Origin of the sequence: Paraburkholderia sp. RL17-380-BIE-A, from assembly GCF_046028085.1 — a bacterium.
Classification (GTDB): Bacteria; Pseudomonadota; Gammaproteobacteria; order Burkholderiales; family Burkholderiaceae; genus Paraburkholderia.
In genome coordinates this window covers 57672-115342 of record NZ_JARESQ010000008.1, presented here as the reverse complement: position 1 = coordinate 115342, position 57671 = coordinate 57672, and the positions used below count along the sequence as shown (strand labels likewise).

The 57671-nt window shown below is 64.7% G+C and carries 50 protein-coding genes, 1 pseudogene and 3 riboswitches (2 of these 54 cut by a window edge); of the genes and pseudogenes, 31 read left to right on the top strand and 20 right to left on the bottom strand.

Going from position 1 to position 57671, the window contains the following annotated elements; translation table 11 throughout:
* Together P0D68_RS15600 and P0D68_RS15595 are read right to left on the bottom strand one after the other, a co-directional pair.
* Nucleotides 1–74, bottom strand: partial view of a BON domain-containing protein gene (locus P0D68_RS15600; RefSeq protein ID WP_091808324.1) — the 5' portion only. 187 nt of this gene lie to the left of the window's left edge; only the first 74 of its 261 coding nucleotides appear in the window; its start codon is at nt 72–74; its stop codon lies beyond the left edge, outside the window.
* A 181-nt stretch (nt 75–255) separates the two neighbouring features.
* Nucleotides 256–1467 carry a D-amino acid dehydrogenase gene (locus tag P0D68_RS15595; RefSeq protein WP_091808326.1) on the bottom strand — a complete coding sequence of 404 codons (1212 nt, stop codon included), beginning with the start codon at nt 1465–1467 and terminating at the stop codon, nt 256–258.
* A 190-nt stretch (nt 1468–1657) separates the two neighbouring features.
* A riboswitch (glycine riboswitch) is annotated at nt 1658–1750 on the bottom strand.
* 209 nt (nt 1751–1959) lie between these two features.
* Here P0D68_RS15595 and P0D68_RS15590 point away from each other — a divergent pair.
* On the top strand, nt 1960–2592 hold the full coding sequence (locus P0D68_RS15590) for a LysE family translocator (protein WP_091809310.1): 633 nt from the start codon (nt 1960–1962) through the stop codon (nt 2590–2592).
* Between the two features lie 41 nt (nt 2593–2633).
* Nucleotides 2634–3028 (top strand): annotated as a pseudogene (locus tag P0D68_RS15585) (PaaI family thioesterase).
* A gap of 27 nt (nt 3029–3055) precedes the next feature.
* Here P0D68_RS15585 and P0D68_RS15580 read toward each other — a convergent pair.
* From P0D68_RS15580 to P0D68_RS15570, 3 genes are all read right to left on the bottom strand, one after another.
* Nucleotides 3056–3583 carry a GNAT family N-acetyltransferase gene (locus tag P0D68_RS15580; RefSeq protein ID WP_091808328.1) on the bottom strand — a complete coding sequence of 176 codons (528 nt, stop codon included), beginning with the start codon at nt 3581–3583 and terminating at the stop codon, nt 3056–3058.
* Nucleotides 3584–3589: 6 nt separating this feature from the next.
* Nucleotides 3590–4162 (bottom strand): helix-turn-helix domain-containing protein, encoded by a 573-nt coding sequence (locus P0D68_RS15575; protein WP_408297751.1) that lies wholly within the window; start codon nt 4160–4162, stop codon nt 3590–3592.
* Nucleotides 4163–4266: 104 nt separating this feature from the next.
* Entirely contained in the window at nt 4267–4839 is a 573-nt protein-coding gene (locus tag P0D68_RS15570; RefSeq protein WP_408297753.1) for a lipocalin family protein, read from the bottom strand.
* A 205-nt stretch (nt 4840–5044) separates the two neighbouring features.
* On the opposite strand from P0D68_RS15570, the gene P0D68_RS15565 reads away from it, so the two are divergent.
* Complete coding sequence (locus P0D68_RS15565) at nt 5045–5749, top strand: YceH family protein (RefSeq protein WP_091808336.1); 705 nt, start codon at nt 5045–5047, stop codon at nt 5747–5749.
* 3 nt (nt 5750–5752) lie between these two features.
* On the opposite strand, the gene P0D68_RS15560 is transcribed toward P0D68_RS15565, so the two are convergent.
* From P0D68_RS15560 to P0D68_RS15535, 6 genes are all read right to left on the bottom strand, one after another.
* The gene (locus P0D68_RS15560; RefSeq protein WP_091808339.1) at nt 5753–6271 is read right to left on the bottom strand and encodes an SLATT domain-containing protein; all 519 of its coding nucleotides are present in this window, start codon (nt 6269–6271) and stop codon (nt 5753–5755) included.
* Between the two features lie 104 nt (nt 6272–6375).
* Nucleotides 6376–7641, bottom strand: coding sequence for an acyl-CoA dehydrogenase family protein (locus P0D68_RS15555; protein WP_408297756.1), 1266 nt, complete (start codon nt 7639–7641; stop codon nt 6376–6378).
* 146 nt (nt 7642–7787) lie between these two features.
* The gene (locus P0D68_RS15550) at nt 7788–8693 is read right to left on the bottom strand and encodes an ABC transporter permease (RefSeq protein ID WP_408297758.1); all 906 of its coding nucleotides are present in this window, start codon (nt 8691–8693) and stop codon (nt 7788–7790) included.
* Between the two features lie 2 nt (nt 8694–8695).
* A complete protein-coding gene (locus P0D68_RS15545; RefSeq protein ID WP_408297760.1) occupies nt 8696–9610 on the bottom strand; it encodes an ABC transporter permease in 915 nt (304 codons plus the stop codon).
* 104 nt (nt 9611–9714) lie between these two features.
* Nucleotides 9715–11010: an ABC transporter substrate-binding protein gene (locus P0D68_RS15540; RefSeq protein ID WP_091808349.1), complete on the bottom strand. Its 1296-nt coding sequence runs from the start codon at nt 11008–11010 to the stop codon at nt 9715–9717.
* A gap of 101 nt (nt 11011–11111) precedes the next feature.
* Entirely contained in the window at nt 11112–12170 is a 1059-nt protein-coding gene (locus tag P0D68_RS15535) for an ABC transporter ATP-binding protein (protein WP_408183916.1), read from the bottom strand.
* Nucleotides 12171–12486: 316 nt separating this feature from the next.
* On the opposite strand from P0D68_RS15535, the gene P0D68_RS15530 reads away from it, so the two are divergent.
* The 3 genes from P0D68_RS15530 to P0D68_RS15520 are packed head-to-tail and all read left to right on the top strand — an operon-like array spanning nt 12487 to nt 14783.
* On the top strand, nt 12487–13452 hold the full coding sequence (locus P0D68_RS15530; protein ID WP_408297762.1) for a polysaccharide deacetylase family protein: 966 nt from the start codon (nt 12487–12489) through the stop codon (nt 13450–13452).
* On the top strand, nt 13449–14183 hold the full coding sequence (locus P0D68_RS15525; RefSeq protein WP_408297764.1) for a GntR family transcriptional regulator: 735 nt from the start codon (nt 13449–13451) through the stop codon (nt 14181–14183). Before P0D68_RS15530 ends, P0D68_RS15525 begins: the two co-directional genes overlap by 4 nt.
* Nucleotides 14184–14192: 9 nt before the next feature.
* Entirely contained in the window at nt 14193–14783 is a 591-nt protein-coding gene (locus P0D68_RS15520; protein WP_408183913.1) for a flavin reductase family protein, read from the top strand.
* 49 nt (nt 14784–14832) lie between these two features.
* Here P0D68_RS15520 and P0D68_RS15515 read toward each other — a convergent pair whose 3' ends face one another.
* Genes P0D68_RS15515 through P0D68_RS15505 form a run of 3 tightly spaced genes read right to left on the bottom strand, consistent with a single transcriptional unit; the run spans nt 14833 to nt 18420 of the window.
* Nucleotides 14833–16419, bottom strand: a complete 1587-nt coding sequence (locus tag P0D68_RS15515; protein WP_408297767.1) for a gamma-glutamyltransferase family protein — start codon at nt 16417–16419, stop codon at nt 14833–14835.
* Between the two features lie 10 nt (nt 16420–16429).
* Complete coding sequence (locus P0D68_RS15510; RefSeq protein ID WP_408297769.1) at nt 16430–17623, bottom strand: amidase; 1194 nt, start codon at nt 17621–17623, stop codon at nt 16430–16432.
* Nucleotides 17620–18420, bottom strand: a complete 801-nt coding sequence (locus P0D68_RS15505; protein ID WP_408297771.1) for a cysteine hydrolase family protein — start codon at nt 18418–18420, stop codon at nt 17620–17622. Before P0D68_RS15505 ends, P0D68_RS15510 begins: the two co-directional genes overlap by 4 nt.
* 208 nt (nt 18421–18628) lie before the next feature.
* Between P0D68_RS15505 and P0D68_RS15500 the strand changes: the two genes are divergently transcribed.
* The 14 genes from P0D68_RS15500 to P0D68_RS15435 all read left to right on the top strand — a co-directional run bounded on the left by P0D68_RS15500 (nt 18629) and on the right by P0D68_RS15435 (nt 33659).
* Nucleotides 18629–19606, top strand: a complete 978-nt coding sequence (locus P0D68_RS15500) for a BMP family protein (protein ID WP_408297773.1) — start codon at nt 18629–18631, stop codon at nt 19604–19606.
* Between the two features lies 1 nt (nt 19607).
* Nucleotides 19608–21278: an ABC transporter ATP-binding protein gene (locus P0D68_RS15495; RefSeq protein ID WP_408297775.1), complete on the top strand. Its 1671-nt coding sequence runs from the start codon at nt 19608–19610 to the stop codon at nt 21276–21278.
* Nucleotides 21275–22375: an ABC transporter permease gene (locus P0D68_RS15490; protein ID WP_408297777.1), complete on the top strand. Its 1101-nt coding sequence runs from the start codon at nt 21275–21277 to the stop codon at nt 22373–22375. The genes P0D68_RS15495 and P0D68_RS15490 overlap by 4 nt, the downstream gene beginning before the upstream one ends.
* Nucleotides 22372–23289, top strand: a complete 918-nt coding sequence (locus P0D68_RS15485) for an ABC transporter permease (RefSeq protein ID WP_091808371.1) — start codon at nt 22372–22374, stop codon at nt 23287–23289. Before P0D68_RS15490 ends, P0D68_RS15485 begins: the two co-directional genes overlap by 4 nt.
* Nucleotides 23290–23370: 81 nt before the next feature.
* Complete coding sequence (locus P0D68_RS15480; RefSeq protein ID WP_408297779.1) at nt 23371–24114, top strand: TetR/AcrR family transcriptional regulator; 744 nt, start codon at nt 23371–23373, stop codon at nt 24112–24114.
* Between the two features lie 218 nt (nt 24115–24332).
* Nucleotides 24333–26192, top strand: coding sequence for an allophanate hydrolase (atzF, locus tag P0D68_RS15475; RefSeq protein ID WP_408297904.1), 1860 nt, complete (start codon nt 24333–24335; stop codon nt 26190–26192).
* Nucleotides 26193–26241: 49 nt separating this feature from the next.
* Nucleotides 26242–27339: a BMP family ABC transporter substrate-binding protein gene (locus tag P0D68_RS15470; RefSeq protein WP_408297781.1), complete on the top strand. Its 1098-nt coding sequence runs from the start codon at nt 26242–26244 to the stop codon at nt 27337–27339.
* A 48-nt stretch (nt 27340–27387) separates the two neighbouring features.
* Complete coding sequence (locus P0D68_RS15465) at nt 27388–28503, top strand: ABC transporter permease (protein WP_408297783.1); 1116 nt, start codon at nt 27388–27390, stop codon at nt 28501–28503.
* A complete protein-coding gene (locus P0D68_RS15460) occupies nt 28496–29422 on the top strand; it encodes an ABC transporter permease (RefSeq protein ID WP_091808382.1) in 927 nt (308 codons plus the stop codon). Before P0D68_RS15465 ends, P0D68_RS15460 begins: the two co-directional genes overlap by 8 nt.
* 61 nt (nt 29423–29483) lie before the next feature.
* A complete protein-coding gene (biuH, locus tag P0D68_RS15455) occupies nt 29484–30176 on the top strand; it encodes a biuret amidohydrolase (RefSeq protein ID WP_408297785.1) in 693 nt (230 codons plus the stop codon).
* A gap of 2 nt (nt 30177–30178) precedes the next feature.
* Nucleotides 30179–31789 carry an ABC transporter ATP-binding protein gene (locus tag P0D68_RS15450; protein ID WP_408468631.1) on the top strand — a complete coding sequence of 537 codons (1611 nt, stop codon included), beginning with the start codon at nt 30179–30181 and terminating at the stop codon, nt 31787–31789.
* On the top strand, nt 31786–32481 hold the full coding sequence (locus P0D68_RS15445) for a cysteine hydrolase family protein (RefSeq protein ID WP_408297789.1): 696 nt from the start codon (nt 31786–31788) through the stop codon (nt 32479–32481). The genes P0D68_RS15450 and P0D68_RS15445 overlap by 4 nt, the downstream gene beginning before the upstream one ends.
* Nucleotides 32472–32858, top strand: a complete 387-nt coding sequence (gene hpxZ, locus P0D68_RS15440) for an oxalurate catabolism protein HpxZ (RefSeq protein WP_091808388.1) — start codon at nt 32472–32474, stop codon at nt 32856–32858. The genes P0D68_RS15445 and hpxZ overlap by 10 nt, the downstream gene beginning before the upstream one ends.
* Before the next feature lie 33 nt (nt 32859–32891).
* Nucleotides 32892–33659 carry a GntR family transcriptional regulator gene (locus P0D68_RS15435; RefSeq protein WP_408297791.1) on the top strand — a complete coding sequence of 256 codons (768 nt, stop codon included), beginning with the start codon at nt 32892–32894 and terminating at the stop codon, nt 33657–33659.
* Nucleotides 33660–33707: 48 nt separating this feature from the next.
* Here the strand turns inward: P0D68_RS15435 and P0D68_RS15430 are convergent, their stop codons facing one another.
* The 3 genes from P0D68_RS15430 to P0D68_RS15420 form a co-directional block, all read right to left on the bottom strand.
* Nucleotides 33708–34751 carry a rod shape-determining protein gene (locus tag P0D68_RS15430; RefSeq protein ID WP_091808392.1) on the bottom strand — a complete coding sequence of 348 codons (1044 nt, stop codon included), beginning with the start codon at nt 34749–34751 and terminating at the stop codon, nt 33708–33710.
* A gap of 161 nt (nt 34752–34912) precedes the next feature.
* Nucleotides 34913–36001: an ABC transporter substrate-binding protein gene (locus P0D68_RS15425; RefSeq protein WP_408183897.1), complete on the bottom strand. Its 1089-nt coding sequence runs from the start codon at nt 35999–36001 to the stop codon at nt 34913–34915.
* A 183-nt stretch (nt 36002–36184) separates the two neighbouring features.
* Nucleotides 36185–36323: riboswitch (guanidine-I (ykkC/yxkD leader) on the bottom strand.
* A gap of 84 nt (nt 36324–36407) precedes the next feature.
* On the bottom strand, nt 36408–36776 hold the full coding sequence (locus P0D68_RS15420; protein WP_408297794.1) for a MarR family transcriptional regulator: 369 nt from the start codon (nt 36774–36776) through the stop codon (nt 36408–36410).
* A gap of 156 nt (nt 36777–36932) precedes the next feature.
* Here P0D68_RS15420 and P0D68_RS15415 point away from each other — a divergent pair, with 156 nt between their 5' ends.
* From P0D68_RS15415 to P0D68_RS15365, 11 genes are all read left to right on the top strand, one after another.
* Nucleotides 36933–37856 carry a sugar phosphate isomerase/epimerase family protein gene (locus tag P0D68_RS15415; protein ID WP_408297796.1) on the top strand — a complete coding sequence of 308 codons (924 nt, stop codon included), beginning with the start codon at nt 36933–36935 and terminating at the stop codon, nt 37854–37856.
* A gap of 14 nt (nt 37857–37870) precedes the next feature.
* Complete coding sequence (locus tag P0D68_RS15410; protein WP_408297798.1) at nt 37871–38932, top strand: isopenicillin N synthase family dioxygenase; 1062 nt, start codon at nt 37871–37873, stop codon at nt 38930–38932.
* 454 nt (nt 38933–39386) lie between these two features.
* Nucleotides 39387–39520, top strand: a riboswitch (guanidine-I (ykkC/yxkD leader).
* A gap of 57 nt (nt 39521–39577) precedes the next feature.
* Nucleotides 39578–40333, top strand: a complete 756-nt coding sequence (locus P0D68_RS15405) for an urea amidolyase associated protein UAAP1 (protein ID WP_408297800.1) — start codon at nt 39578–39580, stop codon at nt 40331–40333.
* Nucleotides 40334–40344: 11 nt separating this feature from the next.
* Nucleotides 40345–41001: an urea amidolyase associated protein UAAP2 gene (locus tag P0D68_RS15400; protein WP_091808403.1), complete on the top strand. Its 657-nt coding sequence runs from the start codon at nt 40345–40347 to the stop codon at nt 40999–41001.
* The gene (gene uca, locus P0D68_RS15395; protein ID WP_408297802.1) at nt 40998–44603 is read left to right on the top strand and encodes an urea carboxylase; all 3606 of its coding nucleotides are present in this window, start codon (nt 40998–41000) and stop codon (nt 44601–44603) included. The genes P0D68_RS15400 and uca overlap by 4 nt, the downstream gene beginning before the upstream one ends.
* Entirely contained in the window at nt 44600–46066 is a 1467-nt protein-coding gene (gene atzF / locus P0D68_RS15390; protein WP_408297804.1) for an allophanate hydrolase, read from the top strand. Before uca ends, atzF (P0D68_RS15390) begins: the two co-directional genes overlap by 4 nt.
* Entirely contained in the window at nt 46053–47024 is a 972-nt protein-coding gene (locus tag P0D68_RS15385) for an ABC transporter permease (RefSeq protein ID WP_091808409.1), read from the top strand. Before atzF (P0D68_RS15390) ends, P0D68_RS15385 begins: the two co-directional genes overlap by 14 nt.
* Before the next feature lie 64 nt (nt 47025–47088).
* Nucleotides 47089–48003, top strand: a complete 915-nt coding sequence (locus P0D68_RS15380; protein WP_091808410.1) for an ABC transporter ATP-binding protein — start codon at nt 47089–47091, stop codon at nt 48001–48003.
* A gap of 232 nt (nt 48004–48235) precedes the next feature.
* Entirely contained in the window at nt 48236–49450 is a 1215-nt protein-coding gene (locus P0D68_RS15375; protein ID WP_408297807.1) for a GNAT family N-acetyltransferase, read from the top strand.
* Nucleotides 49451–49533: 83 nt separating this feature from the next.
* Nucleotides 49534–50211: a heavy metal response regulator transcription factor gene (locus tag P0D68_RS15370; protein ID WP_095420861.1), complete on the top strand. Its 678-nt coding sequence runs from the start codon at nt 49534–49536 to the stop codon at nt 50209–50211.
* Nucleotides 50211–51671, top strand: a complete 1461-nt coding sequence (locus tag P0D68_RS15365) for a heavy metal sensor histidine kinase (RefSeq protein ID WP_408297809.1) — start codon at nt 50211–50213, stop codon at nt 51669–51671. Before P0D68_RS15370 ends, P0D68_RS15365 begins: the two co-directional genes overlap by 1 nt.
* A gap of 15 nt (nt 51672–51686) precedes the next feature.
* Here the strand turns inward: P0D68_RS15365 and P0D68_RS15360 are convergent, their stop codons facing one another.
* The 3 genes in view from P0D68_RS15360 to P0D68_RS15350 are tightly spaced (at most 27 nt apart) and all read right to left on the bottom strand, a layout consistent with a single transcriptional unit that may run on beyond the window.
* The gene (locus P0D68_RS15360) at nt 51687–53144 is read right to left on the bottom strand and encodes an efflux transporter outer membrane subunit (RefSeq protein WP_408183888.1); all 1458 of its coding nucleotides are present in this window, start codon (nt 53142–53144) and stop codon (nt 51687–51689) included.
* 27 nt (nt 53145–53171) lie between these two features.
* On the bottom strand, nt 53172–54521 hold the full coding sequence (locus P0D68_RS15355) for an efflux RND transporter periplasmic adaptor subunit (RefSeq protein WP_408468627.1): 1350 nt from the start codon (nt 54519–54521) through the stop codon (nt 53172–53174).
* Nucleotides 54522–54540: 19 nt separating this feature from the next.
* Nucleotides 54541–57671, bottom strand: the 3' portion of a protein-coding gene (locus P0D68_RS15350; RefSeq protein ID WP_408297813.1) for an efflux RND transporter permease subunit. 133 nt of this gene lie beyond the right edge of the window; the window shows 3131 of its 3264 coding nt (coding positions 134–3264); its start codon lies off the right edge, out of view — the gene reads right to left on this strand; the stop codon is at nt 54541–54543.

Genomic DNA, 57671 nt, shown 5'->3' with positions numbered 1-57671 from the left:
GCTTCCATGGCGATCTGTGCGTCGCTCAGGCGTGTGTTGTGTGCCTTGGTTTTTGCGGTGCGGGCGTGCGGCATGGGTTCTCCACCGAAGTAACACGGATGGAAGAACACTAGCAGAAATGGAGCATCTGCCATTGGCTGACGGCTGCGGTCTCGCGCCACAGCCGCCGCCCAAACTCCAGCAGCACGGGGAGTTCAAATCTGGCGACGGCTGTGATGGCGAGCCACCGCCGTTAGCGAAACCGCCGCATCACGCCTACTGAATCGCGCCCGCGAGTGCCTGCGCGGTTGCGGCCGACAAGGTCCAGCCCAAATGTCCGTGCCCGGTGTTGTAGAACACGCCACGCCGTTTTCCACGGCCCACCTTGGGCAGCATGCTCGGCAGCATCGGCCGCAAGCCCGCCCACGGAATCACGCGCGAGGTCGATACCTCAGGGAAATACCGCCGCGTCCAGTCCACTAGCGGTGCAATCCGGTCCGAACGGATATCCCGGTTGAAGCCGTTGATCTCCGCCGTGCCGGCCACGCGAAAGCGATCCACGCCCAGGCGGCTCGTCACGATCTTCGCGCTGTCGTCGAGCAGGCTCACCCAGGGGGCGCGCTGCTGGCTGATTTCGTCATCGAGACAAACGGTGATCGAATAGCCTTTCACCGGATAGATATTCACGTGGTCGCCGAGCATGGCTGCAAAATCGCGGCTCTTCACCCCGGCGCAGACGACGATCCGTTCGAACGCAAAGCGCTGCGATTCGCCTTCGAGATTGACCGCCAGTGTAAAACGGCCCTCGGCAGGCTGCTCGATCGAGGTGATCTCGGCATCGTAATGAAATTCGACGCCGTGCCGCACGCACGCCTGAGCAAGGCCGCGCGTGAACTTGTGAATATCGCCGGTCGAATCGGACGGCGTGAAGAATCCGCCGTAAAAATCGCCGTGCAACGTGGGTTCAATGCCATGCAGCTCGCTCGCCGTCACCGGGCTGCGCTCGAGGCCGCCTTCGCGCAGCAATGCGTTGACCTTGCTGGCGGCGTCGAATTCCTTGCGCGTCTTGTAGATATGCAGAATGCCGCGCCGTTCGAGATCGAAGTCGATGCCTTCGGTCTCGGCAATCGAAAACAGATGCTCGCGCGCGGCGATCGCGAGCCGCACGGTTTCGACGGTGTTCGCCCGATAGTGCGGAATCTGCCGCAGGAATTCGCCCATCCACGAGTACTTGTGCCAGGTCGGTGTGGGATTGAGCAACAGCGGGGCGTCGCGCGTGAGCATCCAGCGCAGTCCCTTCATGACGGTGGCCGCGCTGTTCCAGACTTCGGCATTGCTGGCGGACAACTGCCCGCCGTTGGCGAACGAGGTCTCCATCGCCGCATAGCGGTGGCGTTCGAAAACGGTGACGTGGTGGCCGCGCTGGGCGAGGGCGTGAGCGGTCGTGACGCCGGTAATGCCGGCGCCGATAATGGCGATTCGTGACATGTCATGGTCCAGAGTAGTTGAGCATCACCGGTGTCGATTTCGTGTCGAAACCGGCGTCGATGCCCCATCTGTCCATGTACCTGAGAGTTTCTTCCCCGCGGCGGCCGGCCCGTCATGAGTGATGAGCCGTGCGCGGAGAATCCCCTTCGGTGGGCGCACGCGGTATGCCGGTGCGCCGCTCTCCAGATGTTCCTGCTGCGCGGTCCTTTTGCCTGAGAGTTTCCGGGGCGGTTGCTCCGTCGGCGTCGTCCGAATTTCTGACGATCTCTCCCGCGCTGCATTGCAGAACGGCTCGACGATACCGTTCAAAATAATTCGCCGCAAGTGTTTCGTGCGAGTCACCGCACAAGAAGTGGCCAGAAGCGCCGCAATTGAACATGAATGCGGCTCATACGCCAATGCGAATTTCTCAAGCCGGCCGCGACGCTGAAATCGGCGGCATCGGCTATATTTGGCGGCACTGTCCGACTTTCATTCGCCAAGGAGAATGCCGTGCCCGCCCTCACAACGCTGCTCGCCTTCGGTCTGGTCTCGCTCGGCATGGTGCTCACGCCTGGGCCGAACATGATCTACCTGATCTCGCGATCGCTCTGTCAGGGGCGTCGCGCGGGCCTCGTTTCTCTTGGCGGCGTGGCGCTCGGCTATGTGTTCTATATGTTCTGCGCGGCGTTCGGCATTACCGCGCTGCTGCTGACGGTGCCCTACGCGTACGACGCATTGCGTTTCGGCGGCGCGCTCTATCTGTTGTATCTGGCCTGGCAAGCGGTCAAACCGGGCGGCCGTTCGCCGTTCCAGGTGCGCGACCTGCCGCACGACAGCCGCAGCAAGCTCTTCACCATGGGACTCGTCACCAACCTCGCGAATCCGAAGATCGCGGTGATGTACCTGTCGCTGCTGCCGCAGTTCATTTCGCCGGGGCACGGCAGCGTGCTCGCGCAGTCGATCGCGCTCGGCTGCGTGCAGATCGTCATCAGCGTAACGGTCAATGCGCTGATCGCGAGCATGGCGGGCTCGATTGCCGTGTTTCTCGCCGGGCGGCCGGTGTGGCTGCTGCTGCAGCGCTGGTTGATGGGCACCGTGCTCGCCGGACTTGCGGTCCGCATTGCGCTCGATTCGCGCCGTTGAGCGCGCCTTGCATTTTTCATCTCGAACACAAAGGCATGCTCATGTCCGACTTTCCCATCGACAACCCGTTTCTCGAATCGCTCGGCGTTCGCCTGACGCAATGGCGCGACGGTTACGCGGAACTGGTCATGCCGATCGATGCCAGCAAGCTCAATCGCCAGGGCGTGCTGCAAGGCGGCGCGATCGCGACGCTGCTCGATGCGTCGGCGGGTTATGCGGGAATCTTCGCGCCGAGCGGCGACCCGGCGCGGCATGCGTTCACGCTGTCGCTGACCACCAACTATCTCGACAAGGGACTCGGTGAACTGGTCACCGCCAAGGGTTTTCTGGAGCGCGCGGGCCGCTCGATTTTTCCTCGCGCAGCGAGGCGTGGGTGGACGGCAAGCTGCTGATCGCCAGCGCGCAGGGCACGTTCAAATATTCGAAGACCGCGTGAGGCGCACAGGCCGGGCCCGCGCTTCGCTCATAGCGCCTTGTACATGATGGTGGTCGAGTCGAACTCATGGGTGTGCGTGCCACGCGCGTATCCCGGGATCACACCTGCTGTCCGATAACCCAGTGCGGTATAGAGCGGCTCGGCGTGGTCGCCGGTGCGGGTGTCGAGCGTGAGCAGGCTGCGCTGCAATCCATGCGCATGGCGTTCGAGTTCCGTCATCAGCGCCCGCGCAATGCCCTGACGGCGGAACGCCGGATGGACCAGCAGTTTGCGCACCTCGGCGCGATGCCGCTGATTCGGCATCGTGTCGTAATCCAGTTGCACGGTGCCCGCAATCGCTTCGCCCTGACGCGCGACTAGCAACACCAGGCCGCCGGCACGCAACGAAGGCAGCACTTTGATGCGCCAGAACGCTTCGCACTCGTCGGCGCCACACGGCATCACGAAGCCGACGCTGGCCCCGTCATGCACGCACGCACCCAGCAGCGCGCCGAGTTCAGGGAGATGACGCACGAGGTCGTCGGCGGAGAAAGGGGTGAGGGTGGTCGCGCTCATGCTGGCTCACACGATGAACAGAATATAGCGGGCCGCGCTGTGCGCGGGCGTCACGAAAGCGCTGGGGCCGAACAGTTGGTAGCGCAGGCAGTCGCCGGGTTGCAGGTCGTGGCGCTGGCCGTCCACGGTGATCTGCAACTGCCCGTCGAGCAGGATCAGATGATGTTCGAGGCCGGGCCGCGGCGACGCGTCGTAGGTAATGCGCACGCCGGCGTCAAGTTCGCATTCCAGCGCCTCGCCGCTCAACGCCTGCGCGGGTGGCGACACGGAACGCCGCCGGAAGCCGATGCTGGCGTCGGTCCAGAGCGGCTGGGCGTCGCGCGGCACGAGCGGCGCGAAGTCCTCCTCGACCATGTGCATGAGGCGCGACATGGGCAGGCCGTAAGCCACGCAGAGTTTGCCGAGCACGCTCGCCGTGGGGCTGACAGCGGCGTTTTCGAGGCGCGAGAGGGTTGCGCGGCTCACGCCGCTCAGTTTCGCGAGATCGTCGAGCGACCAGTTGCGCTCGGCGCGCAGCGCCCGCAGCCGCTGGGCGATACGGCGGTCGATGGCGTTGTCGTCGGAGAGTGGGGTTTCCATATTAGAGAAAATATCCCGAATATGGAAAATGGTCAATGATGACAAAAATCGGGTCGGTCCGGCTGACGCGGACCAACCGTCGGTTAGCCGGTCATGAGCGCGACTTACTCGTGCCTTGTCATACGCAGCATCGACGTGTCGTAACCCAGCGCGCGAACCCGCTCGATCAGCGCGTCTTTCACGCTCGCAGCGGGCGTGGCCTCACGCGTCAGGACCCACAGATAACGTCCGCTCGGCTCGCCGACGATCGACCAGCTGTAGTCGTCCGCGTGATCCAGCACCCAGTAGTCGCCGAAGAAGAACGGGCCGAAGAACGACACCTTCAACTTGGCATTGCCCGAATCGGCGACCACCTTCGCGCGGCCCTTCGCGACGTCCAGCGGACCGTTCACCGCGCCTTGGTGGCAACTGTTGACCACGTCGATCAGGCCGTCGTCGCGCGTGGCGTACTCGGCGGTGACCGCTTCGCAATCGCGCTCAAAGCGGTTTTCATAGCGCGCCAGTTCATACCATCGGCCGAGATAGCGGCTGAGGTCCACGGGCTTCGCGGGCTCGGGCACGTGCGCGTTGCCGCTCTTGCCGGCCGGGCTGAGCGCGCACGCGCCAAGCAGGCAGACTGCGCCGACCACGAGTGAAATGGCGCTCAGGCGCAGGACCGGTTGACGGCGTAGGGGCATTGATCGACTCCATTAGCAAAGGATGTTCTGTGACAGCACGCCCCGTGCCAGACGGCCGCGCGCGCGCCCGGCCGTGGCGGAGATGGGTACACCTTCGCGGCCGTGGCCGTTTATCATAGTGCCCACCAACCAGAAAGCGCCGCCCGGCTGTGCAACGGTAAGGCAACATCCACGAGACCCGGCGGCTCATGCCGCGACATCATCCATGAATTCCACTCCCGACACTTCTTCCCGCCCTTCGATCCGCGCGTTGACCCTGCTTGAAGGACGCGTACTCGGCGTGCTCGTCGAAAAGCAGCACACGGTGCCGGACAGCTATCCGCTTTCGCTCAACGCGCTGACCTTGGGCTGCAATCAGAAGACCGGCCGCGCGCCGGTCATGAACGCCACCGAAGCCGAGGTGCTGACCGCCGTCGACGGCTTGAAACGGTTGAGCCTCGTGATGGAGGGCAGCAGCAGCCGCGTGCCGCGCTTCGAACACAACATGAATCGCGTGCTGGGTTTGCCGAGCCAGTCGGCGGCGCTGCTCACCACCTTGCTGCTGCGCGGCCCGCAAACCGCCGCCGAATTGCGGCTCAATAGCGCGCGTCTGCATGGTTTTGCCGATATCTCGTCGGTCGAGGCGTTTCTCGACGAACTCGCGGCCAACGACCCGCCACGGGTCGTGAAACTCGCGCGCACGCCGGGCGAGCGCGAGAACCGCTGGACACATTTGCTGTGCGGCGAAGTGAGTGCGAGCGAGCTGGCGCAGCCAGGCGCCGAAGACGACGCCGTGCCGCTGTCCGCGTTCGAGGCGGTCAAGGCCGAACAGAAGCGCCTTGCCGATGAAGTGAGCCGGTTGCAGGCCGTGGTGCGCCGTATGGCGGCGGAGCTGGGTATTGATGCCGGGGATCTTACGGCCGGCGAATGAGGCTCACGCGTCGCGGCTGCGCGGCGTATCCGCGGAGAGCGTGCGTTGGGTGCGATAAAAGACGCGCGGCGGCACGTTGGGCGAGTCTTCGGCGAGCCGGTCGAGTTCGTCGCGGATCGCGGTGAGATAGTGGCCGTCACGCGCATCGGCGTCGCCCGCAAAAACCGCTTCGAGCCTGCGGCGCACCGCGCCATAGCGCGCGCCGGCGGCGCGATGCTTTTCGGCGCGTTCGGCGTAGCGCAGGAAGGTTTGCAGCGCGGAGGCGACCGCGGCCGCCACGCTCACGAAGCCGATAAAAATCTTCAGTTCCGGTGAGACGGCGGACGCGTGCAGGGACGCAAACACAGCCGTTCCCACGAAGGCGGTCAACGCGGTGGCAAGCCAGCCGACCTGGCGGTCACGCGCCGATAGCAGATCCGCCATGTCGTAGTGGCTCATCTGGGATTCGCGCGCACGGCGAATCCACTTCAGCAGAAGCTGGTTTTCGTCGACCGGAGGCTCGTAGGCAGGCAGGTTCTTCATGTCGCTCGTCAGGGCAGTTCGATTGCGCAAGCTTAGCGCATGCGCCTGACGACACTGTGCCACATGAAGACGGCGAGCCTCACCAGGAGGCCGGCTGGCCGTGGTTATGCCGCTGCCGCTATCTCCGTCTGCCGCGCCACTCCGAAGCGCTCGTTATGCGCGTTGCCATTCAGGTAGAAGTCACCAATCGCGGCCTCGCGAATGATCGCCGGATTGTGCGACGCCAGCACGCGCGCATTGCGCCAGTAGCGATCGAAGCGGCGCGTCTCGCTGGTGGCCGATGCGCCGCCCACTTCGAACAGCAGCGTCGCCGCTTGCAAGGTCTGCTCGATGACGATCTGCTGCGCCTGGAAAGTCTGGATGTCGAGGTGAATGTAAGTCTGTTCGTCGGCACGGCCTTCCTCGCGCGCGACGGAGACTTCATCGATGGCGCGCGCGAGCGACGTGCTGATGCTTTGCGTCGAATAAGCGAGGCTCGCAAGCCGGCCGACCACGCGCTGCACGAGCGGATTGTCGCGCGGACTCGACGCGCCCGGCACGCCGAAGGTTCGGGTTTTGGTCTGCGTGAACGCGACCGCATCGCGCAGCGCGGCGCGGCTGATGCCCGCGAGGTTCGCGACATGCAGCGCCTGATAGTAAGCCGTGAGCAGGCTGTTGCGACGCGGTTCGGCGGCGTTATAGCGGCGGTAGAGGTTATCGAGCGAGACCGGCACCTGCGTGAAGCGCGCCGTGCCGCTGCCGGTGAGGCGCTGCCCGAAGCCGTCCCAATCGTCGATACGTTCGAGGCCCGGCGCGTCGGATTCCACGAGCACGCGCAGGTCGCTCGAACCGTCGTGCGCGGTGACGTCGACCCAGTCGGCGTAGAGCGTGCCGGTGGTGTAGTACTTCTCGCCGTCAAGATGCCATGCGCCATTGGTCTGCGTCAGGCGCACGCTGTTGTTGGTGACGCCCGTGCGCTCGGACACCGCGCCGCCGACAATCTGACCTTGCGCCACCCGCGTAAGCCAGCGCTCACGCAGCGATTCGTCGCCGTTTTCCAGCAGCGCTTCGATAAACCCGCCATGCACGCGCAGGATTTGCGGCAGATTCGAGTCCGCCTCGCCGAGACGCGTGACCAGCGCGAAGAATTGCGTGAGCGAGATGCCTTCGCCGCCGTATTTTTTGGGCACGCGCAGCCGCGTGTAGCCCGCTTCACGCAGCCATTCCACGGGCGCGTAAGCGAGTTCGCGCTGTTGCTCGCGCTCCACCGCGCCTTCCGCGATACGGGCGAAAACGGGAGCGAAGCGGCGCGTCAGCGGATCGTCGCCGAAGAGTTGTGCGGCATCGGCGATGCTGTGGTCAGCGTGGGTTGGCGATTCGACTGCGGACATGGGTTCTCCGAAACGAGGCGCGCGTGAGGCGCAATCAGAGAACGGTAAGGGACGGGGCGGGTGCGAGCAACGAAGTATTTGGCCGATTCTTAGCAGCGGGAGTGAAATGCCTGCCGGGCAGCGCCTGGAATCGGCGAAGAAATCGCCTATTGCAATCCCGCCACCGCGCGCCTGCGCGCCAGCAATCGCACGGCGAGCAGGCACACGCCCATCACCGTTAGCGACAACACCGTCGTCATGGTGCCCAGCGCGTAGATCACTGGTGTGGTCACCGACGTGGTGAGACCCTGAAGCTCGAGCGGCAAGGTGTTCTGATCGCCGATCGCCTGCGAGGTGCGGGCAATCTCGTCCCATGAGAGCGTGAAGCCGAACATGGCCACGCCCACCACCGAGGGGCCAATGATCGGCAGCACCACGTGCCGGAAACTCTGCCACGGCGTCGCGCCGAGATCGCGGGATGCTTCTTCGTAAGCCGGATTGAAGCGGTTGAACACCGCGAACATGACCAGCAAACCGAACGGCAGCGTCCACGTGAGATGCGCGCCGAGCGCGGATGTGAAGAGGCCCATCGAGGTGGTGTAGGTATCGGCGAACGACTGATAGCCCCAGGCCGTTGCCAGGTACTTCACGCCGCTATCGAGCAGGCGGAACGTTAGACCGATGCCGAGCGAAACGATAATGGACGGCATGATCAGGCTCGCCACGGAGACGTAGAACACTGCCGTATCGCCGCGAAATTTTCGGCGAAAGGCGAGGCCCGCCGCGACGGAGAACAGCACCGTCAGCACCGTGACAGCCACAGCGAGCCGCACGGAGCGCCCGAACGCGGACCAGACATCCACATCGCCCACGCCGTCGCGCAGCACGGAGAACCAGTGCAGCGACACGCCGCGCATGGGAAACGTGAGGCCGCCTTCCGGACCCTGAAACGAGAGGATGAAAATGGTGATCACGGGTCCGTACAGGAACAGCACGAACAGGCCGAAAAGGAGCGCCAGCCAGTAGAAACTCGCCGGGCGGCGCTCGCGATGTTTGAGGCGAATGGCCTGCATCTTCAGAGCTCCTTGCGGATGTCGACGACCCGCGTCAAACCCCACACGATCATCAGCACCACGGCGAGCAAGATGATTGCATTGGCCGCCGCGGCGGGAAATTGCAGGTAGCCGGTCTGCACTTGAATGATCTTGCCTACCGAGGCGATCTGCTGGCCGCCCATCACGCCGACGGTCAGAAAATCGCCCATCACGATCGTAATCACGAAGATCGAGCCGATCACAATGCCGGTCTTCGACAGCGGCAGCACCACGTCGCGCACCACTTGCCAGCCGCTCGCGCCGGCGTCGCGCGCGGCTTCGAGCAGCGACCGGTCGATCCGCATCATCGCGTTGAAGATCGGCACGATCATGAAGAACGTGTAGAGGTGAACGAACGCGAGCACTACCGAAAAGTTCGAATACAGCAGCCATTCCAGCGGCTGATCGATCAGATGCCCGCCGAGCAGCGCCTGATTGACGAGACCGTTGCGGCCGAGCAGCGGCATCCATGAAATCATGCGGATCACGTTCGAGGTCCAGAACGGAATCGTGCAGACGAGGAACAGCACGGTCTGCATGCTCGTGGTGCGCACATGAAAGGCGAGAAAGTAGGCGATGGAAAAACCCAGCAGCAAGGTCACCGCCCACACGATCGCGCAGAACTTGAGCGTCGACCAGTACGTCTTGAAGGTGACGCAGAGGTCCGTCATCGACGAACAACCGTTGAAGATCGCCGCGTAGTTCTTCAACGTGAACGCGGGGATGATCTGGTATTCGTTGAAGTCCCAGAAACTCACGATCAGCGTGATGACCAGCGGCACGATAAAAAACAGCAGGAAGGTCAGCGAGAGCGGCGTCGCCTGCAACCATGCCGGCGCGCGGCGATGTTTGACGGGCGCGTCCTGCGCGTGCGAGGGAAGGTCGATCGTTGCCATGGGCGTATTTCTAAGGAGTGACTGTGCGTGCGGATAGCGGATGAGAACCGGCGCGGCGGGCGCCGGCTCTCATGCCCGATCGCGGCTTCGACCACGGTGGTCGGTCAAGCCGCGATGAACTCGTTCCACTTCTGGACCATATAAATGTTCTCGTCCATCACCGCGTTCCAGCACGCAATCGCGCCCATGCGCTGGTTGTACGAGCCGCCGTCACGCACGGTGCCGGCTTTTTCGAGCAGCTGGCCGTCCGGCGCCTTGATGTCCTGCGCGGCCGCCTTGCCTTCGATCCAGTAGTCCCACTCGTAAGGCTGCATGTGCGTCTTCGCGGTTTCGAGCACGCCCGAGTAATAGCCCTGACGCATCAGATAGGCGCCCGCCCAGCCGTCCTGGAACCAGTTGACGAATTCATACGCCGCATCGAGCTTCTTGCCTTGCAGCGAACGCGGGAAGCCGAAGCCCGAGGCCCACGAACGATAGCCTTCCTTGAGCGGCTGGAATTTGCAGGCGATACCCATGGTGCGGACTTTCGTCACGGCCGGCGACCACATGGACTGGATCACGACTTCGCCCGAGGCCATCAGGTTCACGCTTTCGTTGAAGTCCTTCCAGAACGCGCGGAACTGGCCGGCGCGTTTCGCTTCGATCAGGATCTTGATGGTCTGATCGATTTCGGCCTTGGTCATGTTGCCTTTGTCGCCGTATTTCACGTGACCCATCGCCTCGATCGCCATGGCCGAATCCATGATGCCGATCGCGGGAATGTTCAGCAGCGCCGCCTTGCCCTTGAACTGCGGATTGAGTAGTTCGGCCCAACTGTCGATAGGCCGCTTGATCAGGTCGGGGCGAATGCCGAGCGTATCCGCGTTGTACGTGGTGGGAATCAGCGTCATCCACTCGGTCGGCGTGGCGGAGAATTCGGTGGAGCGCGGGCCGGTGAGGAACATCACCTTCTTCGGCGCGGTGCCCTGATCGCCGATCTTCTTGCCGTTGACTTCACCGCGCGTGAGCACCGGCGTGATCTTGTCGGCAAGCTTGATGCGCTTCGCGTCCATGCCGGCCAGCGTGCCGGCCGGAATCAGCTTCTTCAGCGCAAAGTATTCGGTGTCGACAATGTCGAACGAGTTGGGCTGGGTGATGATGCGCTTGGCGACGTCGTCGGTGGTCACCGGCACGTATTGAATCTCGATGCCGGTGTCTTCCTTGAATTTCTTCGCGATGTCGGCGCTCTGATTGACCGCCGTGCCGAGGTAACGCAACGTGATTTTTTCCTGCGCGTGCACGTACGGAAAACCGGCAATACCGGCTGCCGCCACTGCACCCTTGATGAACGTGCGGCGCGACAGGCCTTTTTCCTTCCCATCCGTTGCGGCCGGTGCCGGGCTCTCGTTCGTTTCACTCATTGCTTTCTCCTCAGTTGACGTTCGATTGACGTTCGGTTTTAGCTTGCTGGAACGCTCATGCGCGGCGATGTCATGCCGTTTCAATGCGAAGACTTCACTACTCAGGCCGCGAGCGGATGCGCGTCCTGTTCGTTCCACCAGACCACCACGCGGGCATCGGGACCGAGCCGCGCCGGATCGTAATCACCGTCGCTCACGAGCGAGATCAACTCCGGCGAACCGTCGAGCGGGTCGAGCGTCATGCGCAGATGTGTGCCCTGATACTCGGCTTCGCGCACTGTGCACGGCACGCCGCCAATGCGCGTCATGCCGTTGTCGCCGCTCGCGTTCTGCACCGGCGTGATGCCATGCGGCACGACGCGCAGGTGATCGGCACGCACGGTAAACAACCGGCCATTGGTTTTGAAGACGTTGTGGCCGCCGAGAAAGCGCGCCACGAATTCGGTGCGCGGACGGTTGAAGACTTCATGCGGCGTGCCGCTTTGCTCGATACGGCCGTGACTCATCACCACGACCAGATCGGCGAGCGCCATGGCTTCTTCCTGCGAATGCGTGACGTGCACGAACGTAATGCCGAGTTCTTTCTGCCAGCGCTTGAGTTCGGCGCGCATCTGCACACGCAGGAACGGGTCGAGTGCGGAGAGCGGTTCGTCGAGCAACAGGCAGCCTGGCTGGTTGAGCAACGCACGGGCGAGCGCGACACGCTGCTGCTGGCCGCCAGAGAGTTGGGCCGGTTTGCGTTCGGCATACGCCGACATGGCGACCAGTTCCAGCAGCTCGGCGGCGCGCTTGCGCCGCACATCTTTGGCGATGCCGCGCATCTTCAGGCTGAACGCGACGTTGTCGAGCGCGCTCAGATGGGGGAACAGCGCATAGTTCTGGAACACCATGGCCGTGCCGCGAGCAGCCGGCTCCGCGCGCGTGACGTTGCGGCCGGCGATCAGAACGTCACCTTCGGTGACGGATTCATGCCCGGCGATCATGCGCAAGGTCGAGGTCTTGCCGCAGCCCGACGGTCCGAGCAGGCAGCAGTACTGGCCGCCTGCAATGCGCAGATCGATTGCGTCGACGGCAAGCGAGTCGCCGTATTGCTTCGACACGTGCACCAGTTCGATATCGGCGGCTTTGGTTTCGAGCACCGTTGAAACAGGCTGAATCATGAAAAGGTGTCCTCGTGAACGGCGAAGAGCAGGGGCGCACGAAAACTGCAGCGGCGCCTGAACGAAACCAGCCAAATGCAAGACATGTGCCATCCGTTGCATCGAGTGGTTCGCTGATTGCCGACACAGCCGTGCGCTTAACGTCTACGAGTTGGCTCACATATTGCAAACGATCCGCAGTGTCGATCGTTAGCGATCCAAGTGAATTTTCTTGCGCGATCACGGTGCGTCTTCGGTCCGTCTCGGGGCATGAATCGGCCAATCCGGTTCATGCGTGACGCAACCGGCCGCGTTTCATCACCCACGGCTTCTTCACATGAACGACACACGGAACATGCCTGCAGCAGAGAACCGCGCGCGTCAGTTGCTCGCCACGCACGGCCGCTTTGCGTACCGGCCGATCACCGACAGCGACGCGTTCCGCTGGCCTGGCGACACCGGGCTCGCGGTCTATCTGGGCTTCAACATCGAACACTTTGCTTTCGGCGAGGGGCTCGGCGCGGCGCTCGGCCCGATCTCGCCGCAACCGGATGTGCTCAACCATAGCTGGCGTGAATACGGCAATCGCGTCGGCGCGTGGCGCTGCATCGAACTGTTCGATCAGCTCGATCTGCCGGCCGGTACGCTGATCAACACCGCGCTTTACGATCACTGTCCTGAGCTGATCGAAGCCTGTGTGGCGCGCGGCGACGAACTGATCGGCCACGGCCACACGAACGCGCACCGGCAGAGCGATCTGGACGAGAACGGCGAACGCGAGCTGCTTCTGCATTGCCGCGAACGGATCGTCGAAGTGTCAGGCACGACACCGCACGGCTGGCTTTCGCCGTGGATTTCAGAGTCGCATCTGACGCCCGATCTGCTCGCCGAGACCGGCTACCGCTACACGCTGAACTGGTGTCACGACGACCGTCCGATACGAATGGCCACGCGCGGCGGGCCGCTGTGGTCGATTCCGTATCCGCAGGAACTGAACGATTTGCCGATGATGGTGGGCCGCCATATGGATGGCCGCGCGTTCGCCGACATGATCATCGACCAGTTCGACGAGATGCTGGAACAGGCCAATCGCGGCACGCAGCCTCAGGCGCTCGTGATGGGCATTGCGCTGCATCCGTATCTGGTGGGGCAGCCGTATCGGCTGCGGCATTTGCGCCGCGCGCTTCAGCATATCGCCGCGGCACGCACACGAGGCGACGTGTGGATCACCACACCCGGTGCTATCGCGGATCATATGGACCAACTGGAGCGGGACGGCGTCGTGCGCCCGGCGATTGCATGAACGCAAAAGCCGGCGCGGCCACCGCGAAACAATGCCGCAAGGACGATGCGGATCTCGACGCGCGCATCTATCAGTCGATTTTCGATGGCGTGCTGAATCATCGGCTGACGCCGGGCACGAAACTGCCCGAGCCCGAGTTGTGCCAACTGTTCGGCGTGGGCCGCGCGGTCGTGCGGCGCGTGCTGGAAAAGCTCGCTTATGACGGGATCGTCGTATTGCGGCCGAACAAGGGGGCGGTGATCGCCGAGCCCACGCCGGAGGAAACGCGCGAGATCTTCGAAGCGCGGCGCTCGGTCGAGCGGATGCTGGTCGAACTGGCCGTGCAGCGCGCGAACGCGAGTGACATCAAGGCGTTGCGCGAGCAGCTCGCGAGCGAACATGAAGCGATGCACCGCTTCGACCAGCCTTCATGGGCGAGGCTCGCCAGTGGCTTTCATATGCGCATCGCCGCGCTGGCGGGCAATTCGATTCTGCAAAACTATCTGAAGGAACTGGTCTCGCGCTGCTCGCTGATCGTGGGTGTGTATGAACCGCCGGGGCATGCGCCGTGCGAACACGCCGAGCATGCGGCGATTGTCGATTGCATCGAGGCGCGCGACGCGGCCGGCGCAATAGCGCATATGGAAGCGCATTTGCGTGACATCGAAGAACGGATCGAAACCTCGCGGATGCGCGGCGAAAAGAGCCTCGGCCAACTGCTCGGCATTACCGCATCCGTCACTCCCAACTAGGCCGTCGACATGGAAATCGATTTCGAAGCGATCACCGAATATCAGCGTTACAAGCTGATGGCGAGTCTGATCGTGCCGCGTCCGATCGCGCTCGTCACCACGCTCGGCGCCGACGGCACGATCAACGCCGCGCCGTTCTCGATGTTCAACATGCTCGGCGAGGAGCCGCCGATCGTGATGATCAGCATCAACCGCGTGGCCGACGGCACACTCAAGGACACGGCGGTGAATATCGGGCGTACCGGCGAGTTCGTGGTGCATCTCGCGGACGAAGCCATCGCGGACAAAATGCATCGCTGCGGAGAAAGGCTGCCGCCGAACGTGAGCGAGCTGACCGCGGTCGGCTTGACGCCGCTGCCGAGTTCGCACGTCGCGCCGCCGCGCATTGCGGAAGCACCCGTTGCGTTCGAGTGCACGATCTGGGAGACGCTGGAGACAACCAGCCGGCAGATTTTCATCGGACGCGTGCACCGGTTGCACGCGCGCGACGAGTTGATCGACACCGAAACGTGGCGCGTGCGTTTGCAACACTACTTTCCGGTTGGGCGTTTCGGTGCGAGCGACTATGTGACGACGCGGGACCGCTTCACGCTCGGGTGACGCAGCGGCGTTCATCACATAGCCCACATCACGTTGCATCATTGCGGCATCACACCGCCAGCGCTCGCCCATCGCTGCGTGGATCATGCGCGCCTGAAGCCGACCCGTCCGCCTCGATGCGAATCACGCCCGGATGCCCCGCCAACGGACTCTGCGCCGCAATCGCGCTCACTTCATGACCCCGCGCGGCGAGCGCCGCGAACACGTCGGCGCCGGCGTCCGCTTCGAGCTTCAACGCATCGCGTGTGTCGGAGAAGGTTTTGCCGAGCAGAAAGCGCGGGCGGGCGAGGGCGGTCAGCGGGTCCATGCCGTAGTCGATCAGTCGCGTGAGAATGGCGGCCAGCGTTTGCGGCTGACCGTCCGCGCCTTGCGTGCCGAATAGCAGTTGAGGGCGGCCGTCCTTTACATACATGCCGGGATTCAGCGTATGGAAGGGCCGCTTGCCCGGCTGCACGGCGTTGTGATGCGCGGGGTTCGTGCTGAACGACGCGCCGCGGTTGTGCCACAGAATGCCGGTATCGCCCGCCACCACGCCGCTGCCCCAATCGAAGTACACCGTTTGCAGCACGCTCACGCTGCGGCCTTCGCGATCCGTTGCGCCGATGAACACCGTATCGCCCGGGCGAAATACGTGTGGCCATGCACGCGCTTCACGCAGGTTGATGGAGTGTGCGTGAGCGTCGAGCGTGGCGGGCGAGAGCATCTCGTCGACCGGCACGAAGTTGAACTCCGGATCGCAGACGAACCGATCGCGATCCATGAATGCGCGTTTGACCGCTTCCACCAGCAGGTGATAGTAATCAGCGCTGCCTTCCGGAATCGATCCAAGATCGAAGCGCTCCAGCGTGCCCATGATCTGCAAGGTCGTCACGCCTTGCGTGGGCGGCTGCATGCTCACCAGTTCGCCGCCGCGGTAGGCGACACGCAACGGTGCTTCATTGCGCGCGTGCGTGCGGGCAAGGTCGCTCGAACTGAGCGGCGAACCGGCTTGCCGGAGGCCATCGGCAATCCGTTCAGCCAACTCGCCTTCGTAAAATTCGCGTGCGCCGAAACGCGCAATCCGGTCGATGCTTTTCGCCAGCGCCGGTTGCACGAAGCGCTCGTCGATGGCGGGAATATGGCCGTGCGGCGCGAAGGTCGCGGCGAAGCCGGGCAACGCATGCAATTCGTCGGCGCGCATGCTCTGCCAGAAATGCTGCGACGGCGTGACCGGAAAGCCGTCGGCGGCCAGTTCGTGCGCGCGCTCGAACAGTGACGACCACGACTGCTGGCCGCCCCACGCGCTTTGGCTGATCTCGTACGCTTGCTGCCACGTATCGACGGTCGCGGCCGTGGTGATCGCCGACGCGGCCCCGCGCAGCGGAATCGCTTCGTTGTACGCGGGCAGTTGCGCTGCGGCCTGGCCGATGCCCGATACCGTGCGCAACATGCCTTGCCGGTCGCCGATTACCCAGAAGGCGTCGCCGCCGAGACCGGTGAAATGCGGGTACGTCACACACAATGCGGCGCCGATGGCGATGGCGGCTTCGATCGCATTGCCGCCCGCGCGCAGGACGTCGCGGCCTGCTTCGCTCGCCAACGCGTGAGGGCTGGTGACCATGCCGCCGTGCGTGCCGGCCGGTTTCTGATTGTGCATCGAGGCTCCGCTACTGAGAGTTCGCCGAAGCGTGTCGCGAGTATAGATCGCGCGCGAGGGTCAGCAACGCGCGATCGCTGCCGCGCGCGCCGATCAGGGAGAGTGCGAGCGGCCGGTCGACTTCGTCGGTGAAAGGAAGGCTGATTTGCGGCAAACCGCCGAATGCGGCAATCGAGTTCATCGTGAGCGAGTCCTCGTAGAAGCGGCCAATGGCGTCGCTCGTGGCATCTCTGGGTAACAGCGCAACAGGGGTGGTGGGCATCATCAGGACGGTCTGTTCGGTTTCGAAGAGTGTGTCCAGTGTGCTACGGAGTTCGCGCAGAACCGCGCGCCATGACTCGGCCTGTTGCCTGTCGAGCGTGTCGAGCCGTGCGAATCGCGGCGCGATGGAAGGGCCGAAGCGCGGCCGCGCTGAGCGAATCCAGTCGCCGAGCGAAACGTCGATTTCAAGGTCTTGCACGGCCTGATAGCATGCAAGCCAACGCGCTTCTTCACCGGCGAACACATCAAGCGATGTCCGCGCGTCGAGCGATTCCGCGAGCGTGGTGAGTCGCGCCGCGTCGTCGGGTTCATTACGCGCGCGTGCAGCGAAAGCTTCGGCGACACGCGTGAGACGCATTGGGCTTGCCGAAGCGCTAGCAGCGGACGGCGCCGCCGGCAACAACACATCGCCCACCGCCGCCAATACGTCGATCGAGCGCGCGAACCAGCCCACGGTATCGAAGCACGGTGCGAACGGCAGCACGCCTTCGAGCGAAATCGCGTCGTGACTCGGCCGCATGCCGAACAGGCCGCAGAACGCGGCGGGCACGCGCACCGAGCCGCCGGTATCGGTGCCCAAGGCAAACTCCACGTCGCCGCTCGCCACCGCCGAAGCCGATCCACTCGACGACCCGCCCGGCAACGCATGCGGCCAACGCGGATTGAGTGGCGTACCGTAGTGATCGTTTTCGCCTTCGAGGCTATAGGCGAGTTCGTCTGTGATCGTCTTGCCGTCGAGCGTCGCGCCGGCCGCCAATAGCGCATCCACGCAGGGCGCGTGAGCGCGCGCCGCCACGTGGCTCGCGAGCCAGTCGGGATTGCCGCCGCCGGTCGTCACGCCGGCGACGTCGATCAGATCCTTCACCGCGAAACGCTGGCCGTTCAGCGGCCCGGTTGCCGTCGCGGCCACCTGCGTGCGCGGACCGGGAATAAACGCGTTCATGCGGCATCCGCCAGCGCGGCGACGATCCGCGCCGAATCGGTAACGAAGCCAAAGCACTTCTTCACGTTCCAGATCGTCGCTTCGGTGCAGAAGTCCGGCGACGACGTCGCGCAGCAGTCCTCCACCAGCACGCAGCCATAGCCAAGAAAATTGGCGTCGGTCAGCGAATGCAGCACGCACTGATCGGTGTTCACGCCCGCGAACATCACCGTGCGAATGCCGAGATTGCGCAGGATGCTATCGAGCGGCGTGTCCCAGAACCCGCTGATCCGGTACTTGTCCACACAGATATCCTCGGGCAGCGGCGCGAGTTCATCCACCACCGCCGCGGCCCATGAATCCTTTTCGAGCACGTGCGAGCCATTGCTCGCGAGCGGTTCGCCGAGGCCGGTGCCGGTGCCCTTCGGCTTATATAGATGCAACTGGTTGGGCGGCATGTTGGCGAGGTCGGGCCGGTTGCCCCAATTGACCCAGATGACCGGCACGCCGCTTTTGCGCAGCGCCGGCAACAGGCGCTGCAATGGTGCAATTGGCGCGCGGTCGACGGCGAAATCGCCCCCAATCTGGGCAACCCATCCTCCGTTGGTGCAGAAGTCGTTCTGCATGTCGATCACGATAATGGCCGTGCTGCGCAGATCGATACGAACGTTTTGCGGCTCGCACGGCAGCGTCGCGACGACCGGTTCGGGCGCGGGCAACGACATGTCGACGAGCGTTTCGCTGGCTGCCCAGCGCGGCCGTCCGTCGCGGCCCAACTGACCGGAAACGCTTGTGCCGTATGCGTCGTGCTGTTTCATCGAAGGTTCTCCATCGGGTTTCGATCGCTATAGAAAAGGTGTTGCGTGAGCGCCGACGCGCGCCGTTCGCGCGGCGTCTGGATCGCTCTATCGGGCAGGTTCAAACGAAGCCGGCATGCCGCAAAAACCGTCGCATGGCATCGAAGTTGCATTGGTTTCGTTCATGAATAACCTACTTACCCAAACCAAACGCAAGAGGAATGCCAGAATGTCGATCGCCAAGCTCAAAACTCTCGCGACCTGCGTCGTCGCGCTCGCCGCATCCACCAGTGCGATGCATGCGGTGGCGGCCGATCCGCTGCGGGTCGGCGTGCTGATTCCCGGTTCCAAGTCGGATAAAGGCTGGATGGAATCCGGCTACGACGGACTGGTCGCCGCGCAAAAGGAACTCGGCCCGAAGCTGAAGACGCAGATGATCGAGAACATCAACTACGCCGACATGGAGCAGGCGTTGACCAACCTCGCTTCGAAGAACCAGTTGGTGATCGGCGTGGGCGGGCAGACGCAGGCCTCGGTGCTGAAGATCGCGAAGCGCTTTCCCAATGTGAAGTTCGCGATCGTGGGCGGCAACAAGGGGCAGGACATGCCGCCGAACGTGGCGGGCTATGACGTCAAGCAGGCCGAGATCGCCTACGTGGCCGGTGCGGCTGCGGCCATGCTGTCGAAGAACGGCGCGGTGAGTTACGTGGGCGGCATGGAGATTCCGTCCATCGTCAACGCCGGCAAGGAATTCGGCAACGGCGCGCGCTCGATCAATCCGAAGATCAAATACTTCGAGAGCTACACCGGCGACTTCGACAACGTCTCGAAGGCCAAGGAAGCGACGCTCGCGGCGATCTCGCAAGGCGCGGACGTCCACTATCACATTCTCAATCTCGGCTTGCGCGGCATGGAGCAGGCGGCCAATGAAAAGCACACGCACGTGATCGGCAGCTATACCGACCGCTGCGGCACGGACCCGCTGTATATCGCGTATTCGATCACGGGCGTTGGCTATCAGGTGCAATACGCGATCGACCAGATGGCGGCCGGCACCTGGCAGCCGGGCTATAAGGCGTTCGGCCTCTCCATGGGACCGAAGGCGTCGGGCATGGTGGTGTGCAAGCCGACCCCGGAGATGTCGACGAAGATCAAGCAGATCGAACAGGACATCGAAAGCGGCAAGATCAAGGTATCCGAAGGCTGACATGGACGCGACTTCCGCTTCTGACCACGCGGCGGCCACCATGAGTGCCGGCGCGAATGTGGGCCACGGCCGGCCGCGCGCGGCCGTGCTGCGCATGGACGGCATCGTCAAACGCTTCGGCGCGTTTCAGGCGTTGAGCGATGTCTCGCTCGAACTCTTCGCCGGCGAAGTGCATTGCCTGCTGGGCGAAAACGGCGCCGGCAAATCGACGCTGTGCAATGTGATGTTCGGCGTGCATCAGCCCGATGCGGGCGCGATGTGGCTCGACGGTGCGCCGTATGAACCGCACAGTCCGCGCGATGCGCTGACGCACGGCATCGCGATGGTGCATCAGCACTTCAGCCTCGTCGAAGACGTGAGCGTGCTCGATAACCTGCTGCTCGGGCAGGTGCGCGGCTGGCTCGATCGCAAGCGCGAGGCGCAGCGGGTGCGCGCGTTGGTGGCGGAACTCGGGCTCGCGCTGGATCCGGACGCGCGTGTAGCGGAACTGTCCGTGGGAGAAAAGCAGCGCGTCGAGATCGTCAAATGTCTGATTCGCGAGCCGCGTCTGCTGGTGCTGGATGAGCCGACCGCCGTGCTGCTGCCGGCCGAGATCGACGCGTTGCTCGATACCTGCGCGCGGGTCGTGGCGCGCGGTTGCGCGGTCGTGCTGGTGACGCACAAGCTGGCTGAGATCCGCCGTATCGCGGACCGTGCGACAGTGTTGCAGAGCGGCCGCGTGGTGGCCCGTTCGAGCACGCCATCCGCCGATGTGGACGCGCTCGTACGGGCGATGATCCAACGTCCGGGGAATGCGGAGCAGGACGCGGCATCGGCTGCGGGAGCCAATGCCAGCACCAATGCCAATGCCAGCGCAAGCGCGACGCCACCTCCCGCAACCCGCAGCCCGTCCCCCTACGGCCGTCCGCTCGCCGATGAAGCCTTGCAGGTCGACGGCCTCACGGTGCGCGATGCCGACGGCGTGACGCGTCTCGAAGACTGCACGCTGGTGGTCAACCGTGGCGAGATCGTCGGCATTGCGGGCGTGGAAGGCAACGGCCAGAGCGAACTCGGCGCGGTGCTGGCCGGCATGCAGAAGGCGAGTGCGGGGCGCTTCTTCGTGCAGGGCGCCGACTGCACCCAGGCCGCGCCGCAGACGTTGACGAAGGCGGGCGTCGGCGTGGTGCCCGAAGACCGTCATGCGGTCGGCTGCGTGCCCGACATGAGCCTCACCGAGAACCTCTTTCTCAACCGGCTCGACGACTATGCGCGGCACGGCTTCATGCGGCGTCGCGCGATGCGTCGCGATGCGCGCGCCTTGATGCAGCGTTTCGATGTGCGCGCCGCGAGTCCCGATGTCGCGTTTCGCGGCCTCTCGGGCGGCAATCAGCAGAAAGCGGTGCTGGCGCGCGAACTCACGCTCGACGGACTCGCCGTGCTGATTGCCGCGCAGCCCACGCGCGGGCTCGATGTCGGCGCGGTGGCGGCGGTCTACGACCATATTCGCGCGGCACGCGACGAAGGCGTTGGCGTGCTGCTGATCTCGTCAGAGCTCGACGAACTGATGGCGGTGGCGGACCGCGTCCTCGTCATGTATCGCGGCCGCATCATGGGCACCTGTGTGCCCGATGCGTCGCAACTCAATCTTCAACGCGAGCGCATTGGCGCATGGATGGCAGGCCAGACAGCATGACTCCGACGACCTCATTGAGTTCTTTTCCTCGCGCCGCATGGCGCGGCTCGCGCCGCCTGAGAACCGCGCTGGTGCTCGCCGGCGCGGCGCTCGTCGCGATTGTCGCGGCGCTGGCGCTGATCGCGATCGTTCACGTGCCGCTCGGCGACGCCTTGGCCGCGTTCGCCGACGGCGCGTGGGGCTCGCCCTACGCGATCGGCGCATCGATCAATCGCAGCCTCGTGTTCGCGCTGGTCGGCAGCGGCTTCGTGCTCGCCAATCGCGCGCAGCTGACCAATGTCGGCGGCGAAGGGCAGATCGCGATGGGCGGCATCGCCGCCACCGCGGTCAGTCTGTATGGACATGTCGCGCACCTGCCGTTCGGTCTCGCGTTCATCGTGCCGATGCTCGCGGCCGCGCTGGCGGGCGCCGCATGGGGCGCGCTGCCCGGCTGGCTGAAAGCCCGTGCCGGCACCAACGAGGTGATCAGCACGCTGCTGCTCACGTTCATCGCCGTGTGGTTTCTCTACTGGTGCGTGCAATCGGAAGCGCTGCTGCGCCAGCCGATGAGCAACGCGGCCACGCTCCCCGAATCGCTGGATATTCCCGATTCGACCAAACTGCCTTTGCTCGCGAGCGCAACCTCGACCGGGCTCAATATCGGCTTGCCGATCACGCTCGTGTTATGCATCGCGGTGGCGCTCGTGCTGGGATATAGCCGCTTCGGCATGCATCTGCGCGCGGTCGGCCTGAACGCGCTGGCCGCGCGCCGCGCCGGCATGCCGATCACGTCGACGATCGTCGGCGCATTGGCGCTCGCCGGCGCGCTCGGCGGTCTGGCCGGTGCGTTGATGCTGCAAGGCGACCAGTACTCGCTGAAGGCGGGTTTTTCGTCGGGCTATGGTTTCGACGGCCTCGTGGTCGGTCTGCTCGCCCGCGGCTCGATTACCGGCGTGTGCGCGGCGGCGCTGCTATTCGGCTTCATGCGCTCGGGCGGCATCAATATGGAAATGGTTGCATCGGTGCCGTCGGCGCTGGTGCTGGTGGTGCAGGGCATCGTGATCGTCGCGCTGGCGGGCGGTTCGTTGTGGCTCGAACCCAAGGGAGCACGCTCATGAACGCGGAATTCGCGGCGGTTTTCGTCGGTTCGTCGATTCGCTTCGCGGCGCCGTTGATGCTCGCATCGACCGGCGAGCTGATCAGCGAGCGCGCCGGCGTGCTCAACATGAGCGTGGAGGGCATGATGCTCTCGGGCGCGTTTCTCGGCGCGGCGGGCGCATGGGCGACCGGCAATGCGGCGCTCGGGCTCGCGATCGGCATGCTCGGCGTGCTGCCGATCGCCTTGCTGCAGGCGTTCCTGAGCGTGACGTTGCGCGCCAATCAGATCGTGACCGGCATCGGCATCAATATCCTTGCGCTCGGCGCCACCACGCTCGCGTACCGCGAGTTGTTCGGCGAGCGTTCGAGCGCGGTGATTCCTGGGCTCGCGCGCTGGTCGCCGCCGGGACTCGGCGCGATTCCCGTGATCGGCGAGCCGGTGTTTCATCAGGTATGGCTTGTCTATCTCGGCCTTGCGATTCTGCTCGCGACCTCGCTCGTCATGCGGCGCACTGCGCTCGGTGTCGCGCTGCATGCGGTCGGCGCGGCGCCCAGATCCGTCGATCAGTCGGGGCTTTCGGTGACGCGGCTGCGCTACGGCGCGGTGCTGTTTTCCGGCGTGATGTCGGGCGCGGCAGGCTGCTTCATTTCGATCGGCGATATTCACACCTTCACCGAAGGCATGACGAGCGGCGCGGGCTATCTGGCGATTGCCGCGATCATCTTCGGCAACTGGAAGATTGGCCGCACGGTGGGCGCGTGCTTGCTGTTCGGCGCCGCGAGCGCGTTGCAGTTCCAGTTGCCGCTGATCGGCGTGCACGTGCCGACCGCGCTGCTGGTTATGCTGCCTTATCTGCTCGCGCTGATCGCGGTGGCCGGGCTGATCGGCCGGCAAACCGCGCCGCTCGCGCTGACCCAGCCGTTCCGTCGCTGAGGCCGCGCTTACAATGCGGGAGTCGCGCATTCCGACGCATCCTCTTGACGCCATCACGCCGCTGTCCGGCTTTCGACTCTTATGACACGTGCTTCAGCCCGATCAACTTCCGCTGCATCCGCCGCCGGTTCAACGGCGCCCACGACCCAGCGTCAGAAGCTCGCGGCGGCGACCCGTCAGCGCATCTTCAGGATCGCGATCGCCGAGTTCTCGGACAAAGGCTTAAGCGGCGCGCGGGTCGAGACGATCGCGAGCCGCTCCAAGGTCAATATCCGGATGATCTATCACTACTTCGGCGGCAAGGAAGCGCTCTATCTGGAAGTGCTCGAATTCGTGCTGGCGCGGCTGCGCGAAGCGGAGCTCAAGCTCAAACTGGATGTCGATCGCATCGATCCGGTCACGGCCATCGTGCAGCTTTACGATTTCATCGAAGGACACTTCGCGTCGCATCCCGAGTTGGCCAAGCTGCTCTCGTTCGAGAACCTGAACCGTGCCCGCGTGATGAAGCGTTCGAGTGCGATTCCGGAAATGTCGTCGCCGGTGTTGGCGCTGCTGCGCACGGTGATCGCGCGCGGCGAGGACGACGGCTCGCTGCGCCGGGGCATGGACCCGCTGCATCTGTATGTGGCGCTCGTCAGTCTATGTTCGTTCCACAAGTCGAACGCTTATACGTTGTCGCGCATCTTTAACACCGACATGCTCGCGACGCAGTGGCAGGAAGATCACAAAGCCCAGGCGCATGAGATGGTGCGCGCGTTCGTGATGGCCGGCGCGTCGCAGCCGGCATTCCCGCTGCGCGTGCGGGCGCAAATCCAGGGCGCGTGAGCCCCGAGTTGGGGAGCGCTGCACCATCGGCAGCGTGGCCGGCGGGGGCCGCGTGAGCGTAGTGGCTGTTGAGACCAGAAAGGGGAAGGGCCGCCTGGCTTGGGTTTGAAGCCGTTTTCCACCGCCTGCCGAGCACTTGGCATAGCTCCTGCTAATTTGAGTCCAAACTTGTATTCAAGATTGAACTCAAGGACAAACAGGTGCCTATTTCTTCACCCATGACGGTCAAAGGTCTGCTGGCGGCATACGCGGCAGGCAGCCTCACACCGACTGAAACCGTCAGCTCGGCGCTGGCGCAAATCGACGCCATCGACCGCCCGGAAGTCTGGATTCTGCGCGTGCCCGCAGCCGACGTGCAGGCCCGCGCAGCCGCGCTCGAAGCGCTATATGAAGCGCAGGGCGGTGACGTGTTCCGGCAAATGCCGCTGTTCGGCGTGCCGTTCGCGGTCAAGGACAACATCGACGTGGCCGGCTTGCCGACCACGGCCGCTTGCGAACCGTTCGCCTATACGCCGGACGCGTCGGCGTTCGCCGTGCAGCGACTCCTCGACGCCGGCGCCATTCTGATCGGCAAGACCAATCTCGATCAGTTCGCCACCGGCCTCGTCGGTACGCGTTCGCCGTATGGCGCCGTGCGCAATGCCGAGGCGCCGCTGCGCGTATCGGGCGGATCGAGTTCGGGCTCGGCGGTGGCGGTGGCGGCGGGCTGTGTGGCCTTTTCGCTCGGCACCGACACGGCCGGCTCGGGCCGCGTGCCGGCCGGCTTCAACGGGCTCGTCGGACTGAAGCCCTCGCTGGGGCTGGTCAGCAAACGCGGCGTGGTGCCCGCGTGCCGCAGCCTTGACACGCTCTCCGTCTTCGCGCACGACGTGGACGACGCCTGGCGGGTGCTTGGCGAAATCGCCTGCTTCGATTCGCTCGACGGTTATTCGCGTAAGGTGCCAGGCCTTGGCCTGCTGCGCTCGGCGCCCCGCATCGGAGTGCCGGCACAACTGGAGTTCTATGGCGACGCAGTAGCGAAGGAGGCGTTCTCAGGCGCTCTCGACACGCTCACCACGCGCCTCTATCTGACCACCCAGCCGATCGATTTCGAGCCGCTCAAAGCCGTCTCCGCCTTGCTATACGACGGCCCGTGGGTGGCGGAACGGCGCGCGGCGCTCGGCACGTTCTTCGCAACCCATCACGAAGCGATCGATCCGGTCGTGGCCAAAGTGATTGGCAAAGCCGAGCAGTTCACCGCCGCCGATGCCTTCAACGGCCAGTATGCGCTGGCCGATCTGAAGCGCCACGCCGAAGCGCTCTTCGACACGATCGACATTCTTATCGTGCCCACCACGCCGACGCATCCGTTGATTGCCGACGTGCAGGCCAATCCTGTCGAATTGAACAGCCAGCTCGGCTACTACACCAACTTCGTCAACCTGCTCGACCTGTGCGCGCTGGCCGTGCCGTGCCGGCGGCGCAGCGACGGTCTGCCGGCCGGCGTCACGCTGATCGCGCCGAGCGGCGCGGACCGGCGGCTCGCCGAGCTCGGCGCGCGGATTCAGGCGCTGTTCGCTAATGCAGCCGAGACCGCTGAAGCCACCGAAGCCGCGGAACCCATCGCAATGGCCGCGCTCATCCAGCCGCTGCCGTTCCAGGAACCGACGATCACGCTCGCGGTGGTCGGCGCGCATCTGCGTGGGCAGCCGTTGAACTGGCAACTGCAGGAAGCCGGTGCGCGTTTCGTGAAAGCGACGCACACCGCACCCGGCTACAAGCTCTACGCGCTCGCCAACACCCAACCGCCGAAACCGGGTCTCGTACGCGCGACGCCGCAGCAAGGCCAGCCGATTGCGATCGAGCTATGGGAAGTGCCGCTGCGTACCTTCGGCAAATTCGTCGCCGACGTGCCCGCGCCGCTCGGCATCGGCACGCTGCAACTCGCGGATGGCGACAGCGTGAAAGGCTTCATCTGTGAGCCGTCGGCCGTCAGCGACGACAGCGGCGCACGCGACATCACTTCGTTCGGCGGCTGGCTCGCGTATCTCGCCAGCCTGAAGGCCAACCCGCGGGCCAACCCGCAGGCCACCCGCTAGGCCAACCCACGGCCAACGCTCTCTCACCCTCGATCAGGAATTGGACACCATGACAAGCCGCCGCAACTTCATCAAGAGCGCCAGTCTGCTGACGCTCGGCAATATTCTGCCCATCCAGTCGGTGTTCGCCGCGCCGAAGACCACCGTCGGCGTGATCTACGTCGGCGCGCGCGGCGACTACGGCTACAACCAGGCACAGGCGCAAGCCGCCGCGGTGATCAGGAAAATGCCCGACGTGAAGGTGGTGGAAGAAGAGAACGTGCCCGAGACCATCGCCGTGCAGAAGACCATGGAAGCGATGATCGAGCAGGACGGCGCGACGCTGATCTTTGCGACCTCGTTCGGCTACTTCGATCCGCACGTGCTGAAGATGGCGGCGAAATATCCGAAGGTGCGGTTCGCCCATTGCGGCGGTTTGTGGAAGCAGGGCAATCCGTCGAACATCACCAGCTACTTCGGCTATATCGACGAGTGCCAGTACCTGAACGGCGTGGTGGCAGGCCATATGACGAAGAGCAAGAAGCTCGGCTTCGTCGCGGCCAAGCCGATTCCGCAGGTGCTGCGCAACATCAATTCGTTCACGCTCGGCGCGCAGTCGGTGGATCCGTCGATCACCACCCAGGTGATTTTCACGGGCGACTGGTCGATGCCGGTGAAAGAGGCCGAAGCCACCAACAGTCTCGTCGATCAAGGTTGCGACGTGCTGACCTGTCACGTCGACGGTCCGAAGGTCGTGGTCGAGACCGCGGAAAAACGCGGCGCGATGAGCTGCGGCTACCACGCGAGCCAGGCCGCGCTCGCGCCCAAGGGTTATCTGACCGGCGCGGAGTGGGACTGGGCCACGCCGTACAAACAACTGGTGACGGATGCGCAAGCCGGCACGCCGCAGCCCAACGTGCTGCGCGGCGGTTTGAAAGAGGGCTTCGTGAAGATGTCGCCGTACGGCGCGAAAGTCACGGCCGCGGCGAAGCAGAATGCCGACTCGATCAAATCCGGCATGGTGGCCGGCAATTTCGTGATCTTCAAAGGCCCGATGAAGGACAACAAGGGCGGCATGGCGATCGCCTCCGGCGCGAGTCACGCTCAGACCGACTACACGCTCGAAAGCATGAACTATCTGGTCGCGGGCGTCGTCGGCCAGATCTGATGGTCGCGCAGTGTGCGTGACGATGTTGGCGTCAATCGAGGAGCCGTGATGCGCCCCAATGCCTCTGTTGCGAGAGTGATGCTCTCGTTGCTGCCCGCGCTGCCGACCGTGCTGGCGGTGCTCGGCACCTTGCTGCTATTTTCGCTGTTCCTGCTGGTGCAGGGACAGCCCGCGCTCGACGCGATCGTGCTGATTTTCCAGGGTGCGTTCGGTTCCTCGTTCGCCTGGCAAAGCACGTTGCTGCGCGCCGCGCCGTTGATGCTGACCGCGTTGTGCGTGGCGTTGCCCGCACAGGTCGGGCTGATCGTGATCGGCGGCGAGGGCGCGCTCGCGCTGGGCGGCATGTGCGCCGCGATCGTTCCGCAGATCCTGCCGCACGGCACGCCCTGGCTCATCGCCACGCCGTTGATGGCGCTCGCCGGCATGCTGGCGGGCGGCGTGTGGATCGGCGCGGTCGGCGCGCTGCGGCAGTGGCGCGGCGTGAACGAGACCATCAGCAGCCTGTTGATGTCGTATATCGCGATTGCCGTGTTCAAGCATCTGGTGGAAGGGCCGCTGCGCGATCCCGCGAGTCTGAACAAACCGTCGACGCTGCCGGTTCCCGACGCGCTGATGATCGGCTCGATCCCCGGGCTCGAAACGCATTGGGGATTGTTCTGGGGCGTGGTCGCGTGCATCGCGGCGTGGGTGTTCGTGAAGTTCAGCACCAGGGGATTCGCGATGCGCGTGGTGGGCGGCAGCAATCGCGCGGCACGCCTGGTCGGCTTGCCGGTTAATACGCTCGCATTGACCGCGTGCGTGCTGGGCGGCGCGGCGGCCGGCCTCGGCGGTATGTTCGAAGTCGCGGCGGTGCAGGGCAGCGCGAACACCTCGCTGCTTGCCGGCTACGGCTACGCCGGCATTCTCGTCGCGTTCGCGGCGCGACAGAATCCGCTCGCGATCATTGCGTGCGCGCTGATGATCGGCGGCATCGAGGCGAGCGGCAGTCTGCTGCAACGGCGTCTCGACCTGCCCGACGCCACCACGCTCGTGCTGCAAGGCCTGCTGTTCGCCAACCTGCTTGCGTGGGAAGCGCTAGGCGGCCGCATCGCCGCGTGGCGTGTGAAGTTGCAGGCCGCCGCGCAGACCGATCTTCCCGTGCAACTGGAGCAGACCCATGCCTGATATGCACTCGCCCATCGTGATCCTGTTGCTGTCGCTGTTCGCCGGTGCGATCCGCGTCAGCACGCCTTATCTGTTCGTCAGTCTCGGCGAGTGTCTGACCGAGAAGGGCGGCCGCGTGAATCTCGGCCTCGAAGGCATTCTCGTCTCCGGCGCAATGAGCGGCTATGCCGGCGCCTTTCTGAGCGGCTCGCCGTGGATCGGCGTGCTCGCCGCGGGCGCGGTCGGTTTGCTGCTCGGCTGTCTGCACGGTCTGGTGTGCTCGCTGCCGCGCGTATCGGACATTGCCTTCGGCATCGCGTTGATGCTGCTCGGCACCGGACTTGCGTTCTATCTCGGCAAGCCCTTTATCGAACCGCAAGCGCCGATGCTGCCGTTCATCGACCTCGGCGCGTGGAGTTCATCGCCGCAACTGCATAACGCGCTGCATCTGAATCTGCTGTTCGTGATTGGCGTGGTGCTCGCCTTCGTTCTGCAATGGGGCTTGCGCAATACGCGCTGGGGCATGGTGCTGCGGCTCGTCGGCGATCACGCGGAAACGGCGCGCGCCATGGGCTATCCGCTGACGCGCGTGCGGATCGCCGCGACGGCGGTGGGCGGCGTGTTCGCGGGCGTGGGCGGCGCGTATCTGTCGCTCGTTTATCCCGGTAGCTGGAACGAAGGGCTCTCCAGCGGCCAGGGGCTGATGGCGGTCGCGCTGGTGATCTTCGCGCGCTGGCAGCCGTTGCGCTGTCTGTGGGCCGCATTGCTGTTCGGTGCGGCGGGCGCGCTCGGCCCCGCGCTGCAGGCGATCGGCGTGACGAGCGGCTACTACCTCTATAACGCCGCGCCGTATGTGCTCACGCTCGTGATCATGATCATCAATTGCCGTCCGGACCGCACGCTGGCGGGTGCGCCCGGCGAGCTGAGCCTGACGCGCTGACCGGTTCGCGCACACCCCGACGCTGCCGACTCCTACAAAACCCATCCAGGATATTTCGACCATGACCCGATTCATCGAAGCCAAACCGTACCCATGGCCTTACGACGGCAACCTGCGCCCGGAAAACACCGCGCTCGTGATCATCGACATGCAGACGGATTTCTGCGGCCACGGCGGCTACGTCGACAAGATGGGCTACGACCTCTCGCTCACGCGCGCGCCGATCGAGCCGATCAAGCGGGTGCTCAAGGCGATGCGCGAGCAGGGCTTCACGATCATTCACACGCGTGAAGGCCACCGGCCCGATCTCTCCGATCTGCCCGCCAACAAGCGCTGGCGCAGCCGCCGCGCGGGTACCGACGGCGTGGGCATCGGCGACGACGGCCCGTGCGGCAGGATCCTTGTGCGTGGCGAACCGGGCTGGGAGATCATCGACGAACTGAAGCCGCTCGTGGGCGAGATCGTGATCGACAAGCCGGGCAAAGGCTCGTTCTGCGCGACGGATCTGGAACTGATCCTGCGCACGCGCGGCATCGAGAACCTGATTCTGACCGGCATCACGACCGATGTCTGCGTGCACACCACTATGCGCGAAGCCAACGACCGCGGTTTCGAGTGCACGGTGCTCGCCGACTGTTGCGGCGCGACCGACCAAGGCAATCACGACGCCGCCCTGCACATGATCACGATGCAAGGCGGCGTGTTCGGCACGGTGTCGGACTCCGGCGCGTTGCTGCATACGCTAGGGGGATAATCATGTCGACGGTGCGGCAGGCTCTTGGTGTCGAAGTGCTGAATGCGAGCAAGTCGTTCGGTGCGTTTCGCGCGTTGGACGGCGTCTCGATCAAGGTCAAGGCCGGCACGATCCACGCGCTGCTCGGCGAGAACGGCGCGGGCAAGAGCACGCTCGTGAAGGGACTGGTCGGCTACGGCGTGCTCGACGACGGGCAGATCGCCGCCGACGACCGCGAAGTGCACATCCATTCGCCGCGCGATGCGCAGGCGCTCGGCATCGGCATGGTGTATCAGCATTTCACGCTGGCCGCGGGCCTCTCTGTCGAAGAAAACCTGTTGCTCGCGCGCGGCCAGATGCCGTGGAAAATCGACTGGAAAGCGGAACGCGCCGCGCTCAGCGCGTTCATGCAACGCATGCCGTTTCGCCTGCCGCTCGACGCGCCGGTCGCCTCGCTCGCCGCCGGAGAAAAGCAGAAGCTCGAAATCCTCAAGCAGCTCTATTTGCAGCAGCGCTTCCTGATACTCGACGAACCGACTTCCGTGCTCACGCCGCAGGAAGCCGACGAAGTGCTCGGCCTGATGCGCGAGCTGACCACGCGCGGCGAGCTGACCGTGCTGATGATCACGCACAAGTTCCGCGAAGTGATGGCCTACGCGGACGACGTCACCGTGTTGCGCAAGGGGCGTCAGGTCGGCACGAGCACGGTCGCGAACACCACGCGCGACGAACTCGCCGCGTGGATGATGGGCACCGTGGCGGCCGGCGACGCGCCTGTGATGGCTGCGGTGACCGAAGAACGCGTGCAGCGCAAACCGCTCGACGAATCCGCCCAGGTGCGCCTTGCGCTGCGCGATGTCTCCGTGGAAGACGATCGCGGCCACACGGCCGTGAAGCACGCGACGCTCTCGGTGCGCGCGTGCGAGATTCTCGGACTCGCGGGCGTGTCCGGCAACGGCCAGAAGGAACTCGTGGAAGCGCTGGTCGGCCAGCGGCGCGTGAAGACGGGCGATATGCAGGTCGCCGGCAAGCCCTACCATGCGACGCGCGAGCAGATGACGCAGCGGCGTGTTTTCGCGATTCCCGAAGAGCCGCTGAAAAACGCCTGCGTCGGCGCCATGAGCGTCGCGCAGAATCTCGCGCTGCGCGACTTCGATCGCGAACCGTTGCGGCGCGGCGGCTGGTGGCTCGATCGCCGCGCCATGCGCGAACGCGCCACGCAGTTGATCGAGGAATTCAACGTGCGCCCGCCGGTGCCGGAACGCGCGATCGGCACGCTCTCGGGCGGCAATGTGCAACGTGCCGTGCTCGCGCGCGAACTCGGGCAGCCGGTGGATGTGCTGATCGTCGCGAATCCGGTGTTCGGGCTCGACTTCGCCTCGGTGGCCGATATTCATGCGCGTTTGATGGCCGCTCGCGATGCGGGCGCGGCCGTGCTGCTGGTCAGCGAAGACCTCGACGAACTGCTCGAACTCGCGGACCGTATCATGGTGATTGCCGAGGGCGAACTGGTGTTCGAGACGCCGGCCGCGCGCGCGGACCGGACCGTGCTGGGCCAGCATATGGCCGGACACGGCGACACACCCATGCGGCCCGCCGTCCCGTCCGAAAAACTGAGGGAAGCCATCGGATGACATCGACCCACCTGCTGACCATCGACGCCCAACCCGGACCATTCAGCTTCGATTCCGCAAAGACCGCGCTGGTCGTGATCGACATGCAGCGCGACTTCATCGAGCCGGGCGGTTTCGGCGAATCGCTCGGCAACGACGTCTCGCTGCTCGCTCAGATCGTGCCGACTGTGGCTGCGCTGCTCGCCTTCGCGCGCAAACACCAGTGGCTCGTCGTGCATACGCGCGAGTCGCATGCGGCGGATCTGTCCGACTGCCCGCCGGCCAAACGTCTGCGCGGCGCGCCGAACGCACGCATTGGCGATGCGGGGCCGATGGGGCGCATTCTGATTCGCGGCGAGCCCGGCAATGCGATTGTCGAGCCGCTCGCGCCGCAGGCCGGCGAGCTGGTGATCGACAAACCCGGCAAGGGCGCGTTTTACGCGACCCGGCTCGGCGAGGAACTCGCGATGCGCGGCATCACGCATCTGGTGTTTGCCGGTGTCACCACCGAGGTGTGCGTGCAAACGTCGATGCGCGAGGCCAACGACCGTGGCTACGACAGCCTGCTGATCGAAGACGCGACCGCGAGCTATTTCCCCGCCTTCAAACAGGCGACGCTCGAGATGGTGCGTTCGCAAGGCGGCATTGTCGGCTGGACCGCACCCCTTTCTTCATTGATGAAACTCGACGAGACAATCCCGGCATGGAAGTAAATCAGCCCGATATCGTGGCGCAGGTAGAGGCGGCGTTTGTCGAATACGAACGGGCGCTGGTGGAGAACGACATCGCGGCGATGAACGCGCTGTTCTGGCATACACCCGAAACGGTGCGCTACGGTATCGCCGAAGTCCAGCACGGCGGCGAAGCGATCCGTGCATGGCGCGAGCGCTGCGAGCCGGTGCCGAAGTCGCGCAAGCTGCATCGAACGGTGGTGACGACCTTCGGCACGGACTTCGCCACCGTCAGCACCGAATTCACGAGCGACGCCACGCCCTTGCTCGGCCGGCAGATGCAAACGTGGGCAAGGCTCAGTCCCGCCGACGGCTGGAAGATCGTCGCCGCGCATGTGAGTCTTATCGCAATGCCATGAAACGCCGATAATAAGAAAAAGGACCTTGGCATCATGAACGACGACCCGACGAATCTGCTGGAGACACCCGCTGCTTCAGGCGAGCAGGAGACGCCCGCCACGTCCGCCACGCCGGGCGCGGCCAACCCGCTCGCCGAGCAGGTCTATCAGCAACTCAAGAGCGATATTTTCAGCTTCCGCCTGTTTCCCGGCGACCGTTTTTCGGAGAACGGCATTGCGCAACACTACGGCGTGTCGCGCACGCCGATGCGCGACGGCCTGTTCCGGCTGCAACGCGAAGGTTATCTGGAAGTCGGTTTCCGGCGCGGCTGGAAGGTCTCGCCGATCAACTTCGATCAGCTCGATCAACTCTACGATTTGCGCATCGTGCTGGAAGTCGCGGCGGTGGAGCGGGTAGGCGCGGGCGGCGATGCCGCGCATGCCGCCGTCGAGGCATTGAAGGCGGTCTGGTGCGTCGAGCCCGAGTTGCGCGAAAGCGATCCGGTGAAAATGTTCGGCATGGACGAAAACTTTCACCGTCAGCTGGTCGCCGCCACCGGCAATGCGGAGATGCTGCGCGTGCATAACGAAGTGACCGAGCGCATCCGCATTGTGCGGCGACTCGATTTTCTGAAACCGCACCGCACCAGCGCCACTTACGACGAGCATTCCACCATGCTCAATCTGATCGAACGCAACCGCCTGACCGAGGCGATCATTCTGCTGCGCGCGCATGTCACGCAGAGCAAGCTGGAAGTGCGCAAGATCACGCTATCCATGCTCGCCGCGGCGCGCGACAGCAAGCTGCCGTTCGTGTCCTGAGCGACTTGCTCGACTCGATCGACCAGCGCGCGCCGACACGCCTCAAGCTCACTCGTATGAGAATGCGCCGCCGAACTTCTCGATCCGTTCGAGCGCCATGCCGGAGCCACGCACCACGCAAGTCAGCGGCGCCTCGGCGACGAACACCGGCAAGCCGGTTTCCTCGGCCAGCAACCGGTCGAGATCGCGCAACAGCGCGCCGCCGCCCGCCAGCATGATGCCGCGCTCGGCGATGTCGGCGCCCAATTCCGGCGGCGTCTGTTCGAGCGCGATCTTCACGGCCGAGACGATCTGATTGAGCGGATCGGTCAGCGCTTCGAGAATCTCGTTACTGGAGACCGTGAAGCTGCGCGGAATCCCTTCGGACATATTGCGGCCTTTGACTTCCATCTCCTTGACCTCGGAGCCCGGAAACGCGGAGCCGATTTCCTTCTTGATCGCTTCTGCCGTTTGCTCGCCGATCAGCATGCCGTAGTTGCGGCGAATATAGTTGACGATCGCGTCGTCGAACTTGTCGCCGCCCACGCGCACCGAACCTTTATAAACAATGCCGCCAAGCGAGATCACGCCCACTTCCGTGGTGCCGCCGCCGATATCGACCACCATCGAGCCGGTCGCTTCCGAAACCGGCAAGCCCGCGCCTGTGGCCGCGGCCATCGGCTCCTCGATCAGATAGACCTGCGAGGCGCCCGCGCTGTGCGCGGCTTCCTTGATCGCGCGCCGCTCCACCTGAGTGGACCCGCACGGCACGCAGATGATAATGCGCGGCGACGGCGCGAACATACGCGACTCGTGCGCCATCTGGATGAAGCGCTTGATCATCTGCTGGGTAATGTTGAAGTCGGCGATCACGCCGTCCTTCATCGGGCGGATCGCCTCGATATTGCCCGGCACCTTGCCGAGCATCTGTTTTGCTTCCTTGCCGACGGCCAGAATGATCTTCTTGCCGTTCGGACCGCCTTCCTGACGAATCGAGACCACCGAGGGTTCGTCGAGCACGATACCCTTGCCACGCATGTAGATCAGCGTGTTGGACGTGCCGAGGTCGATTGCCAGGTCGTTGGAAAAATAGCCGCGCAGAAAACCAAACATGCAAATTCCTGTCTCTCGGAAGACGGGCGCAAAAGCGCCGCTTTGGGAGTGCCGCCCGAAGGCGGCAGGCGACCAGTTGACGGTCGGGAGAGACGCAAGAATAACAGTTTCGGGTCCGCGGGCTATTTCGGCGGTCGTGGCGCAAGTGCCTGGCGGCCCGTTTAATGCGCGTTGGCGAGCGAGGGGTCGATATAGGCGCTCACGTTCTGCGACTGCTTGTACACCGCGTTGCGCACGTTGAACTTGTCGGCATTCACGCTCGAACCGTACACGGAGTCGAGCCCATCGCCTTTGGTGAAGGCTTTCTTCGCGGCCGCGGCGTCGAGCAGGTGCGTGCCTTTGAGCAGGGGCAGGTACTGCTCCGGCGTCAGGCCGACGCGCGCCGACATGATCTTGACCGCGTCCGGTTGCGTCTTCGGATCGTTGATATAGGCTACGCAGCGATACCAGACCGTGATCACCTTGGCCCAGTCGGCCTTGCGCGATTGCAGGCTGACGGGGTTGACCGTGATCGCGTCGTAGATCAGGCCGGGGGCGTCGGCGGACGTGAAGATCGGGCGCGCGCCCGGCACGCGCTTGAGCGCTTCGCCTGCGTTCGGCTGCCAGGCGCCGACTGCTGCGACGTCTTTGGAAGAGGCCAGCACTTGCGGCAATTCATTGGTCTTCGCGTTGACGAGCGTGAGGTCCGATTCCTTCAGCGCATGTTTTTCGAGCGCCGTGTCGAGCAGCAGGTGATCGACGAGGCCCATTTCAACGCCGACCTTCTTGCCCTTCAGTCCTTCCACCGTGCGCACCGGCGGCTTCGCGACGATCATGTCGTTGCCGCTCGAATAGTCGGTCAGCAGGATCATCACGTTCTTCGCGCCGCTTGCGCCCGTCACGAGCGCGTCGCCGTTGGTTGCGCCGACCGCGTCGAGTTTGCCCGCGGCGAATGCATCGAGCGAGGCCGAGTAGTCGAACCACTGGAAATTGACATCCACGCCGGCTTCCTTGAACCAGCCTTTCTCGATCGCAATCTGGAAAGCGACGAAACCTGGCCAGTCGCTATAGCCGATGGCGAGCGGTGTGGCCGCTTGCGCCGGGGTGGCGGCAAGACCCGCAGTGAGTCCCAAAGTGAGTCCCGCAGTGAGTCCGATATTGAGCGCGGCGGCGGCCGCGGCGAGCGCGCCACGCACGCGAAGGCCAGCGGCGAAGCGGACGGGCGAGGCGATTGAATGAAGGGAAGTGCGGGCGGATTCGAAGCGTTTCATCGTTTTCTCCAGGAGACCGGTCAATTGCGATTGTTGAGTTGGATCGCGCGGCGACTGCGCGATGAAACAACATGACCGGCTCCCGCGCGCAAACGAACGACAAAGCGCGGAGAACTGCACGAGACAAACGTGCACGAGACAAAAGCCGGCCACGGAGAGGCGCGATAGACATTGCTATCGCCAATCTCCCGGGCTTTTGTCCCGCCGTGTAGTGCACCCGGCCGTTCGTGCTCGCAATGAAATCTGCAAGCGAACCGGCCGGCGCACCGGGCTGCTCTCGGACCAGACATTCTCTCGAACCGGAACCCTAGCATCCCTAAGATGCGACGCTGCCGCACCTCTCGGTCAACTATCTAGCGAGAAATATGCCAATGAATTGCGCGCCAGGGTTTATGCGGAGATGCGGTCAATCCAGCGCCGCAAACCGTTGATGCACGTAGGCCAGAAACTGCTCGAGACGCTCCTCGATCGACGCCGCGAGGCTCACCTGCTTGATGCGGCGATCTTCGGCGGAATGCGTCTCCAGCAGCCAGCCGCCGTCGATCAGTTCCTGCACGTAGCGCACGGCAGTGCGGCGGCTCACGCCAGGCATGAACTCGTAGAGCGCGGTCTTGGCGAAGTAGTTGTCCGGGTCCACCCACATGCGGCAGAACAGATCGCTGTAGTTCAGGTCGTTCAGGCCGAGATCGCCGAAATGCGCCGACCACTGCCAGTCCATGTCGAGAATGGCGCGCGCGACGGACTGGCCCTTGGCACGCGCAATTTTCTTCTTCATCGATTCACCACGAGGAGGAGGGCTGCACAGTTTAAGTGCTAATTGAGCCGGAAATCGGGCGCGCCCGGATTTTTGCACGCCGCATGCCGATAGTTTATTGACTCGCAAATTTCATATGTACTATTGCATGCAAATTTGCATGTAAATGGAGTGGCGATGAAATTCGAATTGTTCAAGACCTTCTGGGGATTCGATGGCGGCCCGCGCGATGCGGCGCCGCTGGTGCGGGCGGCAGGCTTCGACGGTATCGAAGCGCCAGTGCCGCCAGGCGGCGCGGCGCGCGACGCTTTTGCGCAGGCAATCACGGACGAAGGACTCGGGTTCATCGCGGAGATCACGACAGCGGGCAGTTATGTGCCGGAGCGCTCGGCCACGCCGGCCGATCATCTGCGGGACTTCGAGGAGAAGATCGTGTGGGGCAAGCCGCTCGCGCCGCGCTTCTTCAATGTAATGGCCGGTTGCGACGCGTGGCCGGCGGCGACGCAAGTCGATTTCTTCAGCCGCGCGGTGGAGATCGCCGCGAAGCACGAGGTGCTCTGCAGCTTCGAAACGCATCGCGGCCGCTCGTTCTACAACCCGTGGATTACCCGCGACGTCGCGCGTGCCGTGCCCTCGCTCAAGCTGACCTGCGACTTCAGCCACTGGGTGTCCGTCTGCGAGCGACTGCTCGACAGCGAGTGGGAGACGATCCTCGAACTCGCGCCGCATGCGCACCATCTGCATGGCCGTGTCGGCTATCCGCAAGGTCCACAGGTGCCGCATCCGGCGGCGCCCGAGTACGCGAAGTGCCTCGCGTCGCATCAGCGGATCTGGGAAGCGCTGTGGACCGCGCAGATCGAGCAGGGCTACACCGTCACGACGATGACGCCGGAGTTCGGCCCCGACGGCTATCTGCACACGCTGCCGTTTACGAACGCGCCCGTGGCCGATCTATGGGAGATCAACACATGGATGGGCCGCGAGGAACGGCGTCACCTCGCCGCGTTTCTCGCCGGGCGCGATACCGGCAAGGCTCGCGGCATTCCCGGTGCCAATGGTAACCAGCCAGCGCAATCGCAGACCAACCCGCAAGCCGCATAGGCGCCAAACCTCTCATGAGCCCAACCCATACCTCTTTTCAGCAACTGCCTATCGTCGATGTCAGCGGCCTCTTCAGCGATGACCAGGACCGCCGCCTCGCCACCGCGCACGAACTCGATCGCGCGGCGCGCGACGCGGGCTTCTTCTACGTGACCGGCCACCAGGTGGCGCGCGAACAGCAAAGCGCGCTCATCGAGCAGGCCAAACGCTTCTTTGCCGCCCCGCACGACTGGAAGATGCGCTATTACATCGGCAACTCGACCGCGCATCGCGGCTATGTGCCCGAAGGCGAGGAAGTGTTCGCGGGTGGCAAGCGCGACAGAAAAGAAGCGTTCGACACGGGCCGGGAACTGCCCGCCGACGACCCCGACGTGAGCGCCGGCACGCCGATGCTCGGCCCGAACAGTTGGCCCGAACAAGCAGGTTTTCGCGAGGCCGTGGGCGGGTACTACGCAGCCGCGTTCGAACTCGGCCGTGCGTTGTTTCGAGGCTTTTCGCTCGCGCTAGGCTTGCCCGAACACCACTTCGAACGTTATCTGCGCAAGCCGCCGAGCCAGTTGCGCCTGATCCACTATCCGCTCGATCCCTCCGCGGAAGACCGGCCGGGTATCGGCGCGCACACCGACTACGAGTGCTTCACGATCCTGCTGCCGACCGCGCCCGGTCTCGAAGTGATGAACGGCGAAGGCGAGTGGATCGACGCGCCGCCAGTCGAGAACGCGTTCGTCGTGAACATCGGCGACATGCTGGAAGTGTGGACGGGCGGGACGTATGTCGCGACCTCGCATCGCGTGCGCAAGGTGAGGCAGGAGCGCTACTCGTTTCCTCTCTTTTTCGCCTGCGACTATCACACGGTGGTCGCGCCGCTACCGCAGTTCGCAACGCCCGAGGCGCTCGCGAAGTACCCGCCGGTGTCGGCGGGCGACCATCTGTTCGCGCAGACGGCGCAGAGCTTTACCTATCTGAAGGAACGTCTCGAACGAGGCGAACTGGTACTGCCCGATGGTTCGAAGGCGCTGGCAAGCTTCGGTCAACAGGCGCGTTACGCAACCGCTGAACCGGATGTTCAGGTTTGAGAGGGGGCGCGCGGATCGGTTAGCAAAGCATTCACGCGGATCGGTACGGCAACAGCGCCGCTTGAGTCACGAGCGGCGCTGTTGCTTCTGCAGTTCGATGAAACGTGCCGAAAAGAGGGTGTAAAGCGCGCGTCGAATAGCGGCAAGCGTCGGCATGGTCGTGTCAGGAAGGGAGTGGACGTGGTCCATTGATACGCACACACCATGCCATCGCGTGACGCCATTGCTTACGGTGGCGCGCGCGGCGAACGAGCCCAATCGTGGTGCCTTGCGCATCCATGTGGTGCGAAATCGCCAACGGCACTGGTGCGCTGGCGAACATGGCACGCCTATGAAAATCACCCTCCATTCACATCCAATCCCTTGCCACGCCGCACTTGCCGCATTGTCTGGCGAACACTGGCACGCTACTCGCTTAAGTGCTTATCGAGAGGTGCGAAGTAATTTGCATCATCTTCAGGATCGCTAGGGTTCCGGTCGTGCGCTTTGCATGCGCACGATGCCTGGTCCGAGAGCAATCCGGTCTTGCCGTTCACCTTCTTTCAAGGCGCCGGCGAGGCTCCACGGAGGGATAAAAGCCCGGGAGGTCGCGATGTCGGTCAATCGCCCTCTCACGCTTTTTCCCAACCGATACCAGGAGCCTCCATGTCGACGCAACTCCCAGTCGATCTCGCACCGATCCCGCATGTGGCGTGGGAAACGGTGATTCCCGCCGGCATCCATTGGTCCGGCGTGCTGCGCCGTGGCATGGCGTTGCGCGTCGTCGATATTGAAGGCGGCGCGAATCTGGCCGCCGTGTTCTACCGGCACGACGAACCGCTCGAACGCTACAACATGGCCGATACGCTGAAGGCGCAGCACACCGCGCATCTGACGCGCGGCCACGTGCTCTATTCGGACATGGGGTGCGTGCTGGCGTCGATCACGGCCGATACGCTTGGCTGGCACGATCCGCTCGGCGGCGTCGGAGACGCCGAACTGTTCGCGAGCAAATACGGTGTGGCGCGCTATCAGCAGCATCGCAATGCCATGATCCGCAACGGCCGCGACAGCCTGCTGCTCGAACTGGCGAAGCACGGCCTTGGCACGCGGGACCTGGTCGCCAACATCAACTTTTTCAGCAAACTCGCGATCGGCGAGGACGGCGCGCTCGACTTCGTGACTGGCCATTCGCCGGCCGGCGCCGCGTTCGATCTGCGCTTCGAAATGGATACGCTCGCCGCGTTCTCCACTGCGCCGCATCCGCTGAACCCTTCATCCGAATACGAACCGAGGCCCGTCAAGCTGATCGCATACCGCGCGTATGCAACCGACGCCTGCGTACCGGCCGACGATTTCTGCCGCTCGGCCTGTCCCGAGAATGAGCGCGGCTTCGTCAACACCGACCGTCTGTTCGTTTAAGGAGACCCGCGATGCCTATTATCGAAAGCAAGCTCGAACTCCGTCATGCGGTCTACGACCTGACGCTGCCTTCGGGCGAACCGTGGCTGCATGAAGTCAAACGCGGACAGCTGTTCCGCATTCTCGACCTGGAAGGCAATCAGGCCGTCGACACGCTGTTCTACAACAGCGCCGATCCGCTCGAACGCTATAGCGCGCAGGACACGATCCGCGCGCAACGCAATCTCTATCTCTCGGCCGGCAGCGTGTTGATGTCGAACCTCGGCAAGCCGATGCTGACGATCGTCGCGGATACCTGCGGCCGGCACGATACGCTCGGCGGCGCATGCGCGGCCGAAAGCAACACGGTGCGCTACGCGTTGGACAAGCGCCATATGCATAGCTGCCGCGACAGCTTCCTGCATGCGATCACGCATTGCACGTGCGGCGTGGGCACGCAGCTCGGCAAGCGCGACATTGTCAGCAACATCAACTTTTTCATGAACGTGCCGGTCACGCCGCTCGGCAAACTGACTTTCGAGGACGGCATTTCCGCGCCGGGCAAATACGTCGAAATGCGCGCGGAGATGGATGTCACGGTGCTGATTTCGAATTGCCCGCAGTTGAACAATCCGTGCAACGGCTACAACCCGACGCCCGTGCGACTGACGATATGGGATGCCCAATGAGATTCCACAAAGTCCTGATTGCCAATCGCGGCGAGATTGCCTGCCGCGTGATCCGCACGCTCAAGCGTCTCGGCATTGCGTCGGTGGCGGTGTATTCGGAGGCTGATCGCCACGCCATGCATGTAATGCTCGCCGACGAAGCCGTCTGTATCGGCCCGGCGCTCGCGGCGCAGAGCTACCTGAACAGCGCGGCGATTCTCGAAGCCGCGAGTGCGTGCGGCGCCGACGCCGTGCATCCCGGCTACGGTTTTCTGTCTGAGAACGCCGCTTTCGCGCAGGCTTGCGACGACGCGGGCATTCGTTTCATCGGCCCGACGCCGGCGCAGATGCGTGAGTTCGGCCTGAAGCACACGGCTCGCGAAATCGCGAAAGCCAACGACGTTGCGCTGCTGCCGGGCACCGGCTTGCTGCCCGACGCAAGCGCGGCATTGCGCGAAGCGGAATCGATCGGCTACCCGGTCATGCTGAAAAGCACCGCGGGCGGCGGCGGGATCGGCATGTCGCTGTGCCGCGACGCGGCGCAACTGGCGAGTGTGTTCGCGTCGGTTGCGCGGCTCGGCGAAGCCAACTTTGCCAACGCCGGTGTCTATGTCGAAAAATTCGTCGAGAACGCGCGCCATATCGAAGTGCAGATTTTCGGCGACGGCCGCGGCGGCGTGATCGCCTTGGGCGAACGCGACTGTTCGGTGCAGCGGCGCAACCAGAAGGTGATCGAAGAAACGCCCGCGCCTGGATTGACCGACGCGGAGCGAAGCGCGCTGCATGCGAGCGCGGTGCGTCTCGCGCAGGCCGTGAAATACAAATCGGCGGGCACGGTCGAGTTCGTCTTCGATGCCGATACACGGCGGTTCTATTTCCTCGAAGTGAATACACGGCTGCAGGTCGAGCATTGCGTGACGGAAGAGGTCACGGGTATCGACCTGGTGGAGTGGATGATTCGCGAGGCCGAGGGCGAACTTGCGCCGCTCGACTCGCTTGCGCCGGTGGCGCAGGGCGCGAGCATCCAGGTGCGCCTGTATGCGGAAGACCCGCACAAGCAGTTTCAACCGAGTGCCGGCGTGCTGACGCATGTGGCGTTCGCCGCTGCGGCGCGGGCCGACACCTGGGTCGATGCGGGCACGGAAGTCAGCGCTTTCTACGATCCGTTGCTGGCGAAACTGATCGTCAAAGGCGAGACACGCGAGGCCGCGCTCGCGGCACTGCGCGCCGCGCTGGAGGAAACGCAGCTCTACGGCATCGAGACCAACCTCGACTATCTGCGCGCCATTGCCGGCTCGGCGACATTCGCACGCGGTGAGCAGACCACGGCGTTCCTGTCGCGCTTCATGTTCGCGCCGCACACCATCGACGTGCTCGACGGCGGCGTGCAGACCACCGTGCAGCAAACGCCCGGACGCACCGGCTATTGGGACATCGGCGTGCCGCCCTCGGGTCCGATGGACGACCGCTCGTTCAGCCTCGCCAACGAACTGCTCGGCAATCCCGCCGACGCCGCGGGGCTCGAATGCGCGATGGTGGGCGCCACGCTGCGCTTCAATACCGCCACGCTGTTCGTGCTGGGCGGCGCGCCGCTCGCCGCCACGCTGGACGGCGAGCCGGTTGCGCTCTGGCAGGTCACGCGCGCGCCGGCGGGTTCGGTGCTCAAGATGGGCGGCGTGACGGGCGCCGGTATGCGCTCCTGTCTCGCGCTCAAGGGCGGCCTGCAAGTGCCGGACTATCTGGGCAGCAAGGCGACCTTCACGCTCGGCCAGTTCGGCGGCCATGCCGGCCGCGCGCTGCGCAAGGGCGACGTACTGCATCTCGCGGACGGCGCGGGCCGCGGCGAAGCGGGCGCGCAACTGGACGCCGCACGCGTGCCGGAAATGACGCACGACTGGACGCTCGGCGTGCTCGACGGTCCGCACGGCGCGCCCGATTTCTTCACGCCCGACGACATCGCGATGCTCTACGGCACGCGCTGGACGGTGCATTACAACTCCAGCCGCACAGGCGTGCGCCTGATCGGCCCGAAGCCTCAGTGGGCGCGCAGGGACGGCGGTGAGGCGGGGCTGCATCCGTCGAACATTCACGACAACGCGTATGCGGTCGGCGCGGTGGATTTCACCGGCGACATGCCGGTGATTCTCGGCCCCGACGGTCCGAGCCTGGGCGGGTTCGTGTGTCCGGTCACGGTGGTGGGCGAGGAGTTGTGGAAGCTCGGGCAACTGCGCCCTGGCGATACCGTGCGCTTCGAACGCATGCCGGTCAAAGCAGCGCTCGCGGCGCCGAAGCATGTGGCTCAGGCGGGCGACGAGAGCCACGATTGCGTCCTCTATCGCGATCCCACGGCAGGCGAGGGCACGGGCGTGGTGTATCGCCGCTCCGGCGACCAGAACGTGCTGATCGAATACGGCCCGCTCGTGCTCGACCTGAACCTGCGCTTTCGCGTGCATGCGTTGATGAACTGGCTCGACGCGCACCGGCTGGCGGGCATTATCGATCTGACGCCCGGCATCCGTTCGCTGCAGGTGCATTTCGACCACCGTGTGCTGTCGCACGACACCTTGCTTGCGCATCTGCAGCAAGCCGAACGCGAACTGCCCGCCGTGGACGAGATGCGCGTGCCGAACCGCATCGTGCATCTGCCGCTCTCGTGGGACGACCCGTCGACGCGGATCGCGATCGAACGCTACATGCAATCGGTGCGTCCGGATGCGCCGTGGTGTCCGAGCAATATCGAGTTCATTCGCCGTATCAACGGGCTGAATAGCATCGACGACGTGAAGCGCATCGTGTTCGACGCGCGCTACCTCGTCATGGGTCTCGGCGACGTCTATCTCGGCGCACCCGTCGCGACGCCGCTTGATCCGCGCCATCGGCTCGTCACCACCAAATACAATCCGGCGCGCACCTGGACGCCGGAGAACGCGGTGGGCATCGGCGGGGCGTATCTGTGCGTGTACGGGATGGAAGGCCCCGGCGGCTATCAGTTCGTCGGCCGCACCGTGCAGATGTGGAACCGCTATCGCACCACGCGTGAGTTCGAAGCGGGCAAGCCCTGGCTGCTGCGCTTCTTCGATGAAATCCGTTTCTACGAGGTCAGCGAAGCGGAACTGGCCGAGCTGCGCACGGACTTCATCGCGGGCCGCGCGAGCCTGAAGATCGAGGAGTCCGTGTTCGACCTCGGCGCGTACAACCGTTTCCTGAAGGACGAAGCCGAATCGATTGCCGCCTTCAAAGGCGCGCAGCAAGCCGCGTTCGACGAGGAGCGCGAGCGCTGGAACGCGGCCGGCCATGCCGAATACGTCGGCGAAACGGATAGCGATGCAGCTGGCGGCGCTACGGCCAACAACGCACTCGCGACAGGCCAGCAAGGCATTGTCGCCGACGTGTCGGGCAGCATGTGGAAGCTGCTCGTGAGCGAAGGCGAACGGGTCAGCGACGGGCAGGTGGTCGCGATCGTCGAATCGATGAAGATGGAAATTTCCGTGACCGTGAGCGGCGACGGCGTGATCGAAGCGATCGATTGCGCGGAAGGTGCGGCGGTCGTCGCGGGACAACGTTTGATGGTGATGCGCGCCGGCGTTGCAGCCGACGCCACCGAGGAGGCTACGTGCAAATGAAATCACACGACGATCTGTTCCAGTCCATGTCGATCGCCGTGCTGCAGGCGCGCTACCGCGCTGGCAGCCTGACGCCCAAACAACTGGTCGAAGCGATCGCCGCGCGCACCTCGGGCGACGATCCGCATCATGCGTGGATCCGTCCTTTGAGCCGCGACGAGATGATGCGATACGTCGATGCGCTCGAAGGCCGCGACCTTGAAACGCTGCCGCTGTACGGCGTACCGTTCGCGATCAAGGACAACATCGACCTGGCCGGTATCCCGACCACGGCCGCGTGCCCCGCCTATGCGTACACACCCACGGCCAGCGCGCCGGTGGTCGCGCGCCTGATCGCCGCCGGTGCGATTCCGATCGGCAAGACCAACCTCGATCAGTTCGCCACGGGACTGTCCGGGCAGCGTTCGCCGCACGGCGCGTGCCGTAACGCGCTCGATCCGCGCTATGCGTCGGGCGGATCGAGCTCCGGCTCGGCGGTTTCGGTCGCGCTCGGGTTGGCGGCGTTTTCGCTGGGCACCGACACCGCGGGCTCGGGTCGCGTGCCCGCGGCCTTTCATGGCCTCGTCGGATTGAAGCCGACCAAGGGTTTGTTGAGCACGCTAGGCGTGGTGCCGGCGTGCAAATCGCTCGACTGCGTGTCGATCTTCGCGCGCTCGGCGGACGACGCGCAGCGCGTGTTCGACGCCGCTCGCGGCGTGACTGAGGGCGACCCGTATGCACGGGAATTCCAGCCGCCGCAAGACGGCACGCAAGCCTCGATGCAACACGGCGCGCAACGGTCGCTACGCGGCGTGCGCTTTGGCGTGCCACGCGCGAATCAGCTCGAATTTTTCGGCGACACGTCTTACGCGCACGCTTTCGACGCCGCGCTGACGCGCCTGCGTTCAGCCGGCGCCGAGCTGATCGAGATCGATTTCGGGCCGTTCCTCGCCACCGCGCGGCTGCTCTACGAAGGACCGTGGGTCGCGGAGCGGCTCGCGGCGATCCGCGAGTTCGTCGACACGCAGCCGGACGCGCTGCATCCGGTAATCCGCGAGATTATCGGCGGCGCGGCGCGCTGGAGTGCGGCCGATGCGTTCGCCGCCTTCGACCGCCTCGCATTCCTGCGCATGCAGGCCGCCGAAGTCTGGCCGCGCATCGACGCCATCGTCACGCCGACCTCGGCGACGACCGCCACCGTCGACGAACTGGAAGCCGACCCGATCCGCGTGAATTCGCGCTTCGGCTACTACACGAACTTCGTGAACCTGCTTGATCTGTCCGCGCTGGCGGTGCCGGCCGGCGCGTGCACGGTCGGCAAACACGCGGGCCTGCCGTTCGGCGTGACCTTCGTCGCTCGCGCGCATGAAGACGCGATGCTGCTCGACCTGGCGCGTGCGTGGCGCGATCAGATGGTCACGGCGTCACCGTCCGCCAGCGACGCAACCGAAGTCTGCCTCGGAGAATCCCATGGCCGTCATTGACAGAACCGAATGGTTCGCGGTGCGCCGCGAACTTTCCGTACGCGGCAAATGGCTGTTGGGCGCGGGCTCGTTCCTGTTGCCGCTCCTCGTCTGGTGCGTGGTCAGCTATGTGCCGTTCATCTGGCATCCGCAGGTGCTGATCGACAGCCCGGGCAGCGTCGACTATTTTCAGCCGGGCATGCGCGTCGACAAGGAGGTGTTCGCCGACGAACTCAGCCACGCGCGCGAAGCGCATGCGGCCCTGCCGGCAGGCGAGCCGGTCAACCCGGTGTATCTGCCCGCGCCGCACGAAGTGCTGCGCGCGTTCTACACCGCGTTCACCACGCCGCCCGCGTCGCGTGACGGCGTCTGGCTGCATCAGAGCCTGTGGCACAGCATTCAGGTGATTTTCTGGGGCTTCGTGCTCTCGTCCGTGATCGGTGTGCCGATCGGCATTGTGTGCGGCACGTATAGCGCGATTGCGCGTTTGCAGGAGCCGTTCTTTGAGTTTTTCCGCTACTTGCCGGCGCCCGCGTTCGGCGCGCTGATGGTGGCGATCCTCGGTATTTACGACGGCCCGAAGATCGCGATCATCGTGATCGGCACGTTGTTCCAGCAGGTGCTGATCGTGGCGAACACCACGCGCAAGCTCGAATATGGCCTGTTCGAAGCCGCCATGACGCTCGGCACGAAGAAATTCAAGCTGCTCACGCATGTGGTGATTCCCGGCATTCTGCCGGATCTGTATCGCGACCAGCGCATTCTGCTCGGCTGGGCGTGGACCTATCTGATCGTCGCGGAACTGGTCGGCACCAGCTCCGGCATCACCTGGTACATCACGCAGCAGGCGCGCTACGAGCATTTCGAGAACGTCTACGCGGCGATCATGATGATCGGCATCATCGGCCTCGGCACCGATCTCGTGCTGGCGTGGCTCGGCCGCAAGCTGTTTCCGTGGGACCGCACGCTCAAGGCGTAGCAAACGGCCTCGCGCCTCGGCTTAACGTAGGCGTAGCAACGCACAGCATTCCAAGGATTCCATCATGTTAAATCCGCAACCGATTCCGTCGTACCTGATTCAGTCCGAGGCGGTACGCGAGCGTTTCGACCGTCTGAAATCGCGCGAAGTGATTCTGGAGGTACGCGACCTCGGCAAGCGCTTCGAGACGCCGCAAGGCGAGTGCACGGCGCTCGACGGCATCAACTTCAAGACGCACCGGCGCGAGTTCGTCTGCGTGATCGGGCCGTCGGGCTGCGGCAAGTCCACGCTGATCCGCATTCTCGCCGGTCTGGAGCGGCAGACCAGCGGCAGCGTACTGCTCGACGGCAAACCCGTGCAGGGGCCGGGCGCCGACCGCGGCATGGTGTTTCAGGGCTACACGCTGTTTCCATGGCTGACGGTCAAGAAGAACGTCATGTTCGGCCTGAAGATGAACGGCCGCGGCAACCTGCATGCGGAACGCGAGGCGTTGCAATGGCTCGATCTGGTGGGCCTGACGAAGTTCGCCAATGCGTATCCGCATCAGTTGTCGGGCGGCATGAAGCAGCGCGTGGCGATTGCCCGCGCGCTCGCGAACCGGCCGCGCATTCTGCTGATGGACGAGCCTTTCGGCGCGCTGGATGCGCAAACACGCGCCAAGATGCAAACGCACCTGCTCGACATCTGGCGCAACGTCGACGTGACCGTACTGTTCATCACGCACGATCTGGACGAGGCGATCTTTCTGGCCGACCGTATTCTGGTCCTGAAGGCGAATCCCGGCGAGGTGCAGGAGTTGATCGAAGTGCCGGTGCCGCGGCCGCGCGATTACTCGCAGGTGACGTCGCCCGAGTTTCTGGCAACCAAGGCGCGGCTCGAGGCGCTGATTCATCCGCCATCGGAAAAGAGCGACGACGAGGACGACGTGGTCAAACCGCACATGATTCGTATGACCGATGTGTCGGACAACGTCGAATAGCCCACGCCGCGGGTAGCGCCGGCACGCGCGCGGGCCGACGCTGCAACGTCGGAAGCGCCGTTGCGCCGCACTGCAGCGTGCGGCGTCGCACACACCTGCGGAACGCCTCGGCGCATGCTCATGTCACCCGTTCCAGTCGACGCCGGTGGGGTCCGGCGTCCGCGCCTGTCCGGATGGAGCGGCGCGGGGACAGCGCGGGACAAAAACACGACAAGGCATGGTGTGAGGCGACATGGACGAGACAACCCGGACCACGCGGCGCTACGAAGTTATCAGCGACGAAGCTGAATTTCGTGCGTTGCAGCCCGAATGGGACGCGCTCTGGGCGAGGGCGCAAGGCTACTGCTATCAGTCGTTCGGGTTTTGCTGGCTGGCATGGAAGCACGTGTCGCAGCCGCATGGACGCAAGCTCAAATGCATCGTATGCCGCGAAGACGGCAAGCTCGTGATGGTCTGGCCGCTCGAAGCTGTCAAACGTTCGCTCTGGACGTATCTGGTGCCGCTCGGCCCCGAAGGCGGCGACTTCACGAGCGTGCTCGTCGAAGCCAACGAAACAACCCCGGCGCTCGTAGCCGGCGCGTGGGACATGGCCCGCCGGCGTTGCGGCGCCGACTTCATCCATCTGCCCTACGTGCGCGAGCGGCTCGATCTGTACAGGCTCGTGACGCAGGAGCGCAGGATCCTGTTTACCGAGGCGCACAACGCATCCGCCGCGACATTGCGCGGGCAGGGCAATTGGGACGAGTATTGCCAGACGCTCGGCACGTTGTTTCGCAAGCGGCCGGGCGGCTTCGCGAAGAAGTTAGCAAAGGAAGGCACGGTCGCCGTGCGCATGCTCGATCCGGTGGACGAAAGCGAAACGGCGTCGATCATCAAGTGGATGTTCCAATGCAAGCGCGCCTGGAGCGATCGCGTCGGCAAGCGTAGCGTGTGGCTCGATTCGCCCGAGTTCGAGCGCTTCCTCTGCAAGCTGATCTATTCGGGCGACGTGCCCTCGATGGGGCGCCTGATCGTCGTCACCTTGGACGAAGCGCCGGTTGCCGCGCTCGTCGTGAGCACGGGCAACCCGTGGGCGAGCGCGATCATTTCCGGTTTCGACCCGCACTACGGCAAGTTCTGTCCGGGCCTGATCGCGATCGAACATTGCGTGAAGTGGGCCTTCGACAAGGGCTACGACCTAGATTTCGGCGTGGGCACGGAGGACTTCAAGGCCTACTGGTCGCGCGGCGCGGCGACCACGGCATGGACCGTGCAAACCGTCAATTCGCACTGGGGCCTCGCGGCGATCCGCGCGCGGCGCGTGGCCCGCGAGATGATCGGCAGGGTGAAGACGCTGCGGCACGCCGGCGCTGCGGCGCCGCATGCGGGGGAAGCGAGGGAAGCGGGTGCGGCCTTGACGCCTGCCATGCAGGCTGCTTCCGACACCGGCGGCGCGCACCCCGATTAAGCGCACGGAGATTACCGCATCGTCATCACGCGACCGGGAGCTTGACGGTATGATTTCACCGTCAACGCAAAGCGGAGCAATCGATGCGAATCCTGGTGATCGAGGACGAGCTGAAAACAGCGGCCTATCTGAAGAAAGGCCTGGAAGAGTCCGGCTACGCGGTCGACGTGGCAAACGACGGCCCGCAAGGGCTGATCCTCGCTCTCGAAGAAGAGTACGACGTGATCGTGCTCGACGTGATGTTGCCCGGCATGGACGGCTGGACCATCGTCAAGACCTTGCGCACCACGCGCACCACCCCCGTGCTGTTCCTCACCGCGCGCGACGACGTGGACGACCGCGTGCGCGGCCTTGAACTCGGCGCGGACGACTATCTCGTCAAGCCCTTCGCCTTCGTCGAATTGCTGGCCCGCGTGCGCACGCTGGCCCGCCGTGGCCCGCCGCGCGAGAGTGAACTGATCAAGGTGGGCGACCTGGAAATGGACGTGAACCGCCGGCGCGTGAAGCGCGGCGGCACGCGCATCGACCTCACGCCGCGTGAGTTCTCGCTGCTGCAACTGCTCGCGCGGCGCCAGGGTGAAGTGTTGAGCCGCACGCAGATCGCGTCCTATGTGTGGGATATGAATTTCGACAGCGACACCAACGTGGTCGAAGTGGCGATTCGCCGCTTGCGCACCAAGATCGACGACAACTTTCCCGTCAAGCTGATTCATACCGTGCGCGGCGTGGGCTATGTGCTCGAACTGAAGGACGCCGCCTGATGCGCGGCCGCTCGCTTGCCGCGACGCTAGCATTGGCCTTCGGCGCCACGACGCTGACGGTGTTCGTGCTGGTCGGCAGTTTTCTGTATGTGGCGCTCGAAAGGCAGATCAAGGCGCAGGACGATCTCGACATCGTGCTCGCCGCGCGTCATGCACGGCGCCTCGCCGAAGAACTGGATTCGGCGGCGGCCATACGCGAGCACAGCGAGCGGCTGACCAGCATCGTGCTGGGCAATCAGGCCATGTCGATGGAAGTGTTCGATCCCGACGGCAAGCGCGCGATCGAACACAACATCGCCGGCGCGTTCGCGGCACCCGAGGCGGCAAGCGGCGCGGCGACCATTGCCGCGTTGCCGCCGCTCGCGCGCGTGGCGGCAACGGTGCGCATCACGGAAGACGATATTGGCGACTGGACCGGCCGTGACGGCGCGCCGATCCGCGGCATTCTCACCGACGCGCGGCTGCGCGACGGTGACACCGCGAGCCTGCTGGTGGCGCGCAACATGAGCGACCGCTGGCTGCTGCTCGACCGTTACCGCGACAAGCTCGGCATAGCCGGCGTGGCCGGCGTGCTGCTGGCGGTGTTGCTCGGCTATCTGCTGATTCGCGCCGCGCTGCGGCCGTTGCGCAATATTGCAACGAGCGCGAGCCTCGTCACGGTGAATCGACTCAATACGCGGATCGCGGTCGCGCGTGTGCCGAGCGAGCTGGAGACGCTGGTCGCCGCGCTGAACGCGATGCTCGAGCGAGTCGACCACGGTTTTCAGCGTCTGTCCCGTTTCACCGCCGACCTCGCTCACGACATGCGCACGCCGCTTAGCAACATGCGTGGAGCCGCCGAAGTCGCGCTTGCCCGGCCGCGCTCCGTTGATGAATACGAGTCGGTGCTCGCCTCGAATCTGGAAGAGTGCGACCGGCTCTCGAAAATGATCGAGAACGTGCTGTTTCTGGCGCGCGCGGAACATCCGCAGTTCGTCAAGCACATGCGTGAGTTCGATGCCGGGCAGGAACTGGCCCACATCGCCGACTATTTCGAAGGGATTGCCGAAGATGCGAATGTGCGCGTGCGTGTCAGCGGCACGGCCAGCCTGACGGCGGATCTCGAACTGTTTCGTCGCGCCGTGAGCAATCTGCTCGCCAATGCCATTCGCTACACGCCGCCCGGCAGCGAGATCGTGCTCGATGCGAGCGCGTCGGCGGAGGCCGTGCGCATCACCGTCGAGAACGAGGGGCAGCCGATTCCCGCCGAGCACATCGAACGGATATTCGACCGCTTCTACCGGGTCGATCCGTCGCGCAGCGCGTTGCCGACGGCGGGGCTGTCGCAAGGGTCGTCCGGGTCCACGGGGCTCGGGCTCGCTATCGTGCGCACGATCATGGAACTGCACGGCGGGTCCGTGCACGCGCAGAGCGACGCGCGGAGCACCTCCTTCGTGCTGACGTTCCCGCGCAGCGTCTGAAAGCGGATAGCGGTCCTACACCGAACCCGCCGCGCTTTTGCTTGCGTTACCCCACGTCCCGCCCAATGCCTTCAACAACAGCACGCTCGACTCCAACTGCCGCGCGGCGATCTGATCGGCTACCCGCTGGTTGGTGAGCGCGATCGTCTGAGCCGTCACCACGTCGAGATAGCTGACCGCGCCCGCGTTGAAACGGTTCGTGGTGAGCCGCAACGACAGGTCGGCGGCGGTGGTGGCGCGCTGCTGGCTGGTCGCTTCGTCGGCGAGGGCATGCAGGGCGGAGAGGTTGTCCTCGACCTGCTGAAACGCCACCAGCACCGACTGACGATAGTCCGCGACCGCGCCGTCGTATTGCGCCGTGGCGCCGTGCAGGGCGGCTTTGCGCTTGCCGCCGTCGAACAGCGTGCCGGCCAGTTGCGGCCCGAGCGACCAGAAGAGACTTGGCGCGCTCAGCCACGGCGCGAAAAACGAGCTTTCGAGCCCGACGCTCGCGGACAGCACCAGGTCCGGGAAAAACGCTGCATGCGCCTCGCCGATCCGCGCATTCGCCGACGCCACGCGCCGTTCAGCGGCGGCGATATCCGGGCGACGCTCCAGCAGTTGCGACGGCACACCGGGCGGAATCGCCGGCGGCGTCGCAGCCGACCCGTTCGGCGCCAGCGTGAAGGTCGATGCCGGTTCGCCGATCAGCGTGGCGATCGCGTGCTGCATTTGCGAGCGTGACACGTCGATATCGGTATCTTGCGTGCGCGTCGCTTCGAGTTGCGTCGTGGCTTGAGCGACCGCGGAGGCATCGATCGCGCCGTCTTTCAGCTGCTGCTGCAGCAGCTTCAACGCGGCGTCGTAGGCGCTCACGCTGTCGTCGAGCAGCTTCTTCTGTGTGTCGAGCGAGCGCAGCGAGAAATAGTCGACGGCCAGATCCGCGCTCATCGACAGTCGCACGCCTTCGAGGTCCGCTTCGCTCGCCTGGGCGTCGGCCTGCGCGCCGTTCACGCTGTCGCGCACCCGGCCGAACAGATCCGGCTCCCAGCTCGCCGCCACGCCCGCCGAATAGTCCGGCACGGTCTTGCCCGCGAGCGATTTCCCTTCGACGTTCTGCGAGGTCCGATAGCGGTCCTGCGCCACTCCGGCGGTGATCGTCGGAAAGAAACCGGCGCGCTGGTAGTCCACCATCGAGCGCGCTTGCTGCACCTGCGCGACCGCCTTGCGCACGGTCTGGTTCGAAACGTCGATGCGCGCTTCGAGCTGGTTCAGCACCGGATCGTTGAAGATCGTCCACCAGGGGCCGCGCGGCGTGGCGTCGGCCGGCGCGGCTTGCGCCCAGCCGGGCGCGGCGCCCGCATACTGTGCGGGAATCTCGGCGCTCGGGCGCTGATAGGGCGGCAAGGTCGAGCACGCGGTGAGCAGCGCGCCGATCAGCGTGGCCGCCAGCGCGCGGCGCGGCAGCGGTCGTGAATCAGATAGGGAGAACATCGGCGAATCCTTTCCGTGATGAGGCACTCAGCCGTGCATGGCCGGCATGATCTGAACCATCTGGCCGGTGCTCAGCGAATCGCTCGGGTTGTCGATCACGCGGTCGGTGGCGGCGAGGCCCGTGGTGATTTCCACGTGCGTGCCGAAATCGCGGCCGATATGCACGGTCTTCAGCACCGCGCGGCCATGGCTGTCGACCACCGCGACCGTCACGCCGTCCGGCCGGAACAGCAGGGCGCTGACCGGCAGATCGAGTGCCGGCGTGGTCGATTGCAATTGCAGATGCACCTGCGTGTAAGCGCCGGGCATCAGTGCACCGTCCTTGTTGTCGACATCTACCTCGACGCGCAGCGTGCGGCTCGACGGATCGATCGAGCCGGTGCTGCGCGCCACCTTGGCGGGGATGCGGCGGCCCGGATACTGCTGGGCGCTCAGATAGACGCCGGTGTCGGGGGTGACGTAAGGCGCGTCGTTCTGCGGCACGTCCACGAACACCCGCAACACGCCGTTCTGCTGGATATGGAACAGCTCGCCCGACATGCCCGCGGTGCCGGGCGTACCGCCCGCCGTCACCAGCGCGCCGACATCGACGTTGCGCGCGGTGATCACGCCGTCGAACGGCGCCGTGATCTTCTCGTACGAGACCAGTTCGGCGAGATGCGCGACATTGGCCTGCGCCGAGGCGAGCATCGCACCGCGCGCCTGCATGTCGCTGACCTTGGTGTCGGCGTCCTGCTGCGCGACCGATTGGGTTTTCAGCATCTCCTGCCAGCGCTGCGCGGTGGTCTTCGCGTAGTCGAAATTGGCTTGCGCGGTGGCTTCGTCGGCGCGGGCCTGGCGCAGCTGCGCGTCCAGATCCGGGGCTTCGATCGTCGCGAGCACCTGGCCGCTTTTCACCTGCGCGCCAATGTCGGTGTTCCAGTGCGCAAGGTAGCCGCTCGTGCGCGCGTAGATCGATGCTTCCGCGAACGGCGTGACGGAGCCGGGCAGCAGCAGTTCGTTCACGCTCGGCGCGGGGCGCGGCTTGACCACCGACACGGTCAGCATGCTTTGCGCCTGCGTCTGCTCGGTCAGGTCGGCGCTGGCATGGAGGCGCGGCACGATGCCGACGATCAGCAGCGCTATCGCGACGCCGCCGAGTGCGAACGGCCAGAGAGCGCGGCGCGGTTTCGCGCTGGTTGCGTTGGACCCTTTAGTCGCGCTTGTTGCGCTTGTTGCGCTTGTTGCGCTTGTTGCGTTCGTCGCATTGGTCGAATCGCTCGCGTTGGTCGCGCGATCGGTCGCGCAGCCTGCAGCGTCAGCGTGAGCGGCATGGCTGCTGTCAACGGCCTTGGCGGCCTGCTCACCAAGCCCCGGCGGAAGTGAGGAATTATTCATGGGATAGGTCTCGTCGAAATCAAAGGGTGCGTTCGGGGACGGCGGGTTCGAGTTTTGCGGTGCGCGCCGCGCGGCGTTTGTCGAGCCACGCATGCACCATTCCGTACACGACCGGCACGAACAGCAAGGTCGACATCGTGCCGAGCGCGAGGCCGCCGATTACGGCGCGGCCGAGCGGCGCGTTCTGTTCGCCGCCGTCGCCGAGACCGAGCGCCATCGGCAGCATGCCGATCAGCATGGCGAGCGCGGTCATCAGCACCGGACGGAAGCGGCTGAAACCGGCTTCGAGTGCGGCTTCCAGCGGCGGCTTGCCGGCCTGGTGAGTTTCGCGCGCCGTATTGATGACGAGAATGCTGTTGGCCGTGGCGATGCCGATGCACAGAATCGTGCCGGTGAGCGCCGGCACGCTCAGGCGGGTGCCGGTGCTGAACAGCATCCAGGCAATGCCGGCGAGCGAGCCCGGCAAGCCGCTGATGATGATGAACGGGTCGAGCCACGACTGGAAGTTGACGACCATCAGCAGATAGACGAGGCCGATGGCGAACACGAGACCGCTCGCGAGGCCACTGAACGAATCGTGCATGGCCTGCACCTGGCCGCGTACCACGATGGACGCGCCCGGCGGCAACTGCGGCCGGATCTGATCGACGATCCGGTTCACGTCCGCCGCCACGCCGCCGAGATCACGCCCCTGCACCGAAGCGAAGATATCGAGCACCGGCTGCACGTTGTAGTGCGAGACGACGGCTTGCTGCGTGCCGCGTGTCAGCGTGCTCAACGCGCCGAGCAGGTTCTGCGGCGCCGGGCCCGCGCCGTTCGCCGAGAACGAGGCGGTAGCGGCGGCTGTTGGCGTGCTCGACGTAGTGGCCGCGCCGCTGTTCTGCGCGACCGGAATATTGGCGAGGGCCTGCAGCGAGTTGATGTCGTACTGCGGCATCATCGCCATGAGCGGATAGCTCACGCCGTTGTGCGGATCGAGCCAGAAATTCGGCGAGGTTTGCGAGCTGCCCGAGAGCGCGATCAGCAGGTTTTGCGACACGTCGCGCTGTAACAGGCCGGCCTGAATCGCCCGGGTGCGATCGACGTTGACGTTGATCGCCGGCGCGTCGCCAGGCTGCTGAATGCGCGCGTCGACGAGGCCGCGCACGCCGCGCAGTTGCGCGAGCAGGCGGTTCGCCACTGTGCGGTTGGCGTCGAGCTTGTTGCCGACAATCTGGATATCGATTGGCGCGGGCAGGCCAAAGTTAAGAATCTGGCTGACGATGTCGGCGGGCAGGAAGGCGAACGTGACGCCGGGGAAATCCTTCGTCAGTGTCGTGCGCAGCGTCGCCACGTATTGCGCCGTCGGCTTGTGTTTCGGCGCAAGCGTGATCATCACGTCGGCATCTTCCGGGCCGATCGGGTCCGACGAGTCGTAGGTCAGGTTGATACCGCTCACCGGCACGCCGATGTTGTCGAGGATCGCCGCAAGCTCCGGCTTCGGAATCACGTCGCGCACCCGGGCTTCGACCTGATCGGTGATGCTCGCCGTGTCCTCGATCCGCGTGCCGGTCGGCGCACGCAGATGCAGGCGGATCTCGCCGGTATCCACGGCGGGGAAGAAGTCGCGACCGGCGAACGGCACCAGCGCGAGCGAGCCGATGCACAGCAGCAGGAAGATCGCGACGAAGCGCCGCGGACTCGCGATCGCCGCGGCGAGCACGTCGCGATAGCGTACGCGCAGCAATTCGAAGCGATGCTCGAAGCCGGCCTGAAAACGGATCAGGCGCGCAACCGGGCCGTTGCCGGTAACCGGCGCGTTGCTGCGCGCGCGCATCAGGTACATCGCCAGGGTCGGCACCAGCGTGCGCGAGAAGAAGTACGACGCGATCATCGCGAACACCACCGCTTCGGCGAGCGGCACGAACAGATAGCGGGCCACGCCTGAAAGCAGGAACATCGGCACGAATACGATGCAGATCGACAGGGTCGAGACGAACGTCGGCACGGCGATTTCGCCGGAGCCGTTCAGGATCGCGTCGTACAGCGATTCGCCGTTCTCCAGATGATGCGTGATGTTCTCGATGGCGACGGTGGCGTCGTCGACGAGAATCCCCACGGCGAGCGCGAGGCCGCCGAGCGTCATGATGTTGATGGTCTGGCCGAGCGCGGACAGCGCGATCAGCGAGGTCAGCACGGCGAGCGGAATGGAAACCGCGATGATCAGCGTGGCGCGCCAACTGCCGAGAAAGAGCAGGATCATCACGGCGGTGAGGGCGGCGGCGATCACTGCCTCGCGCGCCACGCCCACCACGGCGGACTTCACGAACACGGACTGGTCCGACAGCGCGGTGATATGCAGCGCGCTCGGCAGGCCGGCCGCGATATGCGGCAGCATGGCCTTGACCTGCTGGATGATGGTGAGCGTCGACGTGCTGCCGGATTTTTCGATGGTCAGCAGCGCGGCGCGTTTGCCGTCGCTGCGCACAATGTTGGTTTGCGGCGCGTAGCCGTCGCGCACGTGGGCGACGTCGCGCACATAGACCACGCCGCCGGCCACCGTCTTGATCGGCAGATCGTTGAGGGCCGCCACGGTGTCGGTGCTGCCGTTCATCTGCACGTTGTATTCCTTCGTGCCGATTTTGGCCGTGCCGCCCGGCAGGATCAGGTTCTGCGCGTTCACGGCGTTGACCACGTCGAGCGGCGCAAGTCCTTTGGCCTGCAACGCGCGCGGATCGATGTCCACCATGATCTGCCGCACCTTGCCGCCGAACGGAAGCGGCACGGACGCGCCTTGCACCGTCGCCAGTTGCGTACGGATCTGGCTGTTGCCGAGGTCGTAGAGCTGCTGTTCCGAGAGCGTGTTGCTGGACAGGCCGAGTTGCAGGATCGGCACGGTCGACGCGTTATACGTAATGATGTTCGGCGGCAATGTGCCCGGCGGCAGCACGCGCAGAATCGACGCCGAATTGGACGCCGCTTCGGCAATCGCGCGATTGATGTCCGCGCCCGGATGAAAAAAGATCTTCACCACGGAGACTCCGTTCAGCGATTGCGACTCGATGTGCTCGATATCGTCCACGTCCGAGGTCAGCGCGCGCTCGTAGTTGGACGTGATGCGATTGGCCATGTCCTGGGCGGAGAAGCCGTTGTACGTCCAGACAATGCTGA

Coding starts and splice junctions, on each gene's coding strand:
- P0D68_RS15595 (WP_091808326.1), bottom strand. CDS start 1,467: ATGTCACGAATCGCCATTATCGGCGCCGGCATTACCGGCGTCACGACC.
- P0D68_RS15580 (WP_091808328.1), bottom strand. CDS start 3,583: ATGAGCGCGACCACCCTCACCCCTTTCTCCGCCGACGACCTCGTGCGT.
- P0D68_RS15575 (WP_408297751.1), bottom strand. CDS start 4,162: ATGGAAACCCCACTCTCCGACGACAACGCCATCGACCGCCGTATCGCC.
- P0D68_RS15570 (WP_408297753.1), bottom strand. CDS start 4,839: ATGCCCCTACGCCGTCAACCGGTCCTGCGCCTGAGCGCCATTTCACTC.
- P0D68_RS15565 (WP_091808336.1), top strand. CDS start 5,045: ATGAATTCCACTCCCGACACTTCTTCCCGCCCTTCGATCCGCGCGTTG.
- P0D68_RS15560 (WP_091808339.1), bottom strand. CDS start 6,271: ATGAAGAACCTGCCTGCCTACGAGCCTCCGGTCGACGAAAACCAGCTT.
- P0D68_RS15555 (WP_408297756.1), bottom strand. CDS start 7,641: ATGTCCGCAGTCGAATCGCCAACCCACGCTGACCACAGCATCGCCGAT.
- P0D68_RS15550 (WP_408297758.1), bottom strand. CDS start 8,693: ATGCAGGCCATTCGCCTCAAACATCGCGAGCGCCGCCCGGCGAGTTTC.
- P0D68_RS15545 (WP_408297760.1), bottom strand. CDS start 9,610: ATGGCAACGATCGACCTTCCCTCGCACGCGCAGGACGCGCCCGTCAAA.
- P0D68_RS15540 (WP_091808349.1), bottom strand. CDS start 11,010: ATGAGTGAAACGAACGAGAGCCCGGCACCGGCCGCAACGGATGGGAAG.
- P0D68_RS15535 (WP_408183916.1), bottom strand. CDS start 12,170: ATGATTCAGCCTGTTTCAACGGTGCTCGAAACCAAAGCCGCCGATATC.
- P0D68_RS15530 (WP_408297762.1), top strand. CDS start 12,487: ATGAACGACACACGGAACATGCCTGCAGCAGAGAACCGCGCGCGTCAG.
- P0D68_RS15525 (WP_408297764.1), top strand. CDS start 13,449: ATGAACGCAAAAGCCGGCGCGGCCACCGCGAAACAATGCCGCAAGGAC.
- P0D68_RS15520 (WP_408183913.1), top strand. CDS start 14,193: ATGGAAATCGATTTCGAAGCGATCACCGAATATCAGCGTTACAAGCTG.
- P0D68_RS15515 (WP_408297767.1), bottom strand. CDS start 16,419: ATGCACAATCAGAAACCGGCCGGCACGCACGGCGGCATGGTCACCAGC.
- P0D68_RS15510 (WP_408297769.1), bottom strand. CDS start 17,623: ATGAACGCGTTTATTCCCGGTCCGCGCACGCAGGTGGCCGCGACGGCA.
- P0D68_RS15505 (WP_408297771.1), bottom strand. CDS start 18,420: ATGAAACAGCACGACGCATACGGCACAAGCGTTTCCGGTCAGTTGGGC.
- P0D68_RS15500 (WP_408297773.1), top strand. CDS start 18,629: ATGTCGATCGCCAAGCTCAAAACTCTCGCGACCTGCGTCGTCGCGCTC.
- P0D68_RS15495 (WP_408297775.1), top strand. CDS start 19,608: ATGGACGCGACTTCCGCTTCTGACCACGCGGCGGCCACCATGAGTGCC.
- P0D68_RS15490 (WP_408297777.1), top strand. CDS start 21,275: ATGACTCCGACGACCTCATTGAGTTCTTTTCCTCGCGCCGCATGGCGC.
- P0D68_RS15485 (WP_091808371.1), top strand. CDS start 22,372: ATGAACGCGGAATTCGCGGCGGTTTTCGTCGGTTCGTCGATTCGCTTC.
- P0D68_RS15480 (WP_408297779.1), top strand. CDS start 23,371: ATGACACGTGCTTCAGCCCGATCAACTTCCGCTGCATCCGCCGCCGGT.
- atzF (WP_408297904.1), top strand. CDS start 24,333: ATGACGGTCAAAGGTCTGCTGGCGGCATACGCGGCAGGCAGCCTCACA.
- P0D68_RS15470 (WP_408297781.1), top strand. CDS start 26,242: ATGACAAGCCGCCGCAACTTCATCAAGAGCGCCAGTCTGCTGACGCTC.
- P0D68_RS15465 (WP_408297783.1), top strand. CDS start 27,388: ATGCGCCCCAATGCCTCTGTTGCGAGAGTGATGCTCTCGTTGCTGCCC.
- P0D68_RS15460 (WP_091808382.1), top strand. CDS start 28,496: ATGCCTGATATGCACTCGCCCATCGTGATCCTGTTGCTGTCGCTGTTC.
- biuH (WP_408297785.1), top strand. CDS start 29,484: ATGACCCGATTCATCGAAGCCAAACCGTACCCATGGCCTTACGACGGC.
- P0D68_RS15450 (WP_408468631.1), top strand. CDS start 30,179: ATGTCGACGGTGCGGCAGGCTCTTGGTGTCGAAGTGCTGAATGCGAGC.
- P0D68_RS15445 (WP_408297789.1), top strand. CDS start 31,786: ATGACATCGACCCACCTGCTGACCATCGACGCCCAACCCGGACCATTC.
- hpxZ (WP_091808388.1), top strand. CDS start 32,472: ATGGAAGTAAATCAGCCCGATATCGTGGCGCAGGTAGAGGCGGCGTTT.
- P0D68_RS15435 (WP_408297791.1), top strand. CDS start 32,892: ATGAACGACGACCCGACGAATCTGCTGGAGACACCCGCTGCTTCAGGC.
- P0D68_RS15430 (WP_091808392.1), bottom strand. CDS start 34,751: ATGTTTGGTTTTCTGCGCGGCTATTTTTCCAACGACCTGGCAATCGAC.
- P0D68_RS15425 (WP_408183897.1), bottom strand. CDS start 36,001: ATGAAACGCTTCGAATCCGCCCGCACTTCCCTTCATTCAATCGCCTCG.
- P0D68_RS15420 (WP_408297794.1), bottom strand. CDS start 36,776: ATGAAGAAGAAAATTGCGCGTGCCAAGGGCCAGTCCGTCGCGCGCGCC.
- P0D68_RS15415 (WP_408297796.1), top strand. CDS start 36,933: ATGAAATTCGAATTGTTCAAGACCTTCTGGGGATTCGATGGCGGCCCG.
- P0D68_RS15410 (WP_408297798.1), top strand. CDS start 37,871: ATGAGCCCAACCCATACCTCTTTTCAGCAACTGCCTATCGTCGATGTC.
- P0D68_RS15405 (WP_408297800.1), top strand. CDS start 39,578: ATGTCGACGCAACTCCCAGTCGATCTCGCACCGATCCCGCATGTGGCG.
- P0D68_RS15400 (WP_091808403.1), top strand. CDS start 40,345: ATGCCTATTATCGAAAGCAAGCTCGAACTCCGTCATGCGGTCTACGAC.
- uca (WP_408297802.1), top strand. CDS start 40,998: ATGAGATTCCACAAAGTCCTGATTGCCAATCGCGGCGAGATTGCCTGC.
- atzF (WP_408297804.1), top strand. CDS start 44,600: ATGAAATCACACGACGATCTGTTCCAGTCCATGTCGATCGCCGTGCTG.
- P0D68_RS15385 (WP_091808409.1), top strand. CDS start 46,053: ATGGCCGTCATTGACAGAACCGAATGGTTCGCGGTGCGCCGCGAACTT.
- P0D68_RS15380 (WP_091808410.1), top strand. CDS start 47,089: ATGTTAAATCCGCAACCGATTCCGTCGTACCTGATTCAGTCCGAGGCG.
- P0D68_RS15375 (WP_408297807.1), top strand. CDS start 48,236: ATGGACGAGACAACCCGGACCACGCGGCGCTACGAAGTTATCAGCGAC.
- P0D68_RS15370 (WP_095420861.1), top strand. CDS start 49,534: ATGCGAATCCTGGTGATCGAGGACGAGCTGAAAACAGCGGCCTATCTG.
- P0D68_RS15365 (WP_408297809.1), top strand. CDS start 50,211: ATGCGCGGCCGCTCGCTTGCCGCGACGCTAGCATTGGCCTTCGGCGCC.
- P0D68_RS15360 (WP_408183888.1), bottom strand. CDS start 53,144: ATGTTCTCCCTATCTGATTCACGACCGCTGCCGCGCCGCGCGCTGGCG.
- P0D68_RS15355 (WP_408468627.1), bottom strand. CDS start 54,521: ATGAATAATTCCTCACTTCCGCCGGGGCTTGGTGAGCAGGCCGCCAAG.